The sequence below is a fragment of the Agrobacterium sp. ST15.13.015 genome (assembly GCF_027871645.1).
Lineage (GTDB): Bacteria > Pseudomonadota > Alphaproteobacteria > Rhizobiales > Rhizobiaceae > Agrobacterium > Agrobacterium leguminum.
Genome location: NZ_JAQAHF010000006.1, coordinates 286312 through 343982 on the forward strand (window position 1 = coordinate 286312; position 57671 = coordinate 343982).

Annotated in this window: 52 protein-coding genes (2 of these 52 only partly in view); 19 read left to right on the forward strand and 33 right to left on the reverse strand. The window is 59.6% G+C overall.

Features of this window, described 5'->3' with window-relative positions; all coding sequences use genetic code 11:
• A protein-coding gene (locus PIB16_RS12170) for an ABC-F family ATP-binding cassette domain-containing protein (protein ID WP_174000760.1) crosses the window boundary here: on the forward strand, window positions 1–1561 show its 3' portion. The gene continues 47 nt to the left of window position 1, outside the view; 1561 of the gene's 1608 nt are visible here — the last part of the coding sequence; its start codon lies beyond the left edge, outside the window; the stop codon is at window positions 1559–1561.
• On the opposite strand, the gene PIB16_RS12175 is transcribed toward PIB16_RS12170, so the two are convergent.
• From PIB16_RS12175 to PIB16_RS12190, 4 genes are read right to left on the reverse strand one after another with little or no spacing between them, the layout of a single operon-like run.
• The gene (locus PIB16_RS12175) at window positions 1555–2505 is read right to left on the reverse strand and encodes a Csu type fimbrial protein (protein ID WP_174000762.1); all 951 of its coding nucleotides are present in this window, start codon (window positions 2503–2505) and stop codon (window positions 1555–1557) included. The two genes, PIB16_RS12170 and PIB16_RS12175, sit on opposite strands and share 7 nt — an antisense overlap.
• Window positions 2502–4940, reverse strand: a complete 2439-nt coding sequence (locus PIB16_RS12180) for a fimbria/pilus outer membrane usher protein (protein WP_174000764.1) — start codon at window positions 4938–4940, stop codon at window positions 2502–2504. The genes PIB16_RS12175 and PIB16_RS12180 overlap by 4 nt, the downstream gene beginning before the upstream one ends.
• Window positions 4912–5631: a fimbrial biogenesis chaperone gene (locus tag PIB16_RS12185; RefSeq protein ID WP_078053870.1), complete on the reverse strand. Its 720-nt coding sequence runs from the start codon at window positions 5629–5631 to the stop codon at window positions 4912–4914. The genes PIB16_RS12180 and PIB16_RS12185 overlap by 29 nt, the downstream gene beginning before the upstream one ends.
• Window positions 5632–5652: 21 nt before the next feature.
• A complete protein-coding gene (locus PIB16_RS12190; protein WP_065657727.1) occupies window positions 5653–6150 on the reverse strand; it encodes a Csu type fimbrial protein in 498 nt (165 codons plus the stop codon).
• 359 nt (window positions 6151–6509) lie between these two features.
• Here PIB16_RS12190 and PIB16_RS12195 point away from each other — a divergent pair, with 359 nt between their 5' ends.
• Together PIB16_RS12195 and catB are read left to right on the forward strand one after the other, a co-directional pair.
• Complete coding sequence (locus PIB16_RS12195; RefSeq protein ID WP_174000766.1) at window positions 6510–9299, forward strand: bifunctional aconitate hydratase 2/2-methylisocitrate dehydratase; 2790 nt, start codon at window positions 6510–6512, stop codon at window positions 9297–9299.
• Between the two features lie 331 nt (window positions 9300–9630).
• Window positions 9631–10260 (forward strand): type B chloramphenicol O-acetyltransferase, encoded by a 630-nt coding sequence (catB, locus tag PIB16_RS12200; RefSeq protein ID WP_174000768.1) that lies wholly within the window; start codon window positions 9631–9633, stop codon window positions 10258–10260.
• 83 nt (window positions 10261–10343) lie between these two features.
• Here catB and PIB16_RS12205 read toward each other — a convergent pair whose 3' ends face one another.
• Entirely contained in the window at window positions 10344–12170 is a 1827-nt protein-coding gene (locus tag PIB16_RS12205) for a chloride channel protein (protein WP_236766974.1), read from the reverse strand.
• 161 nt (window positions 12171–12331) lie between these two features.
• Between PIB16_RS12205 and PIB16_RS12210 the strand changes: the two genes are divergently transcribed.
• Window positions 12332–12751, forward strand: coding sequence for a MarR family winged helix-turn-helix transcriptional regulator (locus PIB16_RS12210; RefSeq protein ID WP_142845758.1), 420 nt, complete (start codon window positions 12332–12334; stop codon window positions 12749–12751).
• Between the two features lie 57 nt (window positions 12752–12808).
• On the opposite strand, the gene PIB16_RS12215 is transcribed toward PIB16_RS12210, so the two are convergent.
• The 5 genes from PIB16_RS12215 to PIB16_RS12235 form a co-directional block, all read right to left on the reverse strand.
• The gene (locus PIB16_RS12215; protein WP_142845759.1) at window positions 12809–14611 is read right to left on the reverse strand and encodes an NAD(P)/FAD-dependent oxidoreductase; all 1803 of its coding nucleotides are present in this window, start codon (window positions 14609–14611) and stop codon (window positions 12809–12811) included.
• 113 nt (window positions 14612–14724) lie between these two features.
• Window positions 14725–15798, reverse strand: a complete 1074-nt coding sequence (locus PIB16_RS12220) for a 2,3-butanediol dehydrogenase (RefSeq protein ID WP_174000769.1) — start codon at window positions 15796–15798, stop codon at window positions 14725–14727.
• A 160-nt stretch (window positions 15799–15958) separates the two neighbouring features.
• The gene (locus PIB16_RS12225) at window positions 15959–17842 is read right to left on the reverse strand and encodes a sigma-54-dependent Fis family transcriptional regulator (protein WP_142845761.1); all 1884 of its coding nucleotides are present in this window, start codon (window positions 17840–17842) and stop codon (window positions 15959–15961) included.
• A 154-nt stretch (window positions 17843–17996) separates the two neighbouring features.
• Window positions 17997–18323, reverse strand: coding sequence for a tetratricopeptide repeat protein (locus PIB16_RS12230; protein WP_174000813.1), 327 nt, complete (start codon window positions 18321–18323; stop codon window positions 17997–17999).
• 81 nt (window positions 18324–18404) lie between these two features.
• A complete protein-coding gene (locus tag PIB16_RS12235) occupies window positions 18405–19484 on the reverse strand; it encodes a LacI family DNA-binding transcriptional regulator (protein WP_065657731.1) in 1080 nt (359 codons plus the stop codon).
• Window positions 19485–19722: 238 nt separating this feature from the next.
• On the opposite strand from PIB16_RS12235, the gene PIB16_RS12240 reads away from it, so the two are divergent.
• The 8 genes from PIB16_RS12240 (at window position 19723) to PIB16_RS12275 (ending at window position 27941) form a co-directional block, all read left to right on the forward strand.
• A complete protein-coding gene (locus PIB16_RS12240) occupies window positions 19723–20700 on the forward strand; it encodes a substrate-binding domain-containing protein (RefSeq protein WP_080858081.1) in 978 nt (325 codons plus the stop codon).
• A 116-nt stretch (window positions 20701–20816) separates the two neighbouring features.
• On the forward strand, window positions 20817–22307 hold the full coding sequence (locus PIB16_RS12245; protein ID WP_174000773.1) for a sugar ABC transporter ATP-binding protein: 1491 nt from the start codon (window positions 20817–20819) through the stop codon (window positions 22305–22307).
• Entirely contained in the window at window positions 22300–23316 is a 1017-nt protein-coding gene (locus tag PIB16_RS12250) for an ABC transporter permease (protein WP_065657734.1), read from the forward strand. Before PIB16_RS12245 ends, PIB16_RS12250 begins: the two co-directional genes overlap by 8 nt.
• Window positions 23313–24308: an ABC transporter permease gene (locus PIB16_RS12255; RefSeq protein WP_174000775.1), complete on the forward strand. Its 996-nt coding sequence runs from the start codon at window positions 23313–23315 to the stop codon at window positions 24306–24308. The genes PIB16_RS12250 and PIB16_RS12255 overlap by 4 nt, the downstream gene beginning before the upstream one ends.
• 1 nt (window position 24309) lies before the next feature.
• Window positions 24310–25158 carry a sugar phosphate isomerase/epimerase family protein gene (locus PIB16_RS12260; RefSeq protein ID WP_174000776.1) on the forward strand — a complete coding sequence of 283 codons (849 nt, stop codon included), beginning with the start codon at window positions 24310–24312 and terminating at the stop codon, window positions 25156–25158.
• Window positions 25159–25184: 26 nt separating this feature from the next.
• Entirely contained in the window at window positions 25185–25850 is a 666-nt protein-coding gene (locus PIB16_RS12265) for a nucleoside triphosphate hydrolase (RefSeq protein ID WP_174000778.1), read from the forward strand.
• A 66-nt stretch (window positions 25851–25916) separates the two neighbouring features.
• Entirely contained in the window at window positions 25917–26786 is an 870-nt protein-coding gene (locus tag PIB16_RS12270) for a D-psicose 3-epimerase (protein ID WP_174000779.1), read from the forward strand.
• Between the two features lie 159 nt (window positions 26787–26945).
• Window positions 26946–27941, forward strand: coding sequence for a hypothetical protein (locus PIB16_RS12275; RefSeq protein ID WP_174000781.1), 996 nt, complete (start codon window positions 26946–26948; stop codon window positions 27939–27941).
• A gap of 11 nt (window positions 27942–27952) precedes the next feature.
• Here PIB16_RS12275 and ehuA read toward each other — a convergent pair whose 3' ends face one another.
• From ehuA to PIB16_RS12330, 11 genes are all read right to left on the reverse strand, one after another.
• Window positions 27953–28732, reverse strand: coding sequence for an ectoine/hydroxyectoine ABC transporter ATP-binding protein EhuA (gene ehuA / locus PIB16_RS12280; protein ID WP_174000783.1), 780 nt, complete (start codon window positions 28730–28732; stop codon window positions 27953–27955).
• Entirely contained in the window at window positions 28729–29421 is a 693-nt protein-coding gene (ehuD, locus tag PIB16_RS12285; RefSeq protein WP_080839336.1) for an ectoine/hydroxyectoine ABC transporter permease subunit EhuD, read from the reverse strand. The genes ehuA and ehuD overlap by 4 nt, the downstream gene beginning before the upstream one ends.
• A 12-nt stretch (window positions 29422–29433) precedes the next feature.
• Window positions 29434–30099, reverse strand: coding sequence for an ectoine/hydroxyectoine ABC transporter permease subunit EhuC (ehuC, locus tag PIB16_RS12290; RefSeq protein ID WP_003521633.1), 666 nt, complete (start codon window positions 30097–30099; stop codon window positions 29434–29436).
• 60 nt (window positions 30100–30159) lie between these two features.
• Window positions 30160–31011, reverse strand: a complete 852-nt coding sequence (ehuB, locus tag PIB16_RS12295; protein ID WP_174000785.1) for an ectoine/hydroxyectoine ABC transporter substrate-binding protein EhuB — start codon at window positions 31009–31011, stop codon at window positions 30160–30162.
• Window positions 31012–31072: 61 nt separating this feature from the next.
• Complete coding sequence (gene doeB / locus PIB16_RS12300) at window positions 31073–32086, reverse strand: N(2)-acetyl-L-2,4-diaminobutanoate deacetylase DoeB (RefSeq protein WP_174000787.1); 1014 nt, start codon at window positions 32084–32086, stop codon at window positions 31073–31075.
• Window positions 32087–32090: 4 nt separating this feature from the next.
• Entirely contained in the window at window positions 32091–33269 is a 1179-nt protein-coding gene (gene doeA, locus PIB16_RS12305; protein WP_174000789.1) for an ectoine hydrolase DoeA, read from the reverse strand.
• A complete protein-coding gene (gene eutC, locus PIB16_RS12310; RefSeq protein WP_174000791.1) occupies window positions 33266–34279 on the reverse strand; it encodes an ectoine utilization protein EutC in 1014 nt (337 codons plus the stop codon). The genes doeA and eutC overlap by 4 nt, the downstream gene beginning before the upstream one ends.
• Window positions 34276–35295 (reverse strand): hydroxyectoine utilization dehydratase EutB, encoded by a 1020-nt coding sequence (gene eutB / locus PIB16_RS12315; protein WP_174000793.1) that lies wholly within the window; start codon window positions 35293–35295, stop codon window positions 34276–34278. Before eutB ends, eutC begins: the two co-directional genes overlap by 4 nt.
• 68 nt (window positions 35296–35363) lie before the next feature.
• Window positions 35364–36812, reverse strand: a complete 1449-nt coding sequence (gene ehuR / locus PIB16_RS12320) for a MocR-like ectoine utilization transcription factor EhuR (RefSeq protein WP_174000795.1) — start codon at window positions 36810–36812, stop codon at window positions 35364–35366.
• A gap of 170 nt (window positions 36813–36982) precedes the next feature.
• Complete coding sequence (locus PIB16_RS12325; RefSeq protein ID WP_174000797.1) at window positions 36983–38386, reverse strand: aspartate aminotransferase family protein; 1404 nt, start codon at window positions 38384–38386, stop codon at window positions 36983–36985.
• A 13-nt stretch (window positions 38387–38399) separates the two neighbouring features.
• Window positions 38400–39878 (reverse strand): NAD-dependent succinate-semialdehyde dehydrogenase, encoded by a 1479-nt coding sequence (locus PIB16_RS12330; protein WP_271045647.1) that lies wholly within the window; start codon window positions 39876–39878, stop codon window positions 38400–38402.
• 121 nt (window positions 39879–39999) lie between these two features.
• Here PIB16_RS12330 and PIB16_RS12335 point away from each other — a divergent pair, with 121 nt between their 5' ends.
• On the forward strand, window positions 40000–40467 hold the full coding sequence (locus tag PIB16_RS12335; protein ID WP_174000799.1) for an Lrp/AsnC family transcriptional regulator: 468 nt from the start codon (window positions 40000–40002) through the stop codon (window positions 40465–40467).
• 23 nt (window positions 40468–40490) lie between these two features.
• Here the strand turns inward: PIB16_RS12335 and PIB16_RS12340 are convergent, their stop codons facing one another.
• The 3 genes from PIB16_RS12340 to PIB16_RS12350 form a co-directional block, all read right to left on the reverse strand.
• On the reverse strand, window positions 40491–41300 hold the full coding sequence (locus PIB16_RS12340) for a cyclase family protein (RefSeq protein ID WP_143240760.1): 810 nt from the start codon (window positions 41298–41300) through the stop codon (window positions 40491–40493).
• A 171-nt stretch (window positions 41301–41471) separates the two neighbouring features.
• On the reverse strand, window positions 41472–42680 hold the full coding sequence (locus PIB16_RS12345) for an MFS transporter (protein ID WP_065657752.1): 1209 nt from the start codon (window positions 42678–42680) through the stop codon (window positions 41472–41474).
• Window positions 42681–42868: 188 nt separating this feature from the next.
• Window positions 42869–43735, reverse strand: coding sequence for an alpha/beta fold hydrolase (locus PIB16_RS12350; protein WP_271045648.1), 867 nt, complete (start codon window positions 43733–43735; stop codon window positions 42869–42871).
• 237 nt (window positions 43736–43972) lie between these two features.
• On the opposite strand from PIB16_RS12350, the gene PIB16_RS12355 reads away from it, so the two are divergent.
• On the forward strand, window positions 43973–45916 hold the full coding sequence (locus PIB16_RS12355; protein ID WP_174000801.1) for an ABC transporter ATP-binding protein/permease: 1944 nt from the start codon (window positions 43973–43975) through the stop codon (window positions 45914–45916).
• A gap of 158 nt (window positions 45917–46074) precedes the next feature.
• The gene (locus PIB16_RS12360; RefSeq protein WP_142845778.1) at window positions 46075–46887 is read left to right on the forward strand and encodes a nickel-binding protein; all 813 of its coding nucleotides are present in this window, start codon (window positions 46075–46077) and stop codon (window positions 46885–46887) included.
• 42 nt (window positions 46888–46929) lie between these two features.
• On the opposite strand, the gene PIB16_RS12365 is transcribed toward PIB16_RS12360, so the two are convergent.
• The 4 genes from PIB16_RS12365 to PIB16_RS12380 all read right to left on the reverse strand — a co-directional run bounded on the left by PIB16_RS12365 (window position 46930) and on the right by PIB16_RS12380 (window position 50906).
• Window positions 46930–48945 carry a hypothetical protein gene (locus PIB16_RS12365; RefSeq protein ID WP_174000802.1) on the reverse strand — a complete coding sequence of 672 codons (2016 nt, stop codon included), beginning with the start codon at window positions 48943–48945 and terminating at the stop codon, window positions 46930–46932.
• A 141-nt stretch (window positions 48946–49086) separates the two neighbouring features.
• Complete coding sequence (locus tag PIB16_RS12370) at window positions 49087–49980, reverse strand: DMT family transporter (RefSeq protein ID WP_078053930.1); 894 nt, start codon at window positions 49978–49980, stop codon at window positions 49087–49089.
• Window positions 49981–50236: 256 nt separating this feature from the next.
• A complete protein-coding gene (locus PIB16_RS12375) occupies window positions 50237–50641 on the reverse strand; it encodes a hypothetical protein (protein ID WP_174000803.1) in 405 nt (134 codons plus the stop codon).
• 46 nt (window positions 50642–50687) lie between these two features.
• Entirely contained in the window at window positions 50688–50906 is a 219-nt protein-coding gene (locus tag PIB16_RS12380) for a hypothetical protein (protein WP_003505772.1), read from the reverse strand.
• 285 nt (window positions 50907–51191) lie between these two features.
• On the opposite strand from PIB16_RS12380, the gene PIB16_RS12385 reads away from it, so the two are divergent.
• Window positions 51192–51533: an ArsR/SmtB family transcription factor gene (locus PIB16_RS12385; protein WP_174000804.1), complete on the forward strand. Its 342-nt coding sequence runs from the start codon at window positions 51192–51194 to the stop codon at window positions 51531–51533.
• The gene (locus PIB16_RS12390; protein ID WP_174000805.1) at window positions 51530–52453 is read left to right on the forward strand and encodes an SRPBCC family protein; all 924 of its coding nucleotides are present in this window, start codon (window positions 51530–51532) and stop codon (window positions 52451–52453) included. The genes PIB16_RS12385 and PIB16_RS12390 overlap by 4 nt, the downstream gene beginning before the upstream one ends.
• A 63-nt stretch (window positions 52454–52516) precedes the next feature.
• On the opposite strand, the gene PIB16_RS12395 is transcribed toward PIB16_RS12390, so the two are convergent.
• Complete coding sequence (locus PIB16_RS12395) at window positions 52517–52879, reverse strand: hypothetical protein (protein ID WP_174000806.1); 363 nt, start codon at window positions 52877–52879, stop codon at window positions 52517–52519.
• A 191-nt stretch (window positions 52880–53070) separates the two neighbouring features.
• On the opposite strand from PIB16_RS12395, the gene PIB16_RS12400 reads away from it, so the two are divergent.
• Entirely contained in the window at window positions 53071–53322 is a 252-nt protein-coding gene (locus PIB16_RS12400; RefSeq protein WP_174000807.1) for a ribbon-helix-helix domain-containing protein, read from the forward strand.
• 2 nt (window positions 53323–53324) lie between these two features.
• Entirely contained in the window at window positions 53325–53687 is a 363-nt protein-coding gene (locus tag PIB16_RS12405) for a type II toxin-antitoxin system RelE/ParE family toxin (protein WP_082710587.1), read from the forward strand.
• Between the two features lie 107 nt (window positions 53688–53794).
• Here PIB16_RS12405 and PIB16_RS12410 read toward each other — a convergent pair whose 3' ends face one another.
• From PIB16_RS12410 to PIB16_RS12425, 4 genes are all read right to left on the reverse strand, one after another.
• Window positions 53795–54127 (reverse strand): hypothetical protein, encoded by a 333-nt coding sequence (locus PIB16_RS12410; RefSeq protein ID WP_147401498.1) that lies wholly within the window; start codon window positions 54125–54127, stop codon window positions 53795–53797.
• 130 nt (window positions 54128–54257) lie between these two features.
• Window positions 54258–55886, reverse strand: coding sequence for an LA2681 family HEPN domain-containing protein (locus tag PIB16_RS12415; RefSeq protein ID WP_174000808.1), 1629 nt, complete (start codon window positions 55884–55886; stop codon window positions 54258–54260).
• Window positions 55887–56105: 219 nt separating this feature from the next.
• Window positions 56106–56624: a hypothetical protein gene (locus tag PIB16_RS12420; RefSeq protein ID WP_147401500.1), complete on the reverse strand. Its 519-nt coding sequence runs from the start codon at window positions 56622–56624 to the stop codon at window positions 56106–56108.
• Between the two features lie 918 nt (window positions 56625–57542).
• Window positions 57543–57671 carry part of the coding region annotated (locus PIB16_RS12425) for a hypothetical protein (protein WP_271045649.1) on the reverse strand (this coding region is incomplete at its 5' end). The annotated region continues 52 nt past the right edge of the window, so 129 of the 181 annotated nt are shown.

The following is a 57671-nucleotide window of genomic DNA, read 5'->3' on the forward strand; positions in this document are numbered from 1 at the left end:
CGGTCATCCGCTCTTTTCCGAGATCAATCTTCGCTTCGGACCTGAACGCACCGGCCTCGTCGGGCGCAACGGTGTCGGCAAGACAACGCTTCTGAAACTGATCGCCGGCGAACTGTCGCCGTCCGCGGGCACGGTGTCCGTCTCGGGCAGCGTCAATCTGCTGCGCCAGAGCGTGCAGGTCGTGTCCGACGAGACCGTCGCCGACCTGTTCGAAGCGGGCGAGGCGCTGGACGTGCTTGCGCGTGCGCAGGCGGGAACGGCCACTCTGGAAGAGCTTGAAGACATCGACTGGATGCTGGAGGAGAAAATTGCCGGGGCGCTTGCGCAGGTCGGGCTGGACGCCTTGCCCTCCACGCCGCTTTCGGCGCTATCCGGCGGACAGCGCACGCGGGCCGCACTTGCCGCTCAAATTCATGCCGCGCCGGATTTCCTGATCCTCGACGAACCGACCAACAATCTCGACCGGGACGGACGCTTTTTCGTTGCCGATTTTCTGGCGGGCTGGCGCGGCGGAGCGATCGTCGTCAGCCATGATCGGGAGCTTCTCGAAACCCTCGATGCGATTGTGGGAATGACCACGCTCGGCGCCACCCGTTACGGCGGCAACTGGAGCCACTACCGCGCACAAAAAGCGCTGGAACTGGCCGCCGCCGAACAGGACTTCGCGAATGCGGAAAAGCGTCTGTCCGAGGTAAAACGCCGGTCGCAGGAGGCGCTTGAGCGCAAGGCCCGCCGCGATAGCAGGGGTGCTGCAAAAGCGGCGAGGGGCGACATGCCGCGTATCCTTGTCGGTGCGATGAAAAGGCGTGCCGAAAAGACGAGCGGCGACAACGCCAATCTGGCCAGCCGCCTGACAGCCGAGGCGACGGAAGACCTGAAGACGGCGCGTGAGCGGATCGAAGTCCTGCAGGGCGTCAGTGTCACGTTGCCGCCCAGCGGGCTGCACGCGACAAAGACCGTGCTCAGCCTGCAAAATCTGACTGCGGGGTATCAGGCCGAACATCCCGTGCTTCGCGATCTGTCCTTCGAGATCATCGGGCCGCAACGCGTTGCCGTCACCGGTCCGAACGGATCGGGAAAAACGACGCTGCTTTCGGTGATCACCGGGGAATTGCCGCCATTCGAAGGCGCGGTGCATGTCGGGGTGACGGCCGTGTTTCTCGACCAGCAGGTCAGCCTGCTCGACGCGAGCCTGTCCATCCGCGACAACTTCCTTCGCCTTAACCCGCAGGCCGGGGAGAATGCCTGCAGGGCTGCGCTTGCGCGCTTCATGTTTCGTGCCGATGCCGCCTTGCAGATCGTTTCAACGCTCTCGGGCGGGCAGATGCTCAGGGCCGGTCTCGCCTGTGTTCTGGGAGGCCCGCAGCCTCCGCAATTGTTGATCCTCGACGAGCCGACCAACCATCTGGATATCGATTCCATCGCGGCCGTGGAGGCTGGCCTTCAGGCCTATGACGGCGCCTTGCTGGTCGTCAGCCACGATCAGGCGTTCCTCGCCGCCATTGGCATCGAAAGGCGGCTGGAACTTGGGAAGTCAGAGATGCGTCCGGGCGCTCAGTAGTTCACCGTCACGACGACCGTATCGGAGTAGTTTCCTGGCGCTGGCGTGTTCTGCGCCGGGACGCGGCCATAGACGGTCAATGTCTGCAGGCTGCCCGTTCCGGTGCCGGTGGCTATTTCGCCCGCCGCACTTCCCCAGACATTCGTGCGGTTCACGTCGCGGTAGAGACCATAGGTTATCGATCCGCCCGCCTGCACCATCTGGCGCGCGGCTGGCGGGCTGTTGCTCAGGCCGCCATTGAGCGCCACACTGTAGTTCAGATTGGTGGTGCAGGTCAGATTGATCGCTCCGGTCGCATTGACTGCCGTGTTCAGCACCCCGTGACTGCCGAAATCGATGTTCTGGGCCGAGATGATGCATGTGGGCGCCACTGCGGCCGACACGTTGAACGGCACCTGCGTGGGGTTCTGGTTCACGGAAGAGCAGCTCGGTGCAAGCAGGGTAAAGGTCGTATAGGTGAAGCTCGTTTCCGCGCCGGCGAAGCTGGAGAGGTAAAGGCCGCGCGCTGCCGAGGCCTGACCGGCGTTGATCCGGCCATAGACCGTACGGCTCGTGGTGTTGATCAGGAGCGGCAGCGCCATATCGATTGGCGGAGGCGAGCCGAGTGCGGGCTGCGTGACCGATCCCCATGAGGTTGTCCGCGCCGCGTTCTGGTAGAGCTGGTAATTGAGGATGTTGCTGCCCTGAAGCATGCGACGGATGCCGCCCGACTGCCCGCCGCTTCCGGCATTGATGTTGGGGCAGATGCGGATGGAAAGCGCCAGCGACAGGGGGTTGGAGCAGGTGACTGACAATGTCGCCGTCGTGTCCACGGCGCTGCCGCTTGCAAGATTGACGAAGCCGAAATTCATATCCGACATGCTGAAGGTGCAGCTTTGCGCCAGTACCGGTGGAGCCGGGAGGAAAGCGGCGATGGCAAGGGCGGTGCGGGTCAGGACCTTCATGGAATGCTCCTGCATAGGGTTTCGAAAGTTGCGCGTGAATTGCCGGCAGAAGGCACGGTGATCTGGGCTTCGCATTCGCCCTTCGTCGGCTGCATGATGCGGAGGCGATGCGTCTTGCTGATATTGTCGAGATAGGCCTGTCCGTCATAACCTACGATGAAATCGCGCTTGCCGTCGATTTTGCCGGTCGATCCGGTTTCGATGAATTCGCCGCTCTCGTCTTTCAGCGTCACCAGCGCCACCTGACCCTCGGTTTCCACCTTGAAATTGACCACCGCGCCGGCCTGTTGCGTCGGCCTGACGGTCTGTTTCGTCCGGTCGATGCGGGCGTCGACCGGAAGATTGCTCGGGTCGAGCGTGATGTTGTTGACGTCATAGGAGCGCAGGTTCGGAAGCAATATCTTGCCGCGGCGGTTGGTCTGGCCGATGGGGCGGTTTTCCAAAAGGATATCGACACCGGGCGCGCCCGCATCCACCACGGCGAAAGCGTCGTCGATCCGGTTGCCGACAAAGACATCGCCGCCGGCGAGCGCTATCGATCCTTCGATCTGCGCATAGGCCTGTGTCGTGCGGTTGAATTGGTCGACGCCGGCCGAAACGCGCGCGGCGCTGCCGCGGTAGCTGCCGGAAACGGAGGCGATGTCGTTGCCGCCGGTCGAGCCGCGCAGGCGCCAGCCATAACTTCCCTCGGCCTGCTCTTCGGATTTTCCGACCTCGGCCGTCAGCGAATATCCATCCGCATCCGACGACATGCCGGCCGAGCCGGAGACGCCGCCGCCGAACGACCAGGAGAGGCCCGCGAAGATGCCGTAGGATTTGTTGTCCTCGAGGTCCTTGTAGGCGGTGATGAAGATATTGCCGTTCTCGCCGAACGGCCGCGTGGCGGAAAGGCCGAGCAGCCGGGATCGTCTTTCATCGAATGTTTCGAGTTCCGTATAGGAGAAATTGAGGCTGGTCTCATCGAAACCGAGCTGGGTGGAAACGGAAATCTGGTCGAGTGCACGCGGCGGCCGCGCGCTCAGCAGCCCGGATGACGTGCGGATATCGGACAGGTCGGCGGAGACGGAGGCCATATCGTGATAATCGCCGAATGTCCTTTGCGACCGTGCGTGAAATTTTACCCCCAGCAATTCCGCTTCGACGCTTGCGGAGAGCTGGTAACCGCTTTCCGCGCCAAAGCGGCTCGATGCGCCCGAAACCGCCGCCAGTCCCTGCGCTCCAAGGGTGAAGACGCCGCCAAAGCCGATATTGTAGAAATTCTCACCGCCTTCCGCATGGCCTTCCAGCGTCAGACTGTCCGACACGCCATAACGCAGCGTCGCAGACCCCAGCGGTCTGTCATCGTAATCGAATGACGCGGTTCCGTAATTGCGCCGGGCAAAGCCAAGCTCGGCCGAAAAATCGATGAGGCCCTGCGCCAGCAGATCCGGTGAAGCATAAAAGGGCGTTTCGGACACGGTTTCGCGCCCCAGCGCATCCCGCACCACCAGCCGCGCATTGCCCGCGCCGCTGATGACGGGGAGATTGGTGATCGAGAACGGCCCTTCGGGAACATCCTGCGACAGGCGGCGGACATTGTTGACATAGACGTCGACGGTGGAGGGCACGGCTGCGGAACCGGCAAATTCCGGCATCGGCATGGTGACGATATCCGGACGCAGGTCGAAATTGCGGCGTATCTGCAGGCCGCCCAGCCGTGTCGGGCGTGTCCAGCTCAGCCCGCCGGTGATGAGATCGCCGGCCCGATAGCTCGTCAGCGTGTCCTCGTCCGAATAGCTCCAGGTGGTATCGAGGCGCTGGGTATCGAACTCCGACAGGCGCGATGTACTCAGAACCTGCGATGAGGAGAGTACGCCGAGCGGACCGAAGGCCCTGCTTTCCAAAAGGGCCGAGACGCCGTTGAAATCGGCGATATCCGACCATTTGTTGCCGCCGGAGGAACCGTAGATCGTGTAATTCACCAGACCTCCAAAATCGCTCGTGGCCTTTTCCAGGGTCTCTTCGTCTTCTTCCTGCGCAATCTTGCCGGAGGCGTCGATCACCCTGTTCGCCCGCGCCGCCATCGGCAGGGTGAAATGCATGGACTGGGTGCCTTCATCGTAGCGCGCCACCACATCCGGCAGCCGGGAAATATCGATCCAGCCATCATCGCTGGCAGCGCTTTCAACCGGGGAAATTCCGATATTCGTGAGCTGTTCCGGCTCGATGAGAAACGATCCGGCGTCGTTTTGACGAAATGTGGCGATCAGTTCTGTCGAAACATCGTTGATGTAGACTTCGAGCTGCAACTGTCCCGCTTCTTTTGCGGCAAAAGAGGCCGGTTGCGCCGCAGGGGGTATATCCTGCGCCACGGAGAAATTGCCCGATGAAATGACCGTCAGAGCGGCAATCGTCAAAACGGCGAGATCAGCCGCCCGAGACGCGCGCCGTCGCATTGACGGGGCCGCCTTCGCTGTCTGCCGAAATCTTCAGCGTGCCGCCGCCTTTTTTGCCGCCCGTTGCCGGAACCACAAAGCTTGCGGCGGATCCGCCAAGCACATATCCCACCAGCCCCTGCTGCCGGGCAAGCGCCTGCCCGTTGCTACCGGAAAGCATCAGGTTGGCGATCCTTATCCGCTTTGCGCCCGTGTTGGACACAGAGACCCGGTAGCCATTTCCCTGCGGCGTTATCTTCCAGGCAGGTTCCGCATCGCCTGTGGAGGCGGGTGAGAAGAAAACGGGGATGGAGTGGCGCACCACCAGATTGACCGTGCCGGATTGCGGTCTTCCCGCCGGCGGCAATTCGTCGACGATGACGCGGTAACTCTCTTCGGCCCGAAGCGGTGCCTTGGAAAGGCGGACGATGCGGATGAGGTTTTCCGCGCCTCCCTTCAGTTGCGTCATCGGCGGGCTGGCGACGACGTCCTGCGCCGCCGTATAGACGTCCTGCCCGTTCTGCTGGGTCCAGCGGAATATCCTGACCTGAACGTTGATCGGGGTTTTCGCATCGTTCCAGATGCGGAGGCTGGAGGCCGCCGTGGGCGCTTTGAGATCCAGAAGCACGGGTGCGACCCGTAGCGATGCAGACTGTGAAGGTGAAACACTCAAACCGGCAAAAAACGCAGCCGCTAAGGTAAAAACACGCATGCGCGATCCTCCCTGTGGCGATCAGTAGTTGAGCGTGGCCGTCACCGTATCGGTATAGACGCCGACCGCGGGTGTCGTCTGGGCAGGAACGCGCCCATAGACCGTGAATGTCTGCGGCGCCCCGGTTCCGGTTCCCGTTTGCCGGTCCGTTCCCACGGTGTTCCCCCACACCGTGCTATGTGCCGCAGTCGTATAAAGCGAGTAGGAAATGGTCGCACCCGCAGGCGATGTCATGAGACGGTTGGCGACCGTCGCCCCCGAGCCGGCGCCGGCGCTGAGACCCAGGCTGAAGGGTGTGCTGGCCGTGCATTGAACGACAATATTGCTGGTGGCATCGATATTGCTGCCGATCACACCATTGGTGCCGAAATTGAGGTTGCCGGCGGAATTGATCTGGCACGCCGCCTGAATGGTGATCTGGACGTTGAAATTCGTCGTGGCGACCTGCGCGACGCCCGATGCCGGTGTAAGGACCAGTGCCGCAAATGATAACAAATAGCCTGATGCTGCAAACTTCATGCTGCCTCCCCAAGCTGCTGCGCTGCTGATTTTCCGATGCGCAACATGGAATTACTCCAATAACGGGTAATTAGAATAATCTAATACTCGCGCCGATTTGGTTAATAAATTCTTAATGGGGGAGGCCTAAAAAACCACTGGCTGAAATGCAGTAGGCGCCACAATCAAAAGTGTCGCGACGTGGTTGCAAAGCACGGGATCGACGCTAAATCCCGTCTACGAGTTTTTTACTGAAATGCGACATCTTGTCAGCCGGCCCCGGTTGGCGTACTCGAAATCGATAGAAACCCGGGCCGATCAACAGTACCGTTCGGTGACGCTGCGTTCGGCTCCATAGACATCATGACGTTGGGATTGCGATGAACCTTTACTTGGATTACCTGGCTGAAATCAAAAGCAGAGAACCACAGGGTCTCGCGCCCAAGCCGATCGATGACGGTGCACTGACCGCCGAAATCATCGAACTGATCAAGGATGCAGGCAGCGAACACCGCGCCGATGCCCTGAAGTTTTTCATCTATAACACATTGCCGGGAACCACGAGCGCCGCCGGCGTGAAGGCTGCGTTTCTGAAGCAGATCATCCTCGGCGACGTCATCGTCCCTGAGATCACTCCGACCTTCGCGCTGGAACTGCTGTCGCACATGAAGGGCGGCCCGTCGATCAAGGTGCTGCTCGACATTGCGCTCGGCAACGATGCTGCAATCGCCTCCAAGGCGGGTGAAGTGCTGAAGACCCAGGTCTTCCTTTACGATGCCGACATGTTCCGCCTGCGGGATGCCTACAAGGCCGGCAACGCCATCGCCAAGGCCGTGCTGGAAAGCTACGCCAAGGCCGAATTCTTCACCAAGCTTCCGGATGTCGAAGACGAGATCAAGATCGTCACCTTCATCGCCGCCGAAGGCGATATTTCCACCGACCTCCTGTCTCCCGGCAATCAGGCGCATTCGCGCTCCGACCGCCAGCTGCACGGCCAGTGTATGATCTCGCCGGAAGCGCAGGCGCAAATCGTCGCGCTGCAGAAGCAGCATCCCGACAAGCGGGTGATGATGATCGCCGAGAAGGGCACTATGGGCGTTGGCTCCTCGCGCATGTCGGGCGTCAATAACGTGGCGCTGTGGACCGGCAAGCAGGCCAGCCCCTACGTGCCGTTCGTCAACTATGCCCCCATCGTTGCGGGCACCAACGGCATTTCGCCCATTTTCGCCACCACCGTCGACGTGACGGGTGGCATCGGCGTCAATCTGAAGAACTGGGTGAAGAAGCTCGGTGAAGACGGCAAGCCGATCCTCAACAATGACGGCAACCCCATCCTCGAGCAGAAATATTCGGTCGAGACCGGCACGGTCCTCAAGATCGACGCCAAGAATCGCAAGCTGCGGGACGAAAACGGCACCGAGCTGGTCGACCTCGCTTCGTCCTTCACGCCCCAGAAGATGGAATTCATGAAGGCGGGCAGCTCTTACGCCATCGTCTTTGGCAAGAAGCTCCAGACTTTTGCCGCTGAAACGCTTGGCGTCGAGGCGACCCCTGTCTTTGCACCGAACAAGGAAATTTCGATCGAAGGCCAGGGCCTCACGGCCGTCGAGAAGATTTTCAACCGCAACGCCGTTGGCGTGACGCCTGGCAAGGTGTTGCACGCCGGCTCCGACGTTCGCGTCAAGGTCAACATCGTCGGCTCGCAGGATACGACCGGTCTGATGACCGCGCAGGAACTGGAAGCGATGGCGGCCACCGTCATTTCGCCGCTGGTGGACGGCGCCTATCAGTCCGGCTGCCACACGGCGTCCGTCTGGGACAAGAAGGCTCAGGCCAACACGCCGAAGCTCATGGCCTTCATGCACAATTTCGGCGTCATCACCGGCCGTGATCCGAAGGGCGTCTATCACTCCATGACGGACGTTATCCACAAGGTGCTGAACGACATCACCGTCGATGACCGGGCAATTATCATCGGCGGCGATAGCCACACCCGCATGTCCAAGGGCGTCGCCTTCGGTGCGGATTCCGGCACCGTTGCACTGGCGCTGGCAACGGGCGAGGCGACCATGCCGATCCCGCAGTCGGTCAAGGTCACCTTCAAGGGAACGATGCAGCCCTACATGGACTTCCGCGACGTTGTGCACGCGACGCAGGCGCAGATGCTGCAGCAGCACGGCGACAACGTGTTCCAGGGCCGTATCATCGAAGTCCATCTCGGAACGCTGCTTGCCGACCAGGCTTTCACCTTCACCGACTGGACGGCCGAAATGAAGGCCAAGGCGTCGATCTGCATTTCCGAAGACGAAACGCTGATCGAGTCGCTGGAGATCGCCAAGTCGCGCATCCAGATCATGATCGACAAGGGCATGGACAATGCCGCACAGACGCTTAGAGGCCTGATTGCGAAGGCGGATCAGCGCATTGCGGAGATCCGTTCCGGTGAAGTTCCAGCATTGAAGCCTGACGCGAATGCGAAATATTTCGCTGAAGTCGTCGTCGATCTCGATGTCATCAACGAACCGATGATCGCCGATCCAGACGTCAACAACAACGACGTTTCGAGACGCTACACGCACGATACGATCCGTCCGGTTTCCTATTATGGCGCTACGAAGAAGGTCGATCTCGGCTTCGTGGGCTCGTGCATGGTGCACAAGGGCGATGTGAAGATCGTCGCGCAGATGCTGCGCAATATCGAAAAGACCGAAGGCAAGGTCGAATTCAAGGCTCCGCTCGTCGTTGCCGCGCCGACCTACAACATCATCGACGAGCTGAAGGCGGAAGGGGATTGGGAAATCCTGCAGAAATATTCCGGCTTCGAATTCGATGATATCAATCCGAAGACAACGAACCGGACCGAATACGAAAACATCCTCTATCTGGAACGCCCGGGCTGCAACCTGTGCATGGGCAACCAGGAAAAGGCGGCGAAGGGTGACACGGTTCTGGCAACCTCGACGCGTCTCTTCCAGGGCCGTGTCGTTGAAGACAGTGCCGAAAAGAAAGGTGAATCGCTTCTGGCCTCGACCCCGGTCGTGGTGCTGTCCGCCATTCTCGGACGTACGCCGAGCATCGAGGAGTATCGTTCCGCCGTCGAGGGCATCGACCTGACGAAGTTCGCTCCGCCGAAGACGACGCCGATCGATTCCCAGTCGGTGCATTACTGAGATCGTGATTATCGCGGTGCGTGGGCTACAGGCTCCGCGCTGGCGATGCACTGAAAACGCCGAATGAACGTGGACAGCGGGGAGAAATCCCCGCTGTTTTTTATGGGTGGCGGTGCTCCGACCAGACCATTGGAGACTGGAGACATGTCTCGGCTTGGCCTTCGCCCCTTCTTGCGGTAACCAGACTGAATGATAAAAGCCTCGAGTATCACCTGCATCTAGCTCCCGCCGCAGCGCGAGGGGCATCGAGCGAAAAGCCGACAGGCTTGGCGCTCGGCGTCGGCTTGCCTGAAGGCAAGCGAATGCGAACATATGCAGTGAGATTACTCCAATGGAAAATTACTTCCAAAGCCCGTTCCGGGGCATCACGCTTGACAAGCAGGTCAGGAACCCGAACCTCGTGGTCGGGAAATACAGCTATTATTCCGGCTATTATCACGGCCACAGTTTTGAGGATTGCGCCCGTTATCTGCTGCCGGATAAAGGCGCGGACAGGCTGGTGATCGGAAGCTTCTGCTCGATCGGTTCGGGCGCCGCCTTCATCATGGCCGGCAATCAGGGCCATCGCAACGAGTGGATCAGCACCTTCCCGTTCTTCTTCATGCCGGAGATGCCGGAATTCGAGAATGCCGGCAACGGTTATCTGCCGGCGGGCGATACCGTCATCGGCAACGATGTCTGGATAGGCTCGGAAGCGATCATCATGCCCGGCATCACGGTCGGCGATGGCGCCGTGATCGGAACGCGGGCGCTGGTGACGAAGAATGTCGAACCCTATGCCATCGTCGGCGGCAATCCCGCAAAAACGATCCGCAAGCGTTTCGATGACGACAGCATCGCCCTGCTGCTCGAGATGAAATGGTGGGATTGGCCGGCGGCACGGCTGAAGGCGGCAATGCCGCTCATGACCAGCGGCAATGTCGCCGAGCTTTATCGGTTCTGGCGATCCGATAAGCCGTAGCCGTAAAAATGCCCGGCCCGTTTCATCGAAGTGGGCCGGCGCTTTCGGGTGATATGCGGGCGAGCGGAAAGGTCTGCCCTGTTTCAGGGCGTCGTCGCAGGCTGGCGGCGATTTGTCATTGCCGTTCCGATGAAGGGTTGCCGTTCCTGCTCGGACCTCTGCTGCGCCTGGCGCAGATGAAGCAGGTCCTTGCGCGTAACGAGACCGACGAGACTATTCGAGGACTTGTCTACAATGGCGATCCTACCCGTGTCGGCGCTGAGCATCAGGTCGGCGATCAACCCAACGGGGTCGTTTTCGTGCGCAACCGGGATTTCGCGGTCAGCCAGCCTGTCGGCCAATGTTTCTTCGCCGCCATGCGGCTCCTGTTGCCAGGAGAGAATGTCTGCCCGCGACACAAGCCCCACCAGCGTTCCCTCGGGCTGTACCACCGGATATGTCCGGTGCGTTTCCTGCGAGCCGGTGAAGAATGAAATCGCCTGCGATACCGTCATCCCGGCAGGCAGCGTGTCGACCTTGCGGATCATGATCTCGGACGCACGGGTGAGCTCAAAGGAATCGATCGCATATTCGCGCGTGATGTGCTGGCCGCGCCGGGCGATCTTTTCCGTGAGGATCGAGCGCCGCATCAAAAGGACGGTGACGGAATAGGCGGCCACGGTGGCGATCATGAGCGGGATCGCGGTGCTGAGATCGCCAGTGATCTCAATCGCGAAGAAAATCCCGGTCAGCGGTGCGCGCATTGTCCCACCCATCATGGCGGCCATGCCAAGCAACGCCCAGAGGGCGGGCTCGCCGGGCAGGAATGTCCCTGTCAGATAACCCGCCGATCCGCCGAGGATGAGAAGCGGCGCGAGCACACCGCCGGATGTCCCCGAGGACAGGGCGATGAGCCAGATTCCCGACTTGACCAGAAGAATGGTGAGGACGGCCTGAGCGGCAATATGGTTGTCGAGAAGGTCGGCAATAATGTCGTAACCGACGCCGAGCGCTCTTGGCTCCATCAGGCCGCCGAGGCCGACGGCGAGGCCGCCGAGCGCCGGCCACCACATCCAGTGGATGGGGAGCTTTTCGAAAAGATCTTCGATCTTGTAGAGCAATATAGTCATCAATCCCGACTGCAGGCCGGCGAGCACGCCGATCAGGACGCAGGGTGCAAGCCCCCACCATGGCAGGTCATAAGCGAAATCCGTAGGAAATAGCGGACCGGTGCCGAAATAGAACGGCCGCCAGGTAATCGAAACCGCAGCAGCGACTGCAACCGGTATGAAGCTTCTCGGCTTCCACTCGAATAGCAGGAGTTCGACCGCGAGCATGACAGCGGCGATCGGCGAACCGAAGATCGCCGTCATGCCGGCGGCGGCGCCTGCCACAAGCAGGGTTTTGCGTTCCGCGCTGCTCATGTGGAAACATTGCGCAAAGAGAGAGCCGATCGAGCCGCCCGTCATGATGATCGGGCCTTCCGCGCCGAAGGGCCCGCCGCTACCGATCGAAATGGCAGACGAGAGAGGCTTCAGGAGCGCCACTTTCGGGGACATACGGCTGCCGCCGATGAGGATCGCCTCGATCGCTTCCGGAATGCCGTGCCCCCGGATTTTTTCCGAACCGAAACGGGCCATCAGCCCGATGACGATACCGCCAAGAACCGGCGCCACGACCATCCATAGGGACGGATGTATGTCTGCGAAACTGACCTCGTGCGTGCTGAACCTGCCAAGCCAGACAGTGTTGGTAACAAGCTGGATGAGGCTGACCAGAAGCCATGCGGCAAAGGCCCCGAGCGAGCCGACGATGCAAGCCATGGCGATCAGCAGCAGCACGCGTTTGTCCGTCGTGAAATCACCGGCTTGCCGCCTTGGAAAACCGCTATCGAATTGACTTGATCTGGAGGGTGAAGAGGCTTGGGTCAACGGCTTATCCTTGGGTGCGCGAAAATAGTGGCGCGATAAATATGTCGTAATACGATATAAATCAATGGATTTGTAATCTCTCAAAATATCCGGCGATTTTCATTCGCGGATAGTCGGGCTAAAGAAGAATGAGAGGCAACCAGGATAAGGGCTTGCGAAATATGACATTGCCGACCCAATCGGAATATGAGGCGCTTGCCGTCTTTCGCCACACGCTTAAGAAATTCATGGATTTCAGCACCTCGGCCGCTCAGGCGGCGGGCCTGCCGCCGCAGCAGCATCAGGCGCTTCTGGCCATCAAGGGCTTGCCGGCGGGCGAGGTCATGACGGTGGGGCTACTTGCGGAACGGCTGCTGATCGCGCCCCATTCGGCAACCGAGCTCGCCGGTCGTCTGTTAAGCGGCGGCCTCATCACGCGCGAACCAGACCCTGCCGATCGCCGCCGTCAGACGTTACAGCTGACGGAAAAGGCCGAGCAGGTCATGGCGCATCTGAGCACGATCCATCTCAAGGAAATCCGCGAAACGGCGCCGCAGCTGATTGCCATATTGAGCGAGCTTGGAAACGTGGAAAAGACTTAGACGCAGACATGTATGTCGCCCGGGGCGCCGAGCTTGGCCTGCGCCCCTGGGCTCTGATCAGGACAGATGATGCGGCTTCTGAAGGCCGTAAACGGGCGTTTTAAGGCCCACCTGTCTCGCCTTGAGCTGGAGCGAGAGATATTGCGAATAGTGCCGCGATTGATGCAGATTGCCGCCGTGGAACCACAGCGCCTGCTGTTGTGTCGGCTTCCACATGTTGCGCTGCTCGCCTTCCCATGGGCCGGGATCCTTGGTGGTGTCGGAACCGAGGCCCCAGCATTTGCCCACCTTGTTCGCCACTTCACGCGAAATGAGATCGGCGGCCCAGCCATTCATCGAACCATAGCCGGTCGCATAGACCACCAGATCGGCAGGCAGTTCCGTGCCGTCCTTCAGCACCACGGCATTCTCCGTCAGATGCGAGACGTCGACACCGGATCTGAGTTTGATCGAGCCGTCGATCACGAGGTCACAGGCCCCGACATCGATGTAATAACCCGATCCACGCCGCAGATATTTCATGAACAGGCCGGATTCGTCATCGCCGAAATCGAGCATGAAACCGGCTTTCTCAAGCGCGGCATAAAAATCGGCATCCTGTTCGCGAATGCGATCGTAAACGGGAACCTGAAACTCATGCATTATCCTGTAGGGCAGGGAGGCGAAGATGAGGTCGGCCTTGCGCGTCGTCATGCCGTTTGCCACTGCCCGCTCGGAATAGAGATCGCCGAGCCCGATATCCATTAGCGAGTCCGATTTGACGATATGGGTGGAGGACCGCTGCAGCATGGTGACATCGGCGCCGGCTTCCCAGAGCGCTGCGCAGATATCATGCGCCGAGTTGTTGGAGCCGATCACCACGACCTTTCTGCCGGCATAGGCGTCCGGACCCGGATGCTGCGAGGAATGCTGCTGCTCGCCCTTGAAGACATCCTGTCCGGGGAGTTTCGGGATATTCGCCTTGCCGGACATTCCTGTCGCCAGCACCAGCTGTTTCGGCCGCAGTACGACCTCCTTGCCCGCCCGGTCGACAATCACTGTCCACTCGCCCGTCGCGTCGTCATATTGTGCCGACCTGCACGTGGTGGAGCCCCAATAATTCAGCTCCATCACCTTGGTGTACATTTCCAGCCAGTCACCTACCTTGTCTTTCGGCGTGAAGACGGGCCAGTTTTCCGGGAAGGGAATGTAGGGCAGGTGATCGTACCAGACGGGGTCATGCAGGCAGAGCGATTTGTAGCGCTTGCGCCAGCTGTCGCCGGGCCGCTCATTTTTCTCGATGATGATCGCCGGCACACCAAGCTGGCGAAGACGCGCGCCGAGTGCAATGCCGCCCTGTCCGCCGCCGATGATGACGACATAGGGCTGCTCCGAATAGCCGAGTTCGGTGGCTTCGGCTTCGCGTTTTTCCTTCCAGGTCCGGCGGTTGCGGTCGTGGCCGTGCTCCGCGCCCATCGGACGGCGGATACCCTTTGGTTCCTCATGGCCCTTCAGTTCGCTCATGGTGGTGAGCAATGTCCAGATCAGCCCGTCCTTCAGGCGGATGTGGCCGTAACCGCGGGCGACACCGGTCTCGAACTCGAACCAGCCTTCGGTGACGCCATCGCCTTCCGAGGCTTGCTCCTTCACATCCTGCACCAAGCCCGAGGGTTTGATGGCGGAAAGCTGGCTCGTCAGCATGTCGCGGATTTGCTCACGGCCTTCCAGTGTCTTCAGGTTCCAGGTGAAGGTCACGAGGTCGCGCCAGTAACAATCGGCCTGAAACAGGTTGACGGCGGCGTCTATGTCTCCATTTTCCAGCGCATTGCCGAGCTTGGAAAGAACCGTGTCGATTTTGGTGGCGGGACTGACATCAAGCATATTCATCTCCTCCATGGTGCTTGGTCTGATGGTGGAGCGGCGAAGTCGCCGCCCCGAAAGCCAACGGCTCCCGCATACCGGGCTCCTTTTCCCGGCATGCGGAGGCGGAAAGCCTATTTTGAAAGATCGATCAGGATCTTCAGATGAGTGCCGGCGGGGTCGAGCAGGGCATCGAAGCCCTCCGACACGGCCGTATCGAGCGTGATGCGTTTGGTAACGATCTTCGTTGCCGGCAGCAGGCCGGAGGCGATGAGCCGGATGACGCGGGGCCAGTAATGGGTCGGATAGGCCCACGAGCCCTTGATCTCAAGGTCGCGGAATGTCACCTGGAACCAGTCGATCGGGTTTTCATGCGGATGCAGGCCGGTCTGGACGACGACGCCCTGTTTGCGCACCGCATCGACGCAGGCCTTGAGCGCATGTTCATTGCCTACGCATTCAATGGCGACATCGCAGCCGACCTTGCCTTCCGTTGCCGCGCGCACGACATCACCGACATTGTCGCGCTTCGGGTTGATAGTGATGACGTCGGGGACGATGCTGCGGGCAAGCTCAAGGCGGGCGTCATTGAGATCGGACACGAAGAGCTGGGCAGCGCCGGCCGCACGCGCGGCCAGAAGCGTGAGCATGCCGATCGGGCCGGCGCCCGTGACCAGAACGCTGTTGCCGGCGGTGACGCCGCCGCGGTCGCAGGCATAGACCGCAACCGCTGAGGGTTCAACGAGTGCGGCCTCTTCATCGGTCATCTCGTCGGGAATCTTCTGAACGTTATATTCGTTGACGAGTGCTGCCTGCGCCATGCCGCCGCCGTCCCAGCTGAGACCGACCAACGCCAACTGCGTGCTCAGATGGAAGAGGCCACGGTCGGCGAAATAGTCACCGGATCGCGGCATGACGAGCGGCTGGATCGAGACGCGATCACCGACGCTGACCGAGGTGACGCCTTCGCCGATGGCCTCCACGACACCGCCGAATTCGTGACCGAGAATTTGCGGGCCATGGGCGCCGGTAAAGGGGTGCGGTCCGGTGGGGATGAAGATCGGACCGTAACTATATTCATGCAGATCGGTGCCGCAGATGCCGACGAACCGGTTGCGGACGAGAACCTGTCCCGGCCCCGGCCGTTTCGGCTCGGGAATGTCTTCGATCCGCAGGTCCCTGGCTGCATGAAATCTGAGCGCGCGCATGTTTTCTCCTCGATGGCTCCTGATGCCGGAGAAGGTGCAATGCCCGTGCCAGCACGGTTTGCCGTACCGGAAGCCCGAAATTGCGGGGGTTTACCAGAGTGAAGGTTTTATACAGCGCCACAGCTGTGGCGCGACAGCCGTGGCGCATGCCTCACTTTTTCTAGTGAGGCTTTCCGATGCCGAGGCGTCGCATTCGCCGGTGCATGGTGGTGCGGTCGATGCCAAGCCGGCGCGCGGCCTCCGACACATTGCCGTTGCAGGCGGCCAGAAGCGCGCCGAGATCGGCACCGCGACTGTCGATCATGGGGGCTGACGTTGCGGAGGCCAGATGATCGGGAAGATCTTCAGCCGTAATCACCCCGTCATCGCAAAGGGCGGCGGCAAAGGCTATCGCATTGTCCAGCTCGCGGATATTGCCGGGCCAGCGATGGCCAAGGATCGACATCCGGGCGGCGTTGGAGAGCGTCAGGGGACGACCCGGCAGCCCATGTTTTTCCAGAAACCTATCGAGGAGCCAGGGGAAGTCGTCGCGCTCGCAAAGCGCCGGCAAGGTCAGCACGGCCGCATTCAGGCGGTAGTAGAGATCTTCGCGGAAATCACCTGTCCGTACCATGTCGCTCAACGGGCGGTGCGATGCGGAAATCACCCTGAAATCGACCTTCTGGGGGGTGGAGCCACCGACGGGCAGAATCTCGCCTTCGGCCAGCACCCGCAAAAGGCGGCTTTGTGCCGCAAACGGCATGTCGCCGATTTCGTCGAGGAAAAGCGTTCCGCCTTGTGCCTCTTCCACCAGCCCCTTGCGTCCTTTTGCCAGCGCGCCCGTGAAGGCTCCCGGCAGATAACCGAACAATTCGCTCTCGATCAGCTGTTCGGGAATGGCGGCGCAATTGACGGCGACGAAGCGGCCGGAAACGCCGCTGGCGTCATGAATGATGCGGGCGAGATGTTCCTTGCCGGTTCCGGTCTGGCCCTGCAGCAGGATCGACAGTTTTGCGGGCGCCAGTTTTTCCACCTTGCGCCTGAGGTTTCGAACCGCCGGCCCATCGCCGCCGATCTCTTCCATGACCGGCTGGGATTTTGGACGGGCAAGCGGCACGGTCGACCGGTGTTGTTGCGGTTCGATCGCGTGCGCATACAGCACAGTGCCGTCCTTCACGACGATGCGCCTCTCCTGCGGCAGGCTTGATCGGGTGAGGGAGGCGAGTTCATCGAAGCCGGCCTCGAAAAACGCCTCTACCCGCTCCCCGAGGAGGCGTTCCGGCAGGCGCCAGTCAAGCCCGCGCGATGCGGCGAGAAGGCGGGCGGCGGCGTGCGTCATGCCCGTTATGCGGCCGGAGCCATCGACGGACAGGGCCGCTTCGGGGTCGACATCCAGAAATTCGGGCGCGCCAGCAAAGCGCAGCACGAGATCATGGCGGCTGCTGGCCATCAGATTTGCAAGTTCGATCCTTCGCACGGTCGATGAAACCAGATGGCGCGCCATGTTCTGGCTCGTCTTGAGGATGGGGGAACTCAGCAGCGAAATATCGAGTACGGCGGTGAGTGCGCCCTGGGTATCGTAGATCGGGGCGGCGGTACAGGAAAGCGGCGTATGCGTCACATCAAAATGATCGGTCTGGTGGATCGTCAGCGCTTCGCCGGTGGCGATGCAGGCGCCGACAGCGCAGGTGCCGGCGCGCGGTTCCGACCACTCCGAGCCTAGGTAAAGCCCGGCCTTGCGCAGATTGTTGTTAAATGACGGGTCGCCCAGAAACTCGACCGTCACCCCCTGCTGATCCGACAGAAGAAGAACGTAATTCTGCTCGGCCACCTGCCGATACAGCCGCTCCAGGCCGGAACGGGCGATGTGGACGAGGTCTTCAGCCCGCTGGCGATGCTCGCGCAGGCATGTTTCGGAAACGATGACGGCTTCGCGGGCCTTGGCCGGATCAAGCTGATAGGTGTCGAGACAACGCCGCCAGGATTCGAGCACCACCGCATCCCGACCGGTATTCCTGCCCTGTCCGACGTGCTCGATTTCCTTGATGTGATCCGAAAAACCCATAAATCACCGGCCCTCGACAGCCGCCTCCCGTGATTTTTCCGGCGATCATAGCCAGTTTTATGAAATCTGGCTAACCTTCCGGCGATTTTTTAGCGCATGGGCTCGATTGTGCTGGCAACGACGCGGCCGAGTTGCGCCCGTGATGCCCGTCTCATCAACTGACGCCCTTCAGTGCGCGTGACTCCACACGTCGCAGCCGGACCTCCATCTGCCTCTTTGCCTGAATGTCGCCGCGCCTGACGGCCACCGCGATGCCTTCCACCCACGCCGCAATGGCGCCGTCGTCATCTCCCAGCCGTGCGCGACATTCGCCGAGTTCGGCCCAAACCGCGGAATAGTCGGGATCCTGCCGGATGGCCTCCTGGAGATGAAGCGCGGCAACTTCGAACTGCCCGGCCGCCTTGAGCGTCTTTGCGATTGAAAAGCGCAGGAGCGGACTGTCCCGTCCGTCTTCCAGCATCCTCATGAGTTTTTCGATCATCATTTTCCCGTTGCGATGGTGAAGCACCATGCAATCGGTACGACCTCAAGCGCGGTTGAGGTCAAGCGGGATTTCGCGCGTTCACTTCGCCATGCGACGCAATGCAACCGGGTCCCATATGTCGTCGAGCGGGCCTTCGAGAGCGGTTCGCGGGGGAATGAGCTTCGGTTCGATGATAGTGACTTCCGGCTCGGTCCGGTTCTCTTCCAGCAGTTCGAAACCCTTTTCGAGCATCTGCGCGATATCGGGTTTAATCATATAGACCGGGAAGGGAAGGAATGACCCGAACGGGTCGTAGTCGAAGCAGCCGACGACGATGTCGCCGAAGGCCTCGCCATCATGACGCCCCATGAAACGCAGCAGGCCTTCGAAATTTATCGATGAATTGACGAAGAAACAGCGGGGCAGGCGGCCCCTGCGCTCGAAGAAACGTTCGAATGCCAGCTCCGTCATATGTGGTGAATAGCCGGTGATCTCGATATCGTCTCCGCTTTCCGCCCCGAAGTAAGCGGCCTTGGCGGCGTGGAAGCCGTCGATACGCTCGCGGCTGGCGTGGTCATCATGACCGCCGAACAGGATGACGTCGTCAGGGCCGAGAGGTCCGCCTTTTTCCGCATGGGCAAGAATCGCCGATGTCAGTATCTCCGCACCGTGCCTGTTATCGGAAATGACCGAGGGTACGAATTTGCCGGGAAGGTCGATATTGACATGCGGCAGTGCTGCGCGGGCGCAGACCTGGTGCACGCCGTCGGGATCGGTCGCGCCTGCAATGAAGAGGGCATCGATGGAATAGGCGATCAGGGTCTCCACGGTGCGGCGTTCTTCCTCGGGATCGCGCCGTCCGGAGACCACCATGGGCGACAGGCCGCGTTTGCGTGCCTGCCCTTCGAATGTCTGCGCCATCGATGAAAAGAACCGGTTGTCATAAATGGGCACCAGAAGCCCGACGAGACCGGATTTCGAACTTCTCAGACCGCGGGCCTGCAGGTTGGTTGTATAGCGATGCGCCTTGGCGAGCGAGAGAATCTTATCGGCAGTCTCCTCCGAAATCCGCCGTTTGCGCCACGATCCGTTCAACACCGCGCTCACTGTCGAGGCTGATGCGCCCGACAATATCGACAAGTCATAAATGGTGGCTTTCTTGGAACTTATACCCGTCACTGCGATCTCCCCAACTGATTCCGATTATTAGAGCACACATCCCCTTGACGGAAGGGCGCTTCATGTTATGGTTATTGCACCATCGATTGTGCAACTTGGCAATATCGATTGTGCAAGATGGTTGCTGTGGGAGTGGCAAGGGAGAGTCTCGAATAAGCGAGATGAGAAATTTTGAACGCGCCAGATGAAAAATGGCTGCGGCGGGTTTCGTTTGCCTGATTTTTTGAGGAGGAACATCATGAAGAAAATTATTGCTGCAGCGGTCGGCCTGTCGCTCGCGTTGCTCTCGTCCACCGCCTTTGCCGAAGGGCCGAAGGTGGGCGTCGTCGTCAAGATCGGCGGCATTCCGTGGTTCAACGCCATGGAGGCCGGCATCAAGGAACAGAGCAAGAAGCTCGGCGTTGACGGATTCATGGTCGGCCCGACCAGCGCCGATCCCGCCCTGCAGGTCCGCGCCATCGAAGACCTGATCGCCCAGAAGGTCGATTTCATCGGTGTTGTGCCCAATGATGCGAAGGTGCTGGAGCCGGTGCTGAAAAAGGCTCAGGCCGCCGGTATCAAGGTCATCACCCATGAATCGCCCAAGCAGCTCGGCGCCGACTGGGATTTCGAACTGGCATCCGCCAAGGGTTTCGGCGAAGCGCATGGTAAGCTCTTGGCGGAAAAGATGGGCGGCAAGGGCTCCTATGCCGTCTTCGTCGGTTCGCTTACGGTTCCGCTTCATAATGCCTGGGCTGATGCCGCCATCGCCTATATCAAGGCGAATTACCCCGACATGAAGCTCGTCGGCGATCGCTACGGCGTGGCGGAGGACCTCGACAAGAGCCGTTCGACGGCGCTTGACCTGATGTCCGCCAATGCCGACCTGAGCGGTTTCCTCGCCTTCGGTTCGCAGGGGCCGATCGGCGCCGGGCGTGCCGTCGAAGAGCGGCGCAAGGATGGCAAGGTCTTCGTAATCGGCCCGTTCTCGCCGGGGCAGGGCGCCAAGCTCATCAAGTCGGGGGCGCTGACGGGCGGCTTCATGTGGAACCCGAAACAGGCCGGTGAAGTCTTCATTACCCTCGCCGACCGTATCGCCAAGGGCGAGACACCGAAGGCCGGCGACAATATCGAAGGTCTCGGCACCATCAATCCCGAGGGCAACACCATCGTCGTCGACCAGCTTTTGAAGATCGACAAGGAAAGCATCGACAAGCTCGTTTCCATGGGCCTCTGATCCTCCCCAAGGCCAAGGCGTCGCGCGAGGTGTAATACTCGCGCGACGCCTCATCTGGAAAACATGCCGAGCGCCACGTCTGCAATGCTGCCGCGGCGAAGGAGATTTACATTATCATGAGCGCAGAACCGCTCCTGTCCCTTAAAAATGTCAAAGTCACCTTCGGCGGCGTCCGCGCGCTGAAGGGTGTTTCTTTCGAGGTTAATCCGGGTGAAGTGCATTGCCTTGCAGGCGAAAACGGCTGTGGCAAGAGCACGCTGATCAAGGTCATAACGGGCGTTTACACGCCGGAAAGCGATGCTGAACTCTATTTCGATGGCAAGCCGATAGCCGCGATGACCCCAACGCTTGCGCAATCGCTTGGCATCCAGGTGATCTGGCAGGATCTGGCGCTGTTCGATGAAATGACGGTGGCTGAGAATATCGGCTTCCAGTACGCGGTGAATGGAAAATACTGGCTGGTCGACAAGCGCGCCATCGAACAGGCTGCCGAAAAGGCGCTGGACCGGCTCGGCGTCGAGATCGATCTTGATAAGCCGCTCAAGGAACTGCCTATCGCCCAGCGTCAGATCGTGGCGATTGCCCGCGCGCTGGTCGGGGAAGCGCGGCTCGTTTTCATGGACGAACCGACCGCGTCACTCACGCAGTCGGAAACCGATTATCTGATAGACATCGTCCGCAACCTGTCGGCCTCGGGTGTCGCCGTTGTCTTCGTCTCGCATCGCCTTGCGGAAGTGCTCGAGATTTCAGACCGCATAACCGTGCTGCGGGATGGGTCGCTTGTCGGTGTCTTTCCCGTTGAGGGCATGACCCAGTCACGGGTGACCGAGCTGATGACCGGCCGCAATTTCGATAGCGCCGTGATCGCTGCCGATCACGATGACAAGCCCGTCGTTCTCTCGGTGCGCGGGCTGAGCCGTGCCGGCGAGTTCGAGGATGTTTCGTTCGATCTGCGGCGGGGAGAAACGCTCGGCATAACCGGCCTTCTGGGAGCCGGCCGCACGGAACTGGCTTTGACGCTGTTCGGCATGCATCGGCCGCAATCGGGTGAAATCCTGATTGACGGCAAGAAGGTGGATTTTCATTCCAACCGCGATGCGATCCGGGCGGGCGTCGCCTATCTTTCCGAGGACCGGCTATCGCTTGGCCTGAACCAGCCGCAGTCCATTGCCGACAATCTCGTCATGGCCTCGCTCGACCGGCTGCTGAGCGGCGGCCTGATCTCACCGTCGAAAAAGGCGGATGTCGTTTCCCGCTGGATTTCGGCGCTCGGGGTGAAGATCGGCCTGCCGGAAGATCCGATCCGCACGCTCTCGGGTGGCAACCAGCAGCGTGTGGCGATTGCCAAGTGGCTGGCGATCGGGCCGAAAATCCTCATCCTCGACGCGCCGACCGTGGGGGTCGATGTAGGCGCCCGCGCCGGCATCTTCGAAATCGTCCGCAAGCTCGCCGCAGAAGGTCTTTCGATCATCGTGATCTCCGACGAGCCGCCGGAAGTTTATTTCAATACAGACAGGGTCATCCATATGGTCGAAGGCCGGTTCCACGCCACCTATGATCCGCGACGGCTGTCGCTGACCGAACTGGAGTCGGCCATCTATGCGTAGGCTCATCCTCGGACATACAACCGAATTCACGCTGCTTGTGGTCATGGTGCTGCTTTGCACGGGACTGTCCTTCGCCACCGACCGGTTCCTCACCATTTCCAACGCCTTCGATGTGCTGAATGTCTCGGCGGTCAACATCATCTTCGCGGTCGGCCTGCTCGTGGTGCTGATCTCGGGCGGTATCGACATCTCCTTCGCGGTCGCCGCCTCCGTCGTTCAATATGTCACGGTGCTGGCGCTCAATGCGCTCGGCGGCGGCAACTGGGCGGAAGGTTTCATCATTGCCGGCGCGGTTGGCCTTGGTCTCGGTTTCGTCAACGCCTTCCTCGTCTGGCGGCTCAACATCATTTCCATCGTCGCGACCATCTCCACCTTCAACATCTTCTTCGGGCTGTTGATGTTCTTCACCAAGGGCGTTTCGATCTACGACCTGCCCGAATGGCTGTCGACGCGCGTGGTGTTTTACGAGCGCGAGATGTCCGATGGTTCCTGGGTCGAGCTGACGCTGCCCGTCGTGGTCATGATCCTCTGCTGCCTCGCCACCTGGTTCATGATTTCGCGCACCACCGTCGGGCGCAAACTTTATGCATTCGGCGACAATCCGGAAGGCGCACGCCGCTTCGGCATCAATATCGGCGCCATGCACTATATTTCCTTCGGCTGGCTTGGCCTGATGGCGGGCATTGCCGGGCTCATGCAGGCCCATTATGCGCAGGAGGTGGTGCCGAACGCGCTTTATGGCCGCGAGCTGGATGTTCTTGCCGCAACCGTGCTTGGCGGCGCGCGGCTTGGCGGCGGCAAGGGCTCCGTCATCGGCTGCGTGCTCGGGGTGCTGATGGTGTCGATCACCCAGAACGGTCTTAACCTGATGGGCGTTTCTCCCTTTGCCTTCAAGATGATCGTCGGTGCCATCATCCTCATCGCCATCACGCTTTCTTCCACCCGCTTCGACAAGCTTTTGCCGAGTGCCTTACGGACATCCGCAAAGAAGGGGAGCGCACAGCGATGAGCAGTCTCGTTCGGAAATTCAACGCGATTTTCGGTGCCGACATGGCTGGGCCGGTGATTGCCTTTGTCGCGGTCATGCTCATCTTCGGAACCTTTGCCGATAACTTTCTCTCGCTCGCGACATTCGGTTCGGTCGCCTTCCAGCTGCCGGAACTTGGCCTGCTGACACTGGCGATGCTGCTGCCGCTGCTGACGGGCGGCATCAATCTGTCCGTCACCTTCGCCGCCAATCTGTCGGGTCTCGCCGCAGCCTGGGTGTTGCAGGCCCATGGCGGGGTGGATGCGCCGCCGAGTGCCTTCCTGTTCGCCTGCCTTGCCGCACTTGTCACCGGCGGCGCTGCCGGCGCGATGACGGGGGCGGCGATTGCCTACACCCGCGCGCACCCCATTCTGGTGACGCTGTCGATGATGATTTTCCTGCGCGGCCTTGGCGAGTTTCTCACCCGTGGCGGAGACGTTTCCGGTTTCCCCACCTATATGGCGCCGCTCGGTCACGGCACACTTCTCGGTCTGCCGATCCCACTTCTGATTTTCATCGTCTGCGTCGGCCTCTGGCATGTGCTGCTGACGCGGACCAAGCTCGGCTTCGGCCTGTTGATGATCGGCTCGAACATCGAAGCCGCGCGTTACTCCGGCCTCAATACGCGCAAGATTCAGGTTCTCGTCTACACACTCTCGGGCCTGATGTGTGCGGTTGCCGGCATCATCATGCTTGCCCGTTTCAACTCCGTCCGTGTCGGCCACGGGGAATCCTATCTGCTGATCACGGTGCTGGCGGCCTTTCTCGGCGGCATCAATCCGTTCGGCGGTTTCGGTCGGGTGCTGCCGGTCTTCGTTGCGCTCATCGTTCTGCAACTGCTGTCGTCCGGCCTCAATCTTCTCGGGGCCAACCAGCATCTGGCAACGGCGCTCTGGGGCGTGCTGATGATTGTCGTCATGGCGGCGCGCGGCCTGTTTTCAAGCTACTTCGCATCTCTCAGAAAGAAGGTATGACGTGAAAGGCTTCGGTGTTCACGCAATGATGTGGTCTCTCAAATGGGACCACGAAAACGCCAGACGGTCCATCGCCGCTGCCGCGGATTACGGTCAGGATTTCATCGAGATTCCACTTATCGATATCCCCTCCGTCGATGCAAAACACACGCGCGCCCTGCTGGAGAAACACGGCTTGCGCGCCGTCTGCTCGCTGGTGCTGCCGGAGCCCGCCTGGGCGTCCGTGCGTCCCGATCCGGCAATCGACCATCTGAACGCCGCGCTCGACAAGGCCGCAGAAATGGGCGCGGAGGCGCTGACAGGTGTTACCTATGGCGGCACAAATGAGCGAACCGGATTTCCGCCGACACAGGGCGAATATGACAATCTGACAAGGGCGCTCTCCAGGGCTGTCGGCCACGCAAAAACACTCGGCCTGCAATTCGGCATCGAGACCGTCAACCGCTACGAAAACCATCTGCTCAATTCCGCCGAACAGGCGGTGGCGCTGGTGGAGCGCATCGGTGCCGACAACGTCTTCATCCATCTCGATACCTTCCACATGAATATGGAGGAAAAGGGCATTGCCAACGGCATCATCGCCGCCCGCAACCATCTGAAATACATGCATATGTCGGAAAGCGACCGCGGCACGCCGGGTTGCGGCAATGTTGCCTGGGACGAGGTGTTTTCTGCGCTCGCGGCCATCGGCTTCAAGGGTGTGCTGACGCTCGAAAGCTTCGCTGCGATGCCCAGGGAGATGGCCGGCGCGATTTCCACCTGGCGGCCGGTTGCGCCCAGCGCCGATGAGGTTCTCGACAGGGGCCTGGCATTCCTGCGCGACAAGGCAAACCAGTACCGCATTTTCTGAAAGCACTCATTATCGGGGCAAGCACCTTGAACACTATTGACGATAATGCCCGCGAGATTGCGGGCCTTGCCCTCCAGCGACTGGAAGGGTCAAAGGGCCGGCGTGTGATGATTGCGATTGCCGGTGCGCCAGGATCGGGAAAATCAACCATTGCCGAATGCGTTGTCGATGCGTTGAACGCAGGTGAAGGCGTATCGGCTGCACTGTTTCCTATGGACGGTTTTCATTATGACGATGCCGTTCTGGAAGAGATGAAGCGCCGTCCCTTCAAGGGCGCCATCGATACGTTCGATGCCCACGGCCTGCGTCACATGCTTGAGCGCCTGAAGGCCAATGAGGACGATGTCGTTGCCGTCCCCGTCTTTGACCGCGCCATCGAAATCGCCCGTGCCGGCGGCCGCCTGATCCCGCAATCCGTCGATATCATCGTCTGCGAAGGCAGTTATCTCCTCGCCGGCCAGTCGCCATGGGATCGTCTCAAGCCGATCTTCGATCTCACGATTTTCGTTGATGTCGACGAAGACGATCTGCGTGCGCGGCTGCGGGACCGCTGGCGAAGCTTCGGTCTCGGCGAGGACGAGATCAACCGGAAGGTGGAGGAAAACGATCTCCCCAATGGCCGCTTCATCACGTCGACAAGCACGGAGCCGGATATTCGCATCGGAAATCCGGGAAGCAGTTCCGCGTCCTGAACCTGCCTGAAGGGCTGCGCCTCCCTATCCAAAGTCAAGCGAAACAGAAAAGCGAAAGAGACCCCCATGAAACACGGCATCTATTACTCCTACTGGGAACATGAGTGGAGCGCCAAGTTCGGCCCCTATATCGAGAAGGTCGCCAAGCTCGGTTTCGATATCATCGAAGTCGCCGCCCACCACATCAATGAATACAGCGACGCCGAACTCGCCGTCATCAGGCAGAGCGCGAAGGATAACGGCATCATCCTCACCGCCGGCATCGGCCCTTCGAAAACGAAGAACCTGTCGTCGGAGGATGCTGCGGTTCGCGCAGCCGGCAAGGCGTTCTTTGAACGTACCCTGTCCAATGTCGCCAAGCTCGATATCCACACCATCGGCGGGGCATTGCATTCCTATTGGCCGATCGACTATTCGCAACCGGTCGACAAGGCGGGCGATTATGCGCGCGGTGTCGAAGGCATTCACGGTATTGCCGATTTCGCCAATAATCTCGGCATCAACCTGTGCATCGAAGTCCTCAACCGCTTCGAAAACCACGTTCTCAACACGGCGGCCGAAGGCGTCGCTTTCGTCAAGGATGTCGGCAAGAACAACGTGAAAGTCATGCTGGATACTTTCCACATGAACATCGAGGAAGACAGCTTTGGCGAGGCCATCCGCACGGCCGGCCCGTTGCTGGGGCATTTCCATACCGGCGAGAGCAATCGCCGCGTACCGGGCAAGGGCAGGATGCCCTGGCACGAAATCGGCCTCGCCCTTCGCGATATCAATTACACCGGCGCGGTCGTCATGGAGCCTTTCGTCAAGACCGGCGGCACGATCGGCTCCGACATCAAGGTGTGGCGCGATCTCAGCGGCGGCGCCGACCTCGCGAAAATGGACGAGGATGCCCGCAATGCCCTGGCATTCTCCCGTTTCGTCCTTGGCGGCTGATGGCTGATAAGCGCATTGACCGGGCGGCGGCCATCTGTCGCCCGGGCAGCGACTGCCATGTTCGTCGGCTATCGCCGAGTTGAAAAGACAATCGCTTGTGGGCTAAAGCACTAATGTCTCTTCGGGATCAAAACGATCCGCCCAAGACCATTGGTTTGCATGATCCCTGTCGCACTCCCGTCCGTCGAAGCGTTGCTTCTCCTTGCCTTCTTGCTCATCACGACCTTCGTATGGATCGTCTGGACGCTCCTGCTGTTCGTACGATATGTGGCAGGCCGCTGGAAGCGCCCGACGATCCTGCCCTATGGGCTGGTAACCGCCGTCGCGCTTTTCACCCTCTTTCGGTTCGGTGATTTTTATCTGCAGATGCGCGCCTATGACAAAGAGAGGACGGCAAGCCATCGGCCGGAACTGCTCGAGCCGGCGCGTCTTGGCCAGATCGATATGCCCAAGGGCACGAAACTCGAACTGGCCATTGCCAACGACAGGGAAGCCTTCGACCGGGCCGTGTTTCCGCATCCGGTGCGGGTGGCGGATATCGATGCCGTCGAAATCGCCCGTTATATCGCGATAAAAACCAACGAGAATTATGAAACAGTGGGCTTTACCCCGCAGACCATGCGGATCACCGGCAACGGCGTGACCAGCCAGAACGGCTGGCGCTGCGACGCGACGCAACCGGTGGAGTTCGATCTTTCGCCCGATGGCGGCATATCCGCTTTCAACAACTGCACTCTTTCCGATGGCAATGTTGTCGACGGCATCACCCTGCCGAAAGGCACGTCCCTGCGTGCCTCCACCGGCAATGTCTATATCGATGGCTTCGTCGATTCCGATAAATGGGTTCTCGACACGGCGCAGGACCAGACGGTTCACATCGACGGTTTCGATCTTTCCGAGGCGACGCTTGCCCTTGATGGCGAGCGAAAACTCCACGAGATCAAAAGAGGTGTCCTGTCAAAAGACGCAACGCTCGGGACGCTTCACCATGCCGCCGGAACCAGTATTCGTTACAATCCCCGGCATCTTCGCAACGACTATCCCGGCGCGTGGTTGATAATCCCGCCCCTGCCAGCTGCCGATGCTCCACCGGTTCCGTCGCATGATATCGTGCAGGGCAGGGACGGAAAGGTTCTGTCCTCCGCCGCTGACTGATTGCACCGGGGTCACCGTAAGACGGAAGCGAGAAATTCGCGTGTGCGTTCTTCTTTCGGCTGGCCGAAAATCTCGTCCGGTTTTCCCTGTTCGCAGATGCGGCCCTTATCGAAGAAACACACGCGGTCCGAGACTTCCCGGGCAAAACGCATTTCGTGGGTGACGAGAAGCATCGTCAGGTCGTGCTCATGGGCCAGGTCGCGGATGACGGACAGCACTTCGCCCACCAGTTGCGGGTCGAGCGCCGAGGTCGGCTCATCGAAAAGCAGGACACGCGGACGCATGGCAAGCGAGCGGGCAATGGCGACACGCTGCTGCTGCCCACCGGAAAGCTGGACCGGATAATGATCCTTCTTATCTGCCAGCCCGACCATCTTCAGCAATTCGATTGCGCGCGCCTCCGCCTCCGCGCGGCCGATGCCCAGAACCCGCACCGGCGCCTCCACGATATTGCGAAGGACGGTCATATGGGGAAAGAGATTGAAGCTCTGGAACACCATGCCGACGTGGTTGCGGATCTGGCGCAGATGTTTTTCCGAGGCCTTGAATGGTCCTTTGCCGCCTGGCTCATGGTAGGACATATCCGCAATGGTCAGCTTTCCCTCCTGGAATGGCTCCAGCGTCATGAGAATGCGCAGAACCGTTGACTTGCCGGAGCCGGAAGGACCGATGAGGGTGACTTTTTCGCCCTTCGTCACGCTGAAATTGAACTGGTCGAGCACCGTCAGAATGCCGAAGCGTTTCGTGACATCGGAAAATTCGATCAGTGGCTGGTTCGTGTTGTTGGTCATCGCAAGGGTATTCCTGCTTTTGGAAGCGCCCTTTGCAGGCGGCTGAGGCCTGCCGAGCAGATTATGGTCAGAAGGAGGAAGATCAGGCCCACAAGCGTCAGCGGCACCAGATATTCGAAGGTGCGCTCGCCGATCATATTGGCAAGCCCCATCATCTCCAGAACCGTGACGACGGAAAGCACCGGCGTTTCCTTGATCATGGCGACGAGGTAGTTGCCCATGGCCGGAACGATGCGCGGAATGGCCTGCGGGATGATGATATCTCTGTAGGTCTGCATGCGCGTCAAGTTAAGGGCGGTCGCTGCTTCCCATTGCCCGTGATGCACCGCCTCTATGCCGCCGCGATAGACCTCGGACGTATAGGCGGCATATTGCAGGCCGAGCGCCAGCGCGCCGGTGAGAAATGCCGGCAGCACGATGCCGAAATCCGGAAGCACGTAATAGAGAAAGAACAGCTGCACTAGAAGCGGTGTATCACGCAGGAATTCGACAACCAGCGCGGTCGGCCAGGAGATCATCCTGACGCGGCTGCGGCGCAGCAGGGCGAAGACGAGCCCCAGAACCAGCGCGATGGCAAAACCGGCGGCGGCGGCCTTCAGCGTCACTGTCAGGCCGATCAGGATGATCGGCAGGATGGAGGTCGTGTAGGTGAGCCAGGTGGTTGTGTCCCATTCGTAACCATACATCATGAGCAGATATCCTTACGAATGGCGGGTGCGCGGGAAGACGTTGCCGCGCCGCACGAAGCGTTCGATCACCCGGATGACGACCATCAGGATCAGCGACATCGCGAAATAACAAAGCAGCGTGATCGAATAGATGCTGGCGCTATCCAGCGTCAGGTTGCGGATCGACTGCGCCGCAAAGGTGAGATCGGCAATCGAGATCAGCGACACGAGCGAGGAAAGCTTCAGCGTTTCGATGGCAAGATTACCGAAGGCCGGCATCATCTCAACGACAGCTTGCGGCAGCGAAATGCGAAACAGCGTCTGCATCCGCGTGAAATTCAGCGCGCGTGCGGCTTCCAGCTGCTGCACCGAAACGGAAGACAGCGCGCCGCGAACGATTTCCGCTCCGTAACCACCGGCATGGGCGGCAAGCACCAGCACGCCGGTGGTAATCGGATCAAAGCTCAGCCCGACCAGCGGCAGCGCGTAATAAAACCAGAAAAGCTGCACCAGCAGCGAGGTGCCGCGGAACACTTCCGTGTAACAGAGCGCGATGGTCGACAGGATCGGTCCACCCTCGACGCGCAGAATGCCGAAGAAAAAGGCGAGCACCGTGCCGACGACAAGGGCTGCGAGCGTAATCGTCATGGTGACGACGGCGCCTTGCCACAACATCGGCAAATAGGCGGTCATGTCCATCTGGCGTTTTCCCGAATTCCCGAGGAACGGCGCCCGGTTATGGCCGGGCGCCGGCTGGCATTATTTGCCGGCGCAGAGATCGGCGACCTTCTTTTCGGCCGCTGCCGCGATACTCTGTTCGGAGAGACCGTATTTGGCGAGGATTTTCTTGTAATCGTCGGTCTTGCGGAATTCGACGAGTGCGGCGTTGAAGGCGTCACGCAGCTCCTTGTCTTCCGGCCGGAAAGCGAAACCGCCATAGTTGCGCACAGGCGCATCTTTCACGACGGGGTCGGTAAAAGGCTCGACCTGCTCGACATTGGCCTGACCCTTGGCGAGTTCCGAAACCGTCAGTTCCGTTGCGGCGTAGGCGTCGGCCCGGCTCTGGACGGTTGGGATGGCGTCGGCATTGGCGGGGATGAAGACGATCTGCTCTTCCTTGACGCCGACCGCCCGCAGGAAGTCGACATTGTTGGCGCCCGACACGACAGCTACCTTCAACGAGGGGTCCTTGGCGATATCGGCATAGGTGGTCAGCTTTTTCGGATTGCCCTTCTTCACCAGCAGGCCTTCGCCATAGGACGAGTTCGGTTCGGTGAAGGCGACCTGCTTGCAGCGCTCGGGCGAGATGTTCTGTTCGGCGGCCGCAAAATCGAAGCGACGGGCTTTGAGGCCGGGGATCAGCGTGCCGAAGGGCGTCACCGTCCAGTTGACCTCCTCGATACCCATCGATTTCAGAACCGCGTTGGCCACATCGGGGCCGATGCCGGCGGAGGTGCCGTCTGGCTGCATGTAGGAATAGGGCACTTCATTGGCCGTGGCGGCGCGGATATAGCCCTGGCTTTTGACTTCCTCGACTGTCAGGGCGCGGGCGGACGTCACGCCGATGGTAAGCGCGAGGGCGGAAAGCCCGGCAAGTCTGGCAATGTGCATGTTCTTACTCCTCTGGTTGGGTTGCGCGGTCCGTTTTTGGATCTCACGATGTTTCTTGTGGCTAGATATTCTCCGTGACCGTGGCGATGACGGAAAGGCAGTCGCCGGCCTTGATGAGGCCGGGAACATGGCGCGCGGCAAGCACGCCATTGATGGAGGCGCGGTAATCGACCGGCGCGAGGCCGGTTTTGCCGACAGGATAAACCCGGGCGATTGTTTCACCTGCCGTGACCGCGTCTCCCAGATCGCGGACAAAGGCGACAAGCCCGTCGTCTTCGGCAAAGGTGAAGCAATCGCTGGATGGCATGTCGAGCCAGCGGCTTGGCGCAGGTGCCGGTGCGCCGGCAAGGATGCCGGCATGGCGCAGCAGATTGACGGTGCCTTTCCGGGCGATGTCGATCGATCTTGCGCTCGCCGTGCCGGCTCCGCCAAGTTCGGTCGTGACAAAGACTTTGCCCATCTCCTCGACCGTTGTGTCGAGCATACCGACGGCATCGATTTCCAGCATCTTCATCGAATAGGGGGCGGCAAAAGCGGCTACCGCTTCAAAACACCGGGCCTCCTGCGTCTTGTCGGGCAAATCGTGGGCTGCGGCGTAGGGCAGGAAATCAAGCGTCCTGCCGCCGGAATGGAAATCGAGGACGATATCCGCGAGCGGTATCAGATGGCGGGTCACGTAGTCGGCGATCTTCTCCGTCACCGTGCCGTCAGGGCGGCCGGGAAAGCTGCGGTTCAGGTTTCCCCTGTCGATGGGCGAGGTGCGTGTTCCCGCACGAAAGGCCGGATAGTTGAGCGCCGGCACGATGATGACGCGCCCGTTCACGTCTGCCGGATCAAGCGTGTGGGCGAGTTCGAAAAGTGCTGCCGGTCCCTCATATTCGTCGCCATGATTGGCGCCGGTCAAAAGGGCTGTCGGCCCTTCGCCATTGGCGATGACGCAGATCGGGATCATCACCGAACCCCAGGCGCTGTCATCGCGGCTGTATGGCAGCCGCAAATGACCGTGCTGCACGCCCTTCGCGTCAAAATCGACGGTGGGCGCGATCGGCGAGGGGCGAAGCGCGGTCTTCAACATCGTCTCAGCCTTTCACGAAGAGTTGCCGCGGCACATTGGAAAGGCATTCGACACCGGTTTCGGTGATGGCGATGCTTTCGGTGATTTCGAGGCCCATGTCTTCCAGCCAGAGACCGGTCATGAAATGGAATGTCATGCCGGGCTTCAGCTCCGTGCGGTCGCCGGGGCGAAGGCTCATGGTGCGCTCGCCCCAGTCCGGCGGATAGGAGAGGCCGATGGGATAGCCGGTGCGGTTGTCCTTGATGATCCCGTATTTTTTCAGCACGGCGAAGAAGGCATTGGCGATGTCCTCGCAGGTGTTGCCTGGCTTTGCCGCGGAAAGACCGGCTTCCATGCCCTCAAGTGTTGCCTTCTCTGCATCGAGAAATGCCTGTGTCGGCTTGCCGAGAAAGACGGTGCGCGACAGCGGGCAATGATAACGACGGTAAGCGCCGGCGATTTCGAAGAAAGTACCTTCGCCTGAGCGCATCGGCTTGTCGTCCCATGTCAGATGCGGGGCGGAGGCGTCGGCACCCGAAGGAAGCAGCGGCACGATGGCGGGATAGTCGCCGCCGAATTCGGCAGTTCCACGAATGCCGGCATCGTATATTTCGGCCACGAGATCGCATTTGCGCATGCCCGGCTCAACGACATCGACGATACGCTTGTGCATCAGCTCGACGATTTTGCCGGCCTTGCGCATATAGTCGAGTTCGGTCGGGCTTTTCACCGCGCGCTGCCAATTCACGAGACCGGCGGCATCCTTGAAACGGGCGTTCGGCAGATGTTTCTGCAGCGATGCGAAGGCGGCTGCCGAGAAATAATAATTATCCATCTCGACACCGACCGTCAGGCCGGACCAGCCGCGCTCCTCGATGATCTCAGACAGCAGGTCCATCGGGTGCCGTTCGGTCGATTGAACGTAATGGTCAGGATAGCCGATGATATTGTCGTGGTTGAGATAGGCTGTGCGCCTGGCGCCGTTGGCATCCTGCTTGCGGCCGTACCAGATCGGCTCGCCTTCCGGCGGCACCAGCACGCATTGATGCACATAGAAGGACCAGCCGTCATAACCGGTCAGCCAATGCATGTTGGACGGGTCGGTGACGACCAGAAGATCGATCCCGGCCTTTTCCATGGCCTTGCGGGTTTTGGACAGGCGCGCGGCATATTCCTCGCGCGTAAAGTTCAGCGTTACGCTCACGCTGCGTCTCCCATTTTTACGCTGTTTTCGATGGTTTGACCGCTCTTGACTTCCTTTGCGCGGGCAAAGGCGAGATTGGCGATGGCGGTGTCCTGCACGCCGGTGCCGGTCAGATCGGCAAAGGTGATGTCCTTGTTCGACATGCGGCCCTGCACCTTGCCGGCAATGACGTCCCCAAGTTCGGCGAAGTGTTGATCCGACGCGGCGTGGCCGGCGGCGATGGCATGATGCAACTCACCGAGAATGCGGGTCTGCGAGATGCGGTCCGCGACATAACGCGCTCTGGCGAATACGGCCGGATCGATCTCGTTCTTGTGTTCGGCATCCGATCCCATGGCTGTCAGATGCTGGCCTTCTTGCAGCCAGTCGGCAAAGAGGATCGGCTTTTCGGCGGGTGTCGTTGTCACGATGATGTCGGCACCCCGCGCGGCGGCCTGCGGATCGGCCATGGCGGTGACTTCGATGCCGTGTTCGCTGGCGAAATCGCTAGCCAGTCTCTCCGCCTTTTGGGGGTCCCGTGCCCATATCCGCGCCGATCTGATCGGGCGCACCAGCATCAGGGCTTCAAGCTGCAAACGGGCCTGCATGCCCGCCCCGAAGATTGCGGCGACGGACGCGTCTTTGCGGGCCAGATGCCGCGCCGCGACAGCACCGGCCGCGGCGGTCCGCACATCGGTAAGATAGCCATTGTCGAGGAGAAGGGCCTCCACCAGTCCGGTCTTCGCACTGAAGAGGATAATAAGGCCATTGAGGCTGGGCAGACCGAGTTTCGGATTGTCAAAGAAACCGGGGCTGACCTTGATGGCGAAACCGTCAAAGCCCGGCACATAGGCCGTCTTCACATCCACTTCGCCGCGAAACTCTGGAATATCGAGCCGCAGGATCGGCGGCATGGCGACGGCTTGTGTTGCGAGCGCCGCAAAGGCCCGCTCCACGCAGTCGACAGCGGAAAGGTCGAGCTGGATGACACCGCGCAGATCTTTTTCGGTCAGGATGGTGATGCGGCTCATGCGGCTCCCCCGTCGATGATTGTTCTGTGGACCGCCGGATCGATATTTCCGCCCGACACGATGATGGCGGTCGGGCCGCTGATGTCGATCTTGCCGGACAGGATGGCGGCGAAACCAACGGCACCCGCACCCTCCACCGTCAAACCTTCTACGCGCGCCGCATGGCGGATGCCGGCTGCAATCTCGTCTTCGGAAACCAGCACGATCTCATCGAGAAGCGCCTGGCAAAGCGCGAATGTCACGCGGTTCTCCAGTCCAATCCCGCCGCCCAGCGAATCCGCCAGCGTTTCTTCCTCCCGGACGGTGACGGGCCGGCCGGCTGCGACCGACGCCTGCATGGCCGCACCCCGCTCCATGGAAATGCCGATGACCCGTGCCCGTGGCTTTAGCGCCTTCACCGCAACGGCGATACCGCCCGCAAGGCCGCCGCCGGAAAGAGGAACGAGCACCGTCGTCAGTCCCGGCATGTCTTCGACAAGCTCGAGACCGATCGTGCCCTGGCCGGCCACGACGTCAGCATCATCGAATGGCGGGATTGCGGTCAGGCCGGGACTCTTGCTCAGGCGCTCCGCTTCCTCCTGCGCGTCATCCTGTGACCTGCCGACGATCCGGATCTCCGCACCGAGCGTGTGGATCGCCTCAACCTTGTTCGCCGGTACGAGTGCCGACATGCAAATCGTGGAGGGAATTCTGAGCTTGCGTGCAGCATAAGCCACGGCCCGGCCATGATTGCCGGTCGAGGCCGTGACGAGGCCACGCCTGCGTGCCTCATCGTCAAGCGAGAGTATGGCGTTCATCGCGCCGCGCAGTTTGAAGGCGCCGATGGGCTGAAGGGTTTCAAGTTTCAGATGAACGGGAGAACCACAGCGTTCGGACAGATTGTCCGAGCGAACAAGCGGCGTGCGCTCCACCTGTCCGGCAAGCCGCGCAGCTGCCTGCTCTATCGCGGCCAGCGAGACCGGAAGCAGGGTTTTGTCGGCGGATATGGATAGGTTTTCGCTCTTCATGATTGTCATGTTGAGAGCGAAGTAAAATCATGTCAATTATTATATTGTAATGATTCAATGATTTTCGAGCGGCCGCCTCAGCCGATTGAACCGATATCGTAGACAGGCGGCAGTTGCTCGAAGGTCTGCCGCACGGTGGTCAAGGCCTTGACGAGGCTTGGGTGATTGAGGCGGCCGCCGAGGCATATGCGGATGCCGCCGCCATGGCCGGGACCGGCAATGAATGGTTCCGACGGCGTGACCGCGACGTTCTGGTTTGTAAGCGCGCGCACCAGGCCGTCTTCTGTCCAGCGTGGTGGAACCTTCAGCCAGGCGCAGAAGGAGAGGGGGTGGGTCGAGGCGATATGGTCGCCCAATATGTCTGTGGCGATCTTTTGCCGCGCACGCACTTCGGCGCGCTGGACATCCAGCAGCCGCCCTGCGGTGCCGTTTTCGACCCAGCGCGTGGCGATTTCGGCCGTGAGATAGGTTCCGCTCCAGCTCGATACACGCAGGATGGAGGCGGCGCGGATGGAGTAGGCGGGCGGCACGACGAGATAACCGACGCGTAGCCCGGTCAGGACCGTCTTGGTAAAGCTGGTGACGAAAAAGCCCAGATCGGGCAGCATTTCGGTGATGGATGGCAGATCATCCTCGATGATCGGTCGATAGACTTCGTCCTCAATGACAAAGACGCCGTACCGCTCGGCAATCGCCGCAATCGCCCGCCTGCGCTCCGGGCCCGAAACATGCCCGGTCGGATTGTTGAGGGTGGGAATGAGCACCAGCGCCCTGACGCCGCCGGCTGCACAGGCGGCCTCCAGCGCGTCCGGCAGAATGCCCTCTTCGTCGGTCGGCAGGCCCTTGAGGCTGAAGCCAAGAATGTTCGACAGGCCGATAATGCCGTGGTCGGTGAGGTTTTCGCAGAGAACCACGTCGTTCGAACGGATAATGCAGCTCAAGGCGAGGAAAATGCCGTGCGCAGCACCATTGGTGACAAGAATACGCTCTGCGCCGGCGGTCACGCCCATCATGCCAAGCCAGATCCGGGCGGTTTCGCGATGGCTGTCGAGGCCCGCGACCGGCCGGCAAGGGCGCATGAAGCCCGAATTGTCGCCATCGGCCAATTCGCGAAGGATGGCGCGAGAGGCGTTTTCATGGTCGTCGAGATAAACGCCACGGATAATGGAGAGATCGAGCACCTCGGTCGGGCTGTGATCGAGCATCATGCGGCCCGCCCGGTCCGTCACCCGTGTCTTCACGAAAGTGCCGCGGCCGATTTCGCCGCTGAGATAACCCAGCCGCTCGGCCTCCTTGTAGGAAAGACTGACGGTCTGGACCGAAAGGCCGAGTTCGCGGGCGAGATCGCGGTGGGTCGGCATGCGGTCCATCGGCTTCAGGACGCCGGCGTCGATATCGGCAATGATGCGTTCCGTCAGGGCGGAATGTTTGGTTTCGCCCTTCTGCTTGGCAAGCGACGGCCGCCATGCCACCGGTTTGGTTGCGGAAACCGGATCGGAGCTGAGCGGATTGGCTTGACGACGCATGAAATTGTCTCGTTTTTGACGAAGGTAATTTCATGACATTATGCACGCTTCTGCGAAAAGATGAAGCCTTATGCAGCGCAGATGACAACTGCGCCGCAAATAGGCGCAGTTGTCATGTCATTGCTGTCGAAATGGGCAGCAGTGGTGACCGTTAAACGCCAAGGCTGGCGTCAGATTTTTTCGCCGGCCCGCACCAGATCATCCATGACGCTGCGGACAGCGGCTTCGGCGATGGCGATGATCTCATCCACCTCAGCCTTCGTTGTAACGAGCGGCGGTGCAAAGCCCAGAATATCGCCATGCGGCATGGCGCGCGCAATAAGGCCGCCGTTGCGCGCCGCCTTCGAAACGCGCGCGCCGACCGTGAGACCGGGGGCAAAACGTGTCTTCTTTTCACGATCCGCCACGAATTCGATGGCGCCCATCAGGCCCACACCGCGCACCTCTCCGACGATTGGAAGCTGCGCGAACTTCGCCTTCAGCTGCTCCTGAAAATAGCTGCCGACGGCGCGCGCATTGCCGGGCAGGTCTTCCTTTTCGACAATGTCGAGCACGGCATTGGCCGCAGCCGCACCGATGGGGTGGCCGGAATAGGTGTAGCCGTGGGAGAAGGCCCCGACGCGGTCAGCGCCTTCCTCCATGACTTTGTAGACTTTTTCTCCAACGATGGCGCCGGAGAGCGGGAAATAGGCCGAAGTCAGGCCCTTGGCGACGGTGATCAGGTCCGGCTCGATGCCATAATGTTGCGAGCCGAACATGGAGCCCGTGCGGCCGAAGCCGGTAATCACCTCATCGGCAATCAGCAGGACATCGTATTTTTTGAGAACATCCTGTATCGCCGGCCAGTAGCCTTCCGGCGGCGGTGTGATGCCGCCCGTGCCAAGCACCGGTTCGGCAATGAAGGCGCCTATTGTGTCGGGCCCTTCGCGCAGGATGAGTGCTTCCAGTTCATCGGCGCGGCGTTTTGAGAATTCCAGCTCGGTTTCACCGGCTTCCGCACCCCAGTAATGGTGCGGAACGCCGGTGTGCAGCACGCCGGCGCGCGGCAGGTCCATGTGGTCGTGATAAAAGCTCATGCCGGTCATGGAGCCGGAGACCACGCTGCAGCCGTGATACCCTCTCTCGCGGGAAATGATCTTCTTCTTCTGCGGCTTGCCTCGCAGATTGTTGTAATACCAGACGAGCTTTGCCTGGGTCTCGTTGGCGTCCGAGCCCGACATGCCGTAAAAGACCTTGCTCATCTTGCCGGGCGCCATCTGCACCAGCCGGTCGGACAGGATCGCCAGTTCGTCCGTCGTGTGGGCGGCGTAGGAATGGTAGTAGGCAAGCCTGTAGGCCTGACGGGAGATGGCCTCCGCCACCTCGGTGCGGCCATAGCCGACATTGACGCAATAAAGACCGGCGAAGCCATCGATCAGCTGTTTGCCATGCGCGTCCTGAATGCGGATGCCCTTGCCGGTTTCGACGATGGTCGGTTCGCCGAGTTTGCCGCTGGCAAAATCCTTCAGCTGCGTGAAGGGATGCAGAACCGCATTTCGATCCATTTCCGCGATGTTTTTGATGTCGATGGTCATAGGCGAGTTCCTTTCAGGCAGCCAGGTTGCCGAAGCAGACATATTTGGGTTCGAGATATTCCATGAGGCCATGACGCGAGCCCTCGCGGCCTAGGCCGGATTGTTTCCAGCCGCCGAAGGGGATTGGCGCGCCGGTGAATTTCGGCGTGTTGACGGCAACCATGCCGTATTCCAGCTGGTCGGTCAGGCGCATCGCCCGGCCGAGTTCGTTGGTGTAGACATAGGCGGCAAGCCCCATTTCCGTGGCATTGGCGCGGCGGACCACCTCCCGCTCGTCATCGAAGGGCAGGATCGCTGCGACCGGGCCGAAGGTTTCTTCGCGCGCGATCAGCATGTCGTCTGTCACATCGGCCAGCACGGTGGGGGTGACGAAATTGCCGCCGAGCGGGCTGTCCTGCCCGCCGCAGACGAGGCGCGCGCCGGAGGAGAGCGCCTGCGCAATCTGCTGGCGGCACTTTTCGGCAACGGACGGTCGTGTCATAGGCCCGATGTCGATACCGGGTTCAAGGCCATGGCCGACGGTCAGTCTGGAGGTCGCATCGGCAAACCGCTCAATGAAACGGTCATAAAGCCCGCGTTGAACATAGATGCGGTTTGCTGCAAGGCAGTCCTGTCCCGATGTCGCAAATTTGGCGGCGAGGCAGCCTTTCACGGTCTGGGACAGGTCCGCATCGGCGAAAACGATGAAGGGTGCGTGGCCGCCAAGTTCCAGCGAGGCTTTTTTGATGGTCGCTGCCGATTGCGTGAGGAGGAGCCGCCCCACCTCCGTCGAGCCGGTGAAGGAAAATGCCCGTACCTCGGTATGCTCCAGCAGGCGGCGCGCGAGCGGCGCGGCTTCACCCGGCAGAACCTGCAACACGCCGGCCGGCATGCCCGCCTCCTGCGCCAGTTTTGCCAGTGCCAGTGCCGAAAGCGGCGTTTCCGGCGCCGGTTTGACGATCATCGTACAGCCGGCAGCGAGGGCTGCGCCCGCCTTGCGGGCGATCATGGCTGAGGGAAAGTTCCAGGGCGTGATGGCCACCGTGACGCCGATCGGCTGCATCCGCACGGAAAGATTGCCGCCTTTGAGGTGGCTTGGAATTGTTTCGCCATAGGATCTCTCGCACTCGCTCGCAAACCAGTCGAGAAAGGCGGCGGCATAGGAAATTTCGCCGAGCGATTCCGCAAGCGGCTTTCCCTGTTCGGCGCTGATGATAACAGCGAGGTCGCGGGCATTGTCACGCATCAGCCGGCCCCATGCCCGCAGGATATCGCCGCGTTCCACGGGCAACATGTCGCGCCACCGGAGAAACGCTCTGCCGGCGGCCTCGACTGCGGCGTCCACGTCGTTCAGGGAGCAGGAAGAGACATCGAGCAGATGATCTCCGCTTGCCGGATCGACAACGCCCAGCGTCTCCTTGCGCGCCACCCATTGCCCATCCAGAAAGGCACGATGCTCGATCAGCTCGGGTCGGTGAAGGTTTTTAAGCGCTGCGCTGGCGATAGCTTCCATCGGCAAGTTCCCTTTTCATTTGCCAGAAGCTTAACTGCGCTGCATGATTGATCGACGGCGTTTAAGCATGCTTCGACGCAGGAATAATGCTTAGTTCGACATTCAGATGCAGGAATCCCGCATGACACAGATTGACCGAGCCGACCGGGCACTGCTTCACGCCGTGCAGAAGAACAATCGCCTGACATCGGAGGAGCTCGCCAAAATCGTCAACCTCTCGCCAACCGCGTGCCAGCGTCGGTTGAAGCGCCTGCGTGATGAGGGGGTGATCGAAGCCGATGTGGCAATCGTTTCGCCCAAGGCGGTCGGGCGCGGCATCACCATGATCGTTCTCGTCTCGCTGGAGCGAGAAAGGGCCGATATTGTCGATCGTTTCAAAGCCGCCATTCGCGCCACGCGGGAGGTGATGATCGGTTATTACGTGACGGGCGACGCCGATTTCATTCTGGTTATCACGGCCAAGGACATGGAAGACTACGAGGCCTTCACCCGCCGGTTCTTTTACGAGAACCACGATATCAAGGGGTTCAAGACGATGGTCGTCATGGACCGCGTCAAGGCCGGCTTCGCCTTTCCAATCGATCCATGAGTGAACGGAACGGCTGTCCGGTATCAGACGAGGGCCAGAATCCGGGCCGGGCCGCCCGTTCCGCCGCGGTGTGCCGGCGCGCCGACAACTATGGTCGCTCCCTTGACCGGCAGAGCCTCGAGGTTGTTCAGCCCTTCGATGCCGTAGCGCCCTGCCGGTAGCCAGGAATTGTGAACCGCGAAATCTGCGGAGTTGCCGGGATCCAGCGAAAGCGTGTCGACGCCAATGGCGACCGTATCGAGCTTGAGCAGAAGGTCGGTCGCCGATTTGCCGAAACCGGGGAAGGCGAATTTTCCGGCGTCGTCATTGCGGAATGAGGGGCTCTTCACTTTGGTTGCCCAGCCGGAGCGCAGGGCCACGATTGCACCTGCCGGAATGTCGCCATTCGCAGATATCCAGCGCTCGATGTCTTCGGCTTCAATGGTGGAATTGGCATCGTCTTTGGCGCGGTCGGTGATGTCGACGATGACGAGCGGCGCCACAAGTTTCTGCGGCTCCAACTGGTCGACGCTCGCGCCATCCGCGCTGAAATGGAAAGGCGCATCGATATGGGTGCCCGTATGTTCGTAGATGGTGAGTTTGTGGAGCTGATAGCCGTCCTTGGCGATCTCCGCTGCCCACTCGTATTCTATGCCCGGTTTGCCATCGAATGTAGGAAATGTGGAATCATAGGTATGGGTGAGATCAACGACCTCCCGGGGCGATTGCGCCAGCACTGGCGCCGCCAGGCTGCCCGCCGTCATGGCCGTTAAACCGGCCGCGGCGCCCTTGAACAGCAAGCGTCGTGACAGCATGTTCCGTTTTACGTTCTCGATCACGCAATTGTTGCACATGCCTCAGTCCCTCCGTTGAGAAATCCCTGTTCTCAAGCGTAGCGCAAAGGTGGAGTGACGCAAGGCAGGACCTGCCCCAATTTTTAACCTGTTGCAGGTGGCGGCTCCGGAAATTCGCCGCTCATCCGGTTGCCGCGGGCGTCAACGCCCGCGGCCCAGGAATGGCAGGGATCAGTCGCGACGCTGCACGACGGCGAGTGCGACCGTCAATGCGGCGAGGACGGCGGTGAGAGCGAGCGGCGCGGTCGCACCGTAGGAGTCAACGATATAACCGCCGAGCACCGCGCCAATGCTGATCGCCACCTGGAAAGATACCACCATCAGGCTGCCGGCTGCCTCCAGGGCATCGGGTGCACCACGGGAGAGGTTTGTCGGCAGCACGACCGGCCCCATGCCGAATGCAAGGCCCCAAAGTGCGACGAGAGCAAAAGCCGCACTCGTATGAGCGCCCCAGATAACGAGGGCGATCGTCGCAAATGCCATCACCGCGGCAGTGACGATGAGAGCAACGCGGATACTGGCGTCAGCCATCCGGCCGCCGACGACATTGCCGATCACCGAGGCAACGCCAAAGCCGAGCAGGGCGAGTGCAATCGGCGTGGTGTCAAGAAGCGTGACCTTTTCGAGGAAGGGACGCACATAGACCGAGCCTGCAAAATGCCCCGTCATCAGCAACAGGATGGCAAGCATACCGAGCTGAACGCTGCGGCGTCGCGTCAATCCAAGGACATCGGAAAGACTGTTGCTTGTACTTGCCGGCAGCGACGGCAGGCTGAGTATCTGAAGCAGCATGGCGACTATGGCAAGTCCCGCCGTCATCGACATGGCGATGCGCCATCCCAGCCAGTCGCTGATCAGGGCGCCCATCGAAGGAGCTGCAATGGTGGCAAGCGAAACGCCGAGGGTAACGATAGCCATGCCGCGCCCGGTCGAATTTGCGCCGACAAGCCGCGCCACAACGGCAACCGACAGCGCCCAGAAACCGCTGAGTGCAACACCCAGCCCGGCCCGGCCCAAGAGCAATAGCCAGAAATCGGCGGCAACCGATGCCAGAATGTTGGAGGCAATCGCCAGCGCGCTAAGACCGACAAGCACGGTCTTGCGGTTCAGCTTGCCGATCAGAACATTGCTCAACAGAGCCGTCACCGCGCCCACGGAGGCGGTGGCGGTGACGACCTGTCCGGCCGTGCCTTCTGTGATGCCAAGATCGCGCGCCATGGGCGTCAACAGGCCCGCCGGCAGGAATTCGGCCGATACCAGCGCGAAGCTGGTGGCCGCCATGGAAAGAACGGCGAACCAAGTCGCAGCCGTCCATGCGGGTTCTTCTGTGGTTTCCAGGGGGATAGCTACCCCATCAAACTGCGATGTTGTGTCCGTCATGACGTCTCTCCTTGAGTTGAGAGAGTTTTAGACGGTTTTTTCCGGATGATATGTATCTAAAAATCCGAATTTCATGCCTATTCCTCCGAAATTTGTGCATCGCACAACATTTGTCGTGCCATTCGCGTGGGGAGGATGCCATTGCGGACCGGCGGCCTGAATGAGGGCGCGATGAAAGCGTGGTCCCATCAGTGGTGGATGCGATCAAGAAAGCTCCGGATCAAAGGGATGACTTCCTCAAGGTTTGTTTCCAGGAGCCAGTGTCCTCCATCCAGTAGATGAAGCTCGGCAGCGGGCATGTCGCGAAGATAAGCGCGTGCGGAGCGCTCGGGCATGTAATGATCCTGCGGTCCCCAGATGATGACGGTCGGCGGCCGACAGGTTTGCAGGTAGCGGCGGTGGATCGGAAACCAGTCGCGATTTGCCTTGAGGTCAGAAAGTAGGTCTGCTGCGATATCCTTCCTCCTCTCCGTCACAAGGCTCCAGTGCAATTGCCAGAGGTCAGGAGGAATGAGTGCGGTAAGTTCGGGACGGACGTTATTCAGAAACTCGTCACGAAAATTCTCCTCGGTGACGGCATCGCGAAATGCGGCGCGCATCCGGTCTGCAGGCAGCGACCAGAACTTTTCGATATCGGCATATTTCGGCCCCAGCGCGTCTTCATAGGGAATATCGCCATTCTGGATGATCTGTCCCACGATGCGGTCCGGCTTCATGATGGCAAGCCTTGCGCCGATGGGAGAGCCGAAGTCGTGCAGGTAGAGAACAAAACGATCCAGACCCAGCGTTTCGACAAAAGCGTTAAGCCAGCTGGCATAACCGTCAAAGCTATAGGAAAAGGTTTCGGGATTGCCGCTATAGCCGAATCCCGGAAAGTCGGGTGCGATCAGCCGCCATCTGTCGGCCAATCTGGGCATGAGGTTTCGGAACTCGAAGGATGAGCAGGGATAGCCGTGCGGCAACAGAATGACCGGCGCATCCTGCGAGCCAGCCTCCCTGTAGAAGGTCTCTACCCCCGCAATTGAGGTTCTGCGATGTGTGACGCGTGTGTCCATTGAATTGCTCCCTCAGGGATAAGAGCGCAGAGCGGGACGAATGGTTCCCATATCCGTGCATGGCCGGATGCACGCGCTGAGCGGCAGCGGCGCCGATTTCGCTCGACCAGATGGAATGGGTCATCGCCGGCGCTCTGCTCGGACCGGGATTTGGCTATCTGCTGAAGTGGAGAAAAAACCGGGATCACTAGCGTCCCAGGCCGGCAACTTTTCAAACGGTCATCCGTTTAAGCATCCATGACCGATGCTGACGCAAAACCCAAACCAGTCGATGGCACCGGCCACAACGGTGCAGAGAATGTTCATGCCAACGACGCACCCGATGATCCCCTTCCGCCGGAGGAATTGGAGCCCGCTGCGGGTTTGACGCCGCAGCAGGCCGAAGAGGCTCGCAAGCGATATCTTCTGAAGCGCTTCCTGATCAGCGCGCGGGGTTTCTGGAGCCGCCGTGGGGACGGGCTTGCCTGGCCGTTCTCCATCGGGCTTCTCGCTATGATCGGCGTCAATGTCGGTTTCCAATATGGCATCAACGTCTGGAATCGCGGGATTTTCGATGCGATTGAAAAACGGGATGCATCGACGGTCTACTTTCTCGCTTCCATATTCCCGCCGCTGGTTCTCGGAAGCGTTTTTATTGTGACCTCGCAGGTTTACGTCAGAATGCGCATTCAGCGCCGGTGGCGGTCGTGGCTGACCAAGGTGCTGGTTTCCCGATGGATCGCAAATGGCCGCTATTACCAGCTTAACCTGATCGACGGCGACCATCAAAATCCGGAGGCGAGGCTGTCGGAAGATATGCGGATCGCCACCGAAGCGCCCGTGGATTTCGTGGCGGGCGTCATTGCCGCCTTCGTATCGGCGTCCACCTTTATCGTCGTTCTGTGGACGATTGGCGGCGCGCTGACGCTGCCGATCGGCGGCTTATCGGTCACGATACCCGGTTTTCTGGTGATCGCGGCGGTGATTTATGCGCTCATCACATCCAGTTCCATCGCGTTGATCGGCCGGAACTTCGTCCGGGTCTCCGAGGTCAAGAACCAGCTGGAGGCGGAATTCCGTTACACGCTCACCCGTGTCCGGGAAAACGGGGAGAGCATCGCCCTGCTTGGCGGTGAAGAGGAGGAACGGAGCGACCTCGACCGGAGGTTCCGCAATGTCCGGCACCAGTGGAAGCAGATGGCGCAGCAATATATGCGCACCACGGTCGTGTCGCATGGATCGATGTTGATTGCGCCCGTTGTTCCGCTTCTTCTCTGCGCGCCGAAATTTCTCGATGGAAGCATGTCTCTCGGCCAGGTCATGCAGGCGGCATCCGCTTTCACCATCGTTCAATCCGCCTTCGGCTGGCTGGTCGACAACTATCCCCGGCTGGCGGACTGGAATGCCTGTGCACGCCGCGTTGCCTCCCTGATGATGTCGCTTGACGGGCTGGAGCGGGCCGAACAGAGCGATAAGCTCGGCCGGATCGTGCGCGGCGAAACGGAAGGCGAAACGATGCTCAGCCTCAAGGATGTTTCGGTGTCGCTCGGCGACGGTACGGCCGTCGTCAAGGAGACCGATGTGGAAATCGGGCGGGGAGAAAGAGTGCTCGTCGCAGGCGAATCCGGATCCGGTAAAAGCACGCTTGTGCGGGCAATCGCGGGCCTTTGGCCGTGGGGCGGAGGCAGCGTCAGTTTTCGGGCCGGCAGCCGGCTTTTCATGTTGCCGCAGCGGCCATATGTGCCGTCCGGCACTCTTCGCCGGGCGGTCTGCTATCCGCAGGCGGCCGAGAGCTGGACGTTCGAAGAGATAGGAGAAGCTCTCGACAAGGTTGGTCTCGGCCATCTCAAAGACAAGGTGGAAGAGGAGGCGCCGTGGGACCAGACGCTGTCGGGCGGTGAAAAACAGCGGCTGACCTTTGCCCGCCTGTTGCTGAACGACCCGGATATCATCGTCATGGACGAGGCGACCGCGGCTCTCGACGAAAAAAGCCAGGACAGGATGATGCAGACGGTGATCGATGAGTTGCCCGACGCCACGATCATCAGCGTGGCGCACCGCGCCGAGCTGGAGGCCTTCCATAGCCGGAAGATAACCTTGGAACGCCGGGACGGCGGCGCAAAGCTGGTCAGCGATATCCACCTCATTCCCCGCAAGTCCAGATCCCACTCCCTGCTTCGGCGCATGGTCAAACGCAGGTAAGTCGCTGCGGCTGTCGCGAGTGCTAACGCGAACGAGTATCGCCCTTTCCGGTGTTCCCGCTCTGTGCGGCGTCACCCGTAAGAACGATGGACGGCAATTCAGCGAAGTCATAAAATGGCTGGCAGAGGAGGCAACGATATACTCTTGGGAGGAAACCAATGCCTATCTTCATGGACCGGCACGAGCTTGCCGGCGTTTCCGCTGCCGATATCGCCGCGGCACATCTTAAAGATATCAACATTCAGGATCGGTACGGCGTCAGGTTTTTGACCTACTGGTTCGATGAAAGGCGCGGTACGGCGTTTTGCCTTATGGATGCGCCGGACGCTGAAACCGCGCAGTGCGTGCATCGCGAAGCGCACGGCTTCGTCGCCAGCGAGGTGGTGGAAGTCGCGCTGTCGGCGGTGGAAGCGTTTCTCGGGCGAATACAGGATCCGGTAGCGCCCGGGGCCGTCTCGAAAAATATGGACCCCGGCCACCGCGCGATCCTTTTCACGGACATTGTCGGTTCAACCGAAATGACGGCCCGCCTCGGCGATCGCATGGCGGCGGAACTTATCCGGGCGCACGACGCCCTCGTGCGGGGTTGTCTGGGGCGGCGCTCCGGACGAGAGGTCAAGCACACCGGCGATGGCATAATGGCCGTGTTCTCCTCCACGCCATTTGCGGTGGATTGCGCCATCGATATCCAGCGCGAGTTCCATCGTTACAACAGCGACAGGGGCGAGCCCATTCACATCCGTATCGGTCTGGATTGTGGGGAGCCTATCGAGGACAGCAATGATTTCTTCGGGACTACCGTGCAGTTGGCGGCAAGGCTTTGCGCCGCCGCCGAGAGCGACCAGATCCTGATCTCGGACAAGACCTTCCAGGAATATGGCGGCGCCGATGTCCTCGTGCATGGCGATCGTTACAGGCTGAAAGGCTTTGCCGAGCCGGTGCTGGCCTATAGTTGCGAGTGGCTGCACTAGCTAAGGCCTGTGCAGCCACTGGAGGGGCGGAAATCGCCGGATTTATTCGGCCGTCGCCTGAATATCGACCTTGTCCAGAAGCCCCATCGGATTGTCGGAAGCGGCAACCAGATCGAAAATGCCGAGACCGTTCGCGCCGGTGGATTTGACCGTTACCGTCAGGGTACCGGGTTTGCTGATGAACTGGACGAGCGCTTGCACGGCGTTTTGGAGCTTGGGCTGTTCAGCTGCCACCTGCGGCAGCATCATGCTCGCCACCAATGTCAGGGTGGCGCGTACCTGATCTTCCGTCATGTCGTTCTGCAGGGCATAAAGCTTGATCGCCTTGGCCATCAAACCTTCGTCCTTGATCGTGAGCTTCACTTCGCGGCCGGCAAGCCCGAAGAGCGCCGCCTGCGCGCGATTGACGTCGAAGGAGAAGAACTCTTCCGTAAAGCCGCTTACCAGACCGGCAAAATTGACGCTGCCGAAATCCTTGCTGCTGAGCGAGATATCGCGGATCACCAGATTGCTGTTCGGTTCGTCCCAGCCGGCGGCGAGACCATAAGAGAAGGCCAGCGTTTCGAGACCCAGTTTGCGGGCTTCGACGAAAACTTCCTCCGTCGAATCCGCCGGGATCGGAAGCGTGAGCTCGTCCTGCCTGATCTCGATATCGGTCGGAATGCCGTTGAAGGGTTTGGTCAGCCCCATCTCGAAATTCTTGAGCGAGAATTTGATGCGTTCCGGCGTTCCGGCCGTTTCGTCTTCAGTCTCCTCCTCCGTCTTTTCCGGCGCGGCGATATCGACGTTGATGCCGCCGACGCGCACCCTGCCGAGTTCCGGTATCAGGCGATTGAACTGGAAGGTCTCCATCTGCGTTTCGTCGAGCGCGATGATCTCGGAAATTCCCTTGATCGTCGAACTCCAGTCGAAGCCCTTGAGGCTCGCTTCCGCGACTTCAATCTTGCCGTCGCCATCTCCGATCGACATGCCATTCAAGCCGAAGTCGAGCTTGCGGCTGTCCATCTGCATGTCGATGCGGTCGATGGTGGCCTTAACCCTTTTGCCGGCCGCCCCTTCCTTTTCGTCCGGCGCGTCGGCCTTGAGGCCGATGAACTGCATGTTGCTCTTGCCGACCATGTCGAGAATGGACACGACCTTCGCGAAAAGCGCCTGGCGCGCCTCCGGTGAAAGCTCGTCAGGATCTTGGGTGGTCGTCAGCGTTTTGAGGGTTTCCAGCAGCGGTTCGGACGGCATGCGGGCGGTAAAGCCATCGCTGCGGATTTCATCGTAGCTGAAATGACCGTCTCCTTCAGAGAAGGAAACTGCCTTGATGGAGACCGGCCCGTATAGCGGCTTCGCTTCCTTGTCGTCCGGGCCTGCCTTTTCCGTATAGAGCCGGGCGAGATAAGCGACGTCGATGTCCTGGCCGGCGATCGCGCCGGTCGACACGACCATATGCTTGTCCTTCATCGCGCCTTCGCTGTCGGGAAGCTGCATCTTGATGTCGTAGCTGCCATTGTCGATGGAGTATCGGGCAATGCGGCCGCCGGCGATCTCAGAGAGAGCGAGGTTCCTGTAAACGGTCTTCTGCTCGGTGGTCGCGACGGACTGGGTAAACGTCACCTCCGGCGTGGAGATGCTTGTCGCCGCGAAGCGCTCGATGCGCCGGGGCAGGGAGCCGCCGTTTCCTTCCGCCTGTGCCGGCTTTTCGAATGCGGCATTCTCGACGCGGGCCTGCGCCATCGAAATCTTTCCGGTCGGCACATCGATGTCGATGGTGTTCATGTCCAACGCGCCGTCCAGAAACGGAAGTTTCGGACGTCCGTCGATAGCCGCGATCTTGATATTCCTGCCCTCTTCAAGCGGCAGCGTCAGATCGCGAACATGAATTTTCCCGAGAAAATCGACCTCGATGGAAGTGGCCGTCGCACCGCTGCGGGCAACCAGCTCCTTCACCTTTGCTTCGTAGAAGGTCTTGCCGCCGATGACGCCTGCGGCAGCAACGGCAATAATCGCAACTGCCGCCCAAAGTGCCCTGCGCCGACCCTTACCGGTCTGGATGTTTTCCTGTTCCACGAAGTGAGTCCTCTCTAACGAACTGATATTTGCCGCCTTTTAAGCACGCAAAAGTTGCTTAGCAAGGGGTCATTGCTGTCTGAATTCTGGCGTGAAAAGTCTCGACGCGGATGAGGTGTTTCCGCACCCGTTGGGTTGAAGCTATCTCCAGAACATCAGCGCCATACCGGCCACGACAAGTGCGGCGCCGGCCCATGCGCCGGGCGCCGGCACTTCCCGCGTTCTCAGCCACAGCAATGGCAGGATAATCACTGGCGTCGTTGCCGACAGTGTCGAGACGATGCCGACCTTGCCGCCGGAAAGGGCAAAAAGAAGCAGCGTCATGCCGAAAGCCAGGGCGATGATGCCCGTGAACGCCGTCTGGAGGAACAGGCTTCGGGTCATAGGGCCTCTGGGCCTGACAGCCTCGATAGGCAGCATGGTCAGTGCGGTCAGGCAAAGGGCGGCCACCCCGACACGCAGCATGGAAGCGGCAAGAGGATCGATCCCGGTCGCCATCACGGGCCTTGCAATGAGCGAGCCGACCGCCTGGCTGAGCGCCGCCAGAAGGCCGAAGAGCACGCCGAGCCAGAGAGGCCCCTTCACGCTCTCCCATTCATGCAGCTGCGCCTTGCGCTTGCCGAAGAGGATTGCCAGCAGCACGCCGCTGAGTGTCAGACCTATGCCGGCAATGGCGCTTGCGGGAAGCTGCTCGCCAAGCACCGCCCATGCCAGCAGTGCGGCGATCGGGGCATTCAGCGCAAACAGGATTCCCGAACGGCGCGGCCCCAGCCGGTTGAGGCAGGTAAAGAGAAGCGTGTCGCCAACAAAAATGCCGATGAAGCCGGAAAGGATAAGCGACGATAATGCCTCGGGCTGAAGCTCTCGCCAGGAGCCTGACGCGAGCACATAGACCCCCAGCAAAGCGGCGACAAAAAGCTGCCGCGTCCTGTTGAAGGCCAGCGCTCCAAGCCGCCCCGCCGGGCCCGCGGCAAGAAGCCCGGTTATCGCCCAGCACGTCGCGGCGCCCACGGCAGCCAGTTCATAGATCGGCATGTTTTCCCCGTCGATTCGCAGCCTGCTTTCGGCTGCGGACACTATCCCTGTCTGCACCCATCGCAGATTCCGGGTTTGCCCGCCATACCCTAAGCATCGCCATCAACGGCATGCACCAGCACATGGCCCGCCGCCCGCGGCGGGCCAGCCGCCGCGTCCGTTCGCAACAAATGCGCCGCACCCGCACAGCTCCCCAGTCTCGATGTCAGCGGGCGCCGGCATCGAGACTGCGAACGGACGGGTCATTCACCGTGCGTCACGCGCCATTGATGATATTGCAGATGCCCTCGCGGATGACGTTCTTGTCCGCGATCTGCCCTGCCTGAATGTTGAAGACAGCATCAATTCGCACCGCGGCGCCCTTCTGCCGGGCCACGACCCGCAGCGTCTGAATTCTGCCGCTGCCGCTGGTTTCCTGGTGCGCATCGATGGAAGACAACGCCTTGTTGATCTGGATGCCTGCAAAACCTTCCGCCGCCACGGCCTGAGCGAGTTTTTGCAGCACGGCGGGCGCTTTCGCCTTCGGCAGCTCCTGCCAGGACTTGTAAGAGACAGCCGTCACCATCGGTACGCCTGAGACAGTGAAGTTCTTCTCGCAGGATGCGGCGAGGACGGGGCTTGAGAAGGCGATCAGGCCAAGAGCTGCTATGACACATTTCATTTCGAATAATCCAATCGTTGGTAAAGGCTGAAAGCTGCCGGCCGCATCAGAATGTCGACCGTTTTCCTCTGTAAGTGGACGGAGGCGGAAGAGCCTCATGGGCTTGCGCCAGCGTTTCCAGCCATGTCGCCAGGCCAGCGGGAACCTCCTCGTTGCCCGCTTCCAGCGCCTCGATCCATGAAAGTTCGCATTGCAGCGCGGACGCAATATTGATCGGCGTCCAGCGGATCACCCGCAGGCATTGATTAAAGCGTTCTGGTGACATGATGATTTGATTTTTTCCCCGTCTTTTCCCGGCGAAGCTCACTCAGGCGGCAGCGAGAGTCAATCTTTTTCTGCAACTTTTGATGGCCCGTTTCCGGCCCGGCAGTTGCATCCGCCGCCCGTTGCCGAACGCCAGGCGCATGAAGGGGAAAGGCCCGGTTACCCAAACGAGACGGCCGGACGACGCATCGGCATTTCATCTCCGGGGCCATTCCTCCCGATAAAACTTAGTCGACCTGCTAAGTTTCTGCTTGCCCCATCTCGATGAAAGATGATAGTTAGCAATATGACTAAGCATCATCAGGACCTTTCACTGATCTTCCAGGCTCTGGCCGATCCGACGCGGCGGGCGATACTGTCGCGCCTCGGCGGCGGTCCGGCACCGGTCATGGAGTTGTCCGCTCCCACGGGGCTGCGTCTGCCCACGGTCATGCGGCACCTTTCCGTGTTGGAGGAGGCGGGGCTGATCGTCACGTCCAAGGATGGGCGGGTGCGCACCTGCGCCATCGTGCCGGAAGCGCTGGAGCCGGTAAGCACATGGCTCGATGAGCAGCGGGCCGTGTGGGAGAGCCGGCTTGATCGGCTGGAGGCATTTGCAATGCAGGCCATGAAGGAGGAATCCGAATGACAACGAAACCGGATCAAAAAAGCGCACACGCTGAACCGCATCAGCGGCAAGACCGTTTTGCAACGCTCAGCTTCGAACGGGAAATTGCCGTTCCGCTATCGGCTCTCTGGCAGGTCTGGCTGTCACCCGCCGCCAGGGCGGTGTGGGCCTCTCCCTCGCCCTCGGTCACCGTGGAGTTCCTGGAGGCGGACAGCAGGCTGGGCGGTCGCGAAGTGTCGCTCTGCAAGGTCGCCGGCCAGCCGGATATTCGCTGTGAGTGCGGCTGGCTGGAGCTGCAGCCAACCCGCCGCAGCGTGAATTACGAGGTGGTCTCATCCGGCGGCGTAACCCAGTCGGCAGCACTGGTAACTGCCGATTTTCAGGCCGCGGAAGAGCGTAGCCGTTTGATCGTAACGATGCAGCTTTCCTCGCTGGCCGAGGATATGCGCGATGGCTATCAACAAGGTTTCAGCGCCGGTCTCAACAATCTGGCCAGCGTGGCCGGGCGAACCATGGTGCTGGAGCGAACGATGAAGGTGCCGCGAAACATCGTCTGGAAAGCCTGGATGAACGAAAAGACGCTGCCGCAATGGTGGGGCCCGGAAGGGTTTTCCTGCCGCACGAAGAGGATTGATCTGCGGACCGGCGGGGAATGGGTCTTTGACATGATCGGCCCTGACGGCACAGTCTTCCCGAACCATCATCGTTATGTCGAGGTCCGGCCGGAAGAGAGGATCGCCTATACGCTGCTGTGGGGCGAAAACGGGCCGAAACATGCCGATGCCTGGGCCTCCTTCGAAGATCAGGATGGCGCGACGAAAGTTGTGCTGGGCATGGTGTTCAGCACGGAAGCCGAGTTCCAGCAAGCGAAGGGTTTCGGCGCCGTGGAGCTGGGTCAGCAAACGCTGGGAAAACTGGAACGCTTCGCCAAGGCGCTATAGATGCGCCGTGCCGTCAGCTCCCTGTTCCGCGGTCTCATACCGGCCTCCTGTCCAGACCTGCAATTACTCTTCAAAGCCGCTCTGCGCGCGCGAGATCGTCTTGCAGGTCCCGCCGTCCTTCTCGCCAACCATGCGCTTGTCACGAATGACTGAACCCTTGGCGATGTCGATCTCCCATGCCACCGAGCCTTCATTCAGGCTCGCTTTACCACCGGCAAAGGTGCCTTTCTCCATTCTCTGGCTTCCAGAAGCCGGGACATAAACTCCAAATGTCCCGGCGGCTTCGTCGAGAGCGAAATTGAACACCTGAGGGGTTCCTTTCGAACTTGCGAATTCGCAGCTGAGATATGTCGGCGCAGCGAAGGCCATAGAGCCTGAAAAAAGCAGGGCAGCAGCGGCAAATCCGCTTCCTGTGATGACTTTCAAGTCTTGATCCTCATTCGTGTTTTCTCGTTAAACTAGAAATATTTCGCCCCGTTGGCAAAGTAAACGATATAGCGATTTAATTCACGTGGCACTCATGATTGGCTAGGAGCAGGAGCAGTCGTAACGCTGTGATGAATATTGACAATATATGCTACGCTTTTCATAATCGAGGAGACCGAAAGGAAAACGCCATGGCGTCAGGAAGCATTCACGTCAAAGTCAGCGGAGCATTGCAAGACCATATCCAGCAGCAGATTGGTGATGACGGTCTGTATGAGAATGCGAGCGAATATATTCGAGCGCTTATCCGGCGTGACCTGCAAACCCGCGACGAGGCATGGGATGCGTTGCAAAAGGAACTGGCTCCCGCCATGCGCGCAGATGATGGCGAGTTTATAGCCGTCTCTGCTGACGATGTAGTCGGCCGAAACAAGCGTCGCTAGTTATGGCAGCTTATCGCTTTTATGCGCCTGCCGATGCTGCACAGGATAAAATCTGGCGCGACACCGTGGATACTTGGGGTGAAGCGCAGGCTGAGACCTATATACGTGGCTTGCACGCGCATTTGCAGCGCCTCTGCGACAACCATCTGCTTTGGCGGCGTCTTCCCCAAAGACTTGCCGTTCCCGGTGACGTCAAGCGTGAGGCTTATTTTAGCCGGTATGAGCACCATTACCTGTTTTTCCGAAAGCTTGATAACGGCGACCTGGGTGTGATGAGTATCCTGCATGAGCGGATGGATATGGCAGTGCGCTTGAGAGAAGATCTTACGGCGCTCGACGCCAGAGGCACTATCCAAACTCGATAAAGCGCGTGGCGTGGCCAAACGGTGTGAGCTGGCGCGTTTCCGCGATCTGCGTTGAGGCTCAATAGGGAACGTCGCGATTTAAAACCGGTGCGACGAGTTCCAGTGTACTATTTTCGCCGTACCCGTCCCAGATAGTCCAGTTTCTTCACACGGCGGGCAGGCAATCCTTGATATTCGTCTATAGAGGAGCGCCCGTGATGATCTTCTGTAGTGACTATGCAAGTCGGCTCAAGGTTTTTTGTCAAAAAGCGGACACTAAGCGTACGAAATTCGGCAACCTCGACCCCGTTCCGTTCGCAGAAGCGGGGTAACTCCTCGCTGTAGAGCTTCAGAGCCTTCATGAGCGAAGCTGAGACGCTTCCGCCCAATGTACTACCGGTGAGAAAGTCTACCTCGATGTAGCCTTCCTCGGTAGAAGCGGCCTCACCGTAGATATCCATCGAGTAGACGCCAACCATTAGTCCTACGCCGGAACCGACCGAGTCGGCTATATTGTGCCCTATTGCTGTTAGAAGTCCAAGTTTCGACACGAGAGTTAACCTTTATTCGCGCGGCGCGCTTCGCCTGCGCCTATACTTTCCACTTATCATCCCATGTGTCGAAAATCATCGGCATCGAAATTGCTTTTTCGCTTCCATTCTTCCTGAGGCTCTCCTCTCGATGAACAGCTAAGCAAAGGTAGATTATCGCGGCGCGTGCGAGTCCCATTAGCCTCAGCGCCTTTGCCTCGAAATCGTGCCTTCCGATGTGAAGTCCGACCTGTTCGGTTTCTGCATCGTCTAAATCAAGAACGGTCGCGCCCCATTGCTCATGAATCTGGCAGTATTTGTGTTCGAGATAATTGCGCAGATGCGCCAAGGCTTCCGCGTCCGGTTCCGTGGCTTCCTGAAACTCACGATCATAAAGGTCTTTGGACAGCCAGAATAAGCCCCGAAGCGGCCAATTCTCCCGATCCAGGAAAAACGGACGGAGCGGTTTTGGATTTCCTTTCTCCTCATACCAGATCGAGCGGAAGAAGACCTTATTCTCGGAAATGCCAAGTTCGAGGTAGTGGTTTAAGAAGAAAGCAATCTTATCGAACAAGGCATACGTCATTCGAAAGGCCTGTCGCGCCTTCTCGACGTTTACCCCATAGCTCGGATAGTCGAGCGTGTTTGCTAGCTTCACGCCCTTGTCGGCGAAGTGCGCTGTATTGGCTGTCATAGCCTCAAAAAGGAATAACCTTGCCGTAGTGAATTCCTGCTTAAGCTGATTGAAAAGCCCGAAGACAGCCGGTGGCAGCGCTCCCCCCTTGGCGATGGGAAAGCTGATCGATGGTAGAACCAAGCTGTCTGTTGCGGCAATCGAATATGTGCCAAGGTCATTCATGGGATTGAGAAACAGCCGCTTCTCCAAGCACCAACGACGGTAGATCATCTCTGCCCTTGAGCGGCCTAGACTGTGTTCCTCCGTCAAATTCTCATTGGCGGATGCCACATTAAGCCACTCTAAAATATATTTCGCTCGCTCAGCAAAACGAGGAACAAGCTCCGCGTTCTCCGAACTTTCGTGCACAGCATCAGGAGCTGTTCCTGCCACAAAGTTATCGTGAGCTTGCGCTGCGATGAGTTGGGAGTGTCCCGGATCGCTGACTGAGTCTGCATAGCTCTGGAGTCCCAAACCTTTGTTGAAGAGCGCCATGGAAAAGCGTCGCTCAATCGCGAGCGCTTTGTCCCAATAGTGCAGGGCTTCAACAGGGCGACCGACGGAATTGAGCTTGCTACCGAGATTAGTCAAAATTTGGCAGCGCCGGATCTGGCCGAGTTTTTTAAACCCCTTATGCCTAGCAGCCTTGCGCAATTCGAGCAGTCCGCTCTGGAGGTGCTCATTTTCCCATTGCCACGAACGCTCCAGTCCGGCTTCGTGCTGCCGATTGTTGAATGCGTTGGCTCGAAAGTAATGCAAGAGGACCGCGTCTTCATCGCGGATAATCTTGCGTGCGGCGAGCTTGTCGAGAGCCGCGAACGCCCGGTCAGTGAGTTGCGGATCGCTCCGGTCAAATCCGTCGTCGATGTACTGACCCGCCTTATCGAGTAATTCTGGAATGTGGATTTGGCCAATAGGTCTCGCTTTTTGGAGTGAGTTTGCGTTGACCAATTTTAAGGCCAACGCTATGCGAGCTGCAATAACTTCACTCCGAATTTCAGCGCGAAGTTGCACAGACTCTATCGAAGCATGCGCTTAGTATCGGCGAGAAAAAGCTAAGTCAGCACTATGTACACTATCGAGTACCAGCGAAAAGCTCTCGGACGGCCGAGATGTAGGCGCGAGGGCGACTTGACGCAGTCGCCGGAGCGATGTCTGCTTTCGGAAAATGTGATCGCAGGCTCTGCGACCAACATGGGACCACGTTTTGCCGCTGCTAGTTTTTCTTATAGATCACGTATGGTCGCGGAAATTCAGAATCGATGCGCGGACGTATTGCGGAATATTTAGGTACGCAGACCAAGCTGATTTTCCCAGATGACCTCGCAGCTTGACTTCACTGCTCAATGGATTTTCGGCGGGGTTGCCGCAATCTGGGACAATGTGGACGGCGTGGATGATTTTGTTGCAGGCTTGCTCGAAGGTAAGCGGCACCGCCCGGTTGCTGCTCAAGATGTCCGGTTGGAGAGACCCACAGCGCAAAGTAATTGGCTGGTGCCTCAGCTCTGCTGGATCAGCGCGTAAATGGCTCATGTGTTCTGCATGAATGCGATTAGCGACCGCGGTGCCAACCAGCAAATGGATAATCTCGTCTGCGAAGTGATCGTTGCGCATCAACCTAAGAGGATCGTCCGGTGCAGGTGCAAGGTCAAAAAGCTGCCCATCGCCGCTAAATACTAGAAACAAACGATATATGTCACGGATTGCAATCGCAGAATTCAGTTCGAAGTTGTTGCGCCCATAAGCAGCCAAGATTTATTACCTTTACCGTTGCGTAAGCCGCGACCGGCCCACCTGTTTGGTTTCTACGTCCGGTTTTAGCCTCTTCTAGCAGATGGGGGAACGTCTGAGATGAAGGCACAAAACCGCCGTTGGACGAGAGCATCCCTAATGACCGGTTTGGGCCGAAAGGGGACATAGTCATGCTAGCTTGTCGGTGAATCCAAAGTAAAAAAGTTACTTTGACTGGCTGCCGTGGTTGCCGCCTGCATGTTTCGACTTGAAAAGATATATTTTTTTTTCAATGATTTAACACTTTTCTCCTTAGCTTCTTTAGCTTTGGGGAAGGGTTTTTGCTTCCCCGTTCATCCCCGCCCTGTTTGCCTGATTTATATTGCTCTTGTTCCGTTATGAACCGGGAGACATTCCGGTTTTGCGCTGAGCCAGCGCCGATTGTGAGAGAAAGACGTCGCTCTCATATTTCGGGGTCTGACAGGTAATGTCCTCTGGCCGTGACCGGAGGAGAGATGGAATCTGGTTTGTGGTGGGCCTTTCTATTTCTCCGAAACGCTTGGCTGAAGGATACACTCTGACAGGCATAATCCGCTGATGCGGGGCACTGATAAGTGTCTTTATTTCTACAGGTGGCAATTTTCAGTGCCCCGTTGCAATGCCCATTGAGCTGAAAGGCTGATGGGAAAAGAGATGAAGCTCATGACACGGTCGCAACTGCGTCGCGTGATAGGAAAGGTATGTTCAAATGGGTCTCTATGAGATGTACGTCCTTGCAGCTCGTGCAGATACAGCCCTGATGAGGCGAAGGGTGGCGAAGATTATGAATCGCCGACGCAAGAAGCAATATTTACACAACCAGAAGAAGAATTTGGATTTGGAAACCGAGATGAAGAGGGGAGTATCCCTTCGACTTGGGAGGATTCCGTAAACATATATTTATATAGATATATATGCAGAAACATATAAAATATATGCTGCGTTGAATTGTATAGGAATATTGAGGGCGAATGAAAGTCCGTGACCAGAATCTTGTTTTGCGGCCTGCAATTTGCGGATTGCGGGACG

Bases quoted from the DNA above. Each gene is read 5' to 3' on its own strand.
- PIB16_RS12175 (WP_174000762.1), bottom strand. From the start codon at position 2,505: ATGAAGGTCCTGACCCGCACCGCCCTTGCCATCGCCGCTTTCCTCCCG.
- PIB16_RS12180 (WP_174000764.1), bottom strand. From the start codon at position 4,940: ATGCGACGGCGCGCGTCTCGGGCGGCTGATCTCGCCGTTTTGACGATT.
- PIB16_RS12185 (WP_078053870.1), bottom strand. From the start codon at position 5,631: ATGCGTGTTTTTACCTTAGCGGCTGCGTTTTTTGCCGGTTTGAGTGTT.
- PIB16_RS12190 (WP_065657727.1), bottom strand. From the start codon at position 6,150: ATGAAGTTTGCAGCATCAGGCTATTTGTTATCATTTGCGGCACTGGTC.
- PIB16_RS12195 (WP_174000766.1), top strand. From the start codon at position 6,510: ATGAACCTTTACTTGGATTACCTGGCTGAAATCAAAAGCAGAGAACCA.
- catB (WP_174000768.1), top strand. From the start codon at position 9,631: ATGGAAAATTACTTCCAAAGCCCGTTCCGGGGCATCACGCTTGACAAG.
- PIB16_RS12210 (WP_142845758.1), top strand. From the start codon at position 12,332: ATGACATTGCCGACCCAATCGGAATATGAGGCGCTTGCCGTCTTTCGC.
- PIB16_RS12215 (WP_142845759.1), bottom strand. From the start codon at position 14,611: ATGCTTGATGTCAGTCCCGCCACCAAAATCGACACGGTTCTTTCCAAG.
- PIB16_RS12220 (WP_174000769.1), bottom strand. From the start codon at position 15,798: ATGCGCGCGCTCAGATTTCATGCAGCCAGGGACCTGCGGATCGAAGAC.
- PIB16_RS12225 (WP_142845761.1), bottom strand. From the start codon at position 17,842: ATGGGTTTTTCGGATCACATCAAGGAAATCGAGCACGTCGGACAGGGC.
- PIB16_RS12230 (WP_174000813.1), bottom strand. From the start codon at position 18,323: ATGATCGAAAAACTCATGAGGATGCTGGAAGACGGACGGGACAGTCCG.
- PIB16_RS12240 (WP_080858081.1), top strand. From the start codon at position 19,723: ATGAAGAAAATTATTGCTGCAGCGGTCGGCCTGTCGCTCGCGTTGCTC.
- PIB16_RS12245 (WP_174000773.1), top strand. From the start codon at position 20,817: ATGAGCGCAGAACCGCTCCTGTCCCTTAAAAATGTCAAAGTCACCTTC.
- PIB16_RS12250 (WP_065657734.1), top strand. From the start codon at position 22,300: ATGCGTAGGCTCATCCTCGGACATACAACCGAATTCACGCTGCTTGTG.
- PIB16_RS12255 (WP_174000775.1), top strand. From the start codon at position 23,313: ATGAGCAGTCTCGTTCGGAAATTCAACGCGATTTTCGGTGCCGACATG.
- PIB16_RS12270 (WP_174000779.1), top strand. From the start codon at position 25,917: ATGAAACACGGCATCTATTACTCCTACTGGGAACATGAGTGGAGCGCC.
- PIB16_RS12275 (WP_174000781.1), top strand. From the start codon at position 26,946: ATGATCCCTGTCGCACTCCCGTCCGTCGAAGCGTTGCTTCTCCTTGCC.
- ehuA (WP_174000783.1), bottom strand. From the start codon at position 28,732: ATGACCAACAACACGAACCAGCCACTGATCGAATTTTCCGATGTCACG.
- ehuD (WP_080839336.1), bottom strand. From the start codon at position 29,421: ATGATGTATGGTTACGAATGGGACACAACCACCTGGCTCACCTACACG.
- ehuC (WP_003521633.1), bottom strand. From the start codon at position 30,099: ATGGACATGACCGCCTATTTGCCGATGTTGTGGCAAGGCGCCGTCGTC.
- ehuB (WP_174000785.1), bottom strand. From the start codon at position 31,011: ATGCACATTGCCAGACTTGCCGGGCTTTCCGCCCTCGCGCTTACCATC.
- doeB (WP_174000787.1), bottom strand. From the start codon at position 32,086: ATGTTGAAGACCGCGCTTCGCCCCTCGCCGATCGCGCCCACCGTCGAT.
- eutC (WP_174000791.1), bottom strand. From the start codon at position 34,279: ATGAGCCGCATCACCATCCTGACCGAAAAAGATCTGCGCGGTGTCATC.
- eutB (WP_174000793.1), bottom strand. From the start codon at position 35,295: ATGACAATCATGAAGAGCGAAAACCTATCCATATCCGCCGACAAAACC.
- ehuR (WP_174000795.1), bottom strand. From the start codon at position 36,812: ATGCGTCGTCAAGCCAATCCGCTCAGCTCCGATCCGGTTTCCGCAACC.
- PIB16_RS12325 (WP_174000797.1), bottom strand. From the start codon at position 38,386: ATGACCATCGACATCAAAAACATCGCGGAAATGGATCGAAATGCGGTT.
- PIB16_RS12330 (WP_271045647.1), bottom strand. From the start codon at position 39,878: ATGGAAGCTATCGCCAGCGCAGCGCTTAAAAACCTTCACCGACCCGAG.
- PIB16_RS12335 (WP_174000799.1), top strand. From the start codon at position 40,000: ATGACACAGATTGACCGAGCCGACCGGGCACTGCTTCACGCCGTGCAG.
- PIB16_RS12340 (WP_143240760.1), bottom strand. From the start codon at position 41,300: ATGTGCAACAATTGCGTGATCGAGAACGTAAAACGGAACATGCTGTCA.
- PIB16_RS12345 (WP_065657752.1), bottom strand. From the start codon at position 42,680: ATGACGGACACAACATCGCAGTTTGATGGGGTAGCTATCCCCCTGGAA.
- PIB16_RS12350 (WP_271045648.1), bottom strand. From the start codon at position 43,735: ATGGACACACGCGTCACACATCGCAGAACCTCAATTGCGGGGGTAGAG.
- PIB16_RS12355 (WP_174000801.1), top strand. From the start codon at position 43,973: ATGACCGATGCTGACGCAAAACCCAAACCAGTCGATGGCACCGGCCAC.
- PIB16_RS12360 (WP_142845778.1), top strand. From the start codon at position 46,075: ATGCCTATCTTCATGGACCGGCACGAGCTTGCCGGCGTTTCCGCTGCC.
- PIB16_RS12370 (WP_078053930.1), bottom strand. From the start codon at position 49,980: ATGCCGATCTATGAACTGGCTGCCGTGGGCGCCGCGACGTGCTGGGCG.
- PIB16_RS12375 (WP_174000803.1), bottom strand. From the start codon at position 50,641: ATGAAATGTGTCATAGCAGCTCTTGGCCTGATCGCCTTCTCAAGCCCC.
- PIB16_RS12380 (WP_003505772.1), bottom strand. From the start codon at position 50,906: ATGTCACCAGAACGCTTTAATCAATGCCTGCGGGTGATCCGCTGGACG.
- PIB16_RS12385 (WP_174000804.1), top strand. From the start codon at position 51,192: ATGACTAAGCATCATCAGGACCTTTCACTGATCTTCCAGGCTCTGGCC.
- PIB16_RS12390 (WP_174000805.1), top strand. From the start codon at position 51,530: ATGACAACGAAACCGGATCAAAAAAGCGCACACGCTGAACCGCATCAG.
- PIB16_RS12400 (WP_174000807.1), top strand. From the start codon at position 53,071: ATGGCGTCAGGAAGCATTCACGTCAAAGTCAGCGGAGCATTGCAAGAC.
- PIB16_RS12405 (WP_082710587.1), top strand. From the start codon at position 53,325: ATGGCAGCTTATCGCTTTTATGCGCCTGCCGATGCTGCACAGGATAAA.
- PIB16_RS12410 (WP_147401498.1), bottom strand. From the start codon at position 54,127: ATGGATATCTACGGTGAGGCCGCTTCTACCGAGGAAGGCTACATCGAG.